This is a genomic window from Devosia sp. Root635, assembly GCF_001427605.1.
Lineage (GTDB): Bacteria > Pseudomonadota > Alphaproteobacteria > Rhizobiales > Devosiaceae > Devosia.
The window spans coordinates 1-56633 of the sequence record NZ_LMGZ01000021.1 but is presented as its reverse complement, the minus strand read 5'-3'; the positions used below and the strand labels follow the sequence as shown (position 1 = coordinate 56633).

53 protein-coding genes and 2 tRNA genes (1 of these 55 running past the window's edge) are annotated in these 56633 nt (G+C 63.2%); 39 read left to right on the top strand and 16 right to left on the bottom strand.

Features of this window, described 5'->3' with window-relative positions; all coding sequences use genetic code 11:
* A protein-coding gene (locus ASD80_RS14385) for a TetR/AcrR family transcriptional regulator C-terminal domain-containing protein (RefSeq protein ID WP_056234098.1) crosses the window boundary here: on the bottom strand, positions 1-398 show its 5' portion. Its footprint begins 238 nt before the window's first position; the window shows 398 of its 636 coding nt (coding positions 1-398); it begins with the start codon at positions 396-398; the stop codon falls past the left edge of the window.
* A gap of 84 nt (positions 399-482) precedes the next feature.
* Here ASD80_RS14385 and tet(30) point away from each other — a divergent pair, with 84 nt between their 5' ends.
* A complete protein-coding gene (gene tet(30) / locus ASD80_RS14380) occupies positions 483-1667 on the top strand; it encodes a tetracycline efflux MFS transporter Tet(30) (RefSeq protein WP_082555310.1) in 1185 nt (394 codons plus the stop codon).
* A 438-nt stretch (positions 1668-2105) separates the two neighbouring features.
* Here tet(30) and ASD80_RS14375 read toward each other — a convergent pair whose 3' ends face one another.
* The gene (locus ASD80_RS14375) at positions 2106-2588 is read right to left on the bottom strand and encodes a hypothetical protein (RefSeq protein WP_056234095.1); all 483 of its coding nucleotides are present in this window, start codon (positions 2586-2588) and stop codon (positions 2106-2108) included.
* Between the two features lie 210 nt (positions 2589-2798).
* Here ASD80_RS14375 and ASD80_RS14370 point away from each other — a divergent pair, with 210 nt between their 5' ends.
* The 31 genes from ASD80_RS14370 (at position 2799) to ASD80_RS14220 (ending at position 33616) form a co-directional block, all read left to right on the top strand.
* On the top strand, positions 2799-3998 hold the full coding sequence (locus tag ASD80_RS14370; protein WP_056234454.1) for a TCR/Tet family MFS transporter: 1200 nt from the start codon (positions 2799-2801) through the stop codon (positions 3996-3998).
* 206 nt (positions 3999-4204) lie between these two features.
* Complete coding sequence (locus ASD80_RS14365; RefSeq protein WP_056234092.1) at positions 4205-4477, top strand: HU family DNA-binding protein; 273 nt, start codon at positions 4205-4207, stop codon at positions 4475-4477.
* A 128-nt stretch (positions 4478-4605) separates the two neighbouring features.
* Positions 4606-4681, top strand: a tRNA-Val gene (locus ASD80_RS14360).
* Positions 4682-4910: 229 nt separating this feature from the next.
* Positions 4911-4987 (top strand) — tRNA-Asp (locus ASD80_RS14355).
* A 284-nt stretch (positions 4988-5271) separates the two neighbouring features.
* Complete coding sequence (locus ASD80_RS14350) at positions 5272-6309, top strand: LacI family DNA-binding transcriptional regulator (protein ID WP_056234089.1); 1038 nt, start codon at positions 5272-5274, stop codon at positions 6307-6309.
* Positions 6306-7919, top strand: a complete 1614-nt coding sequence (locus ASD80_RS14345) for an FAD-dependent oxidoreductase (RefSeq protein ID WP_200950335.1) — start codon at positions 6306-6308, stop codon at positions 7917-7919. The genes ASD80_RS14350 and ASD80_RS14345 overlap by 4 nt, the downstream gene beginning before the upstream one ends.
* A 25-nt stretch (positions 7920-7944) precedes the next feature.
* Positions 7945-9213 carry an ABC transporter substrate-binding protein gene (locus ASD80_RS14340; RefSeq protein WP_056234086.1) on the top strand — a complete coding sequence of 423 codons (1269 nt, stop codon included), beginning with the start codon at positions 7945-7947 and terminating at the stop codon, positions 9211-9213.
* A 132-nt stretch (positions 9214-9345) separates the two neighbouring features.
* Entirely contained in the window at positions 9346-10266 is a 921-nt protein-coding gene (locus tag ASD80_RS14335; protein WP_056234084.1) for a carbohydrate ABC transporter permease, read from the top strand.
* Positions 10256-11098 carry a carbohydrate ABC transporter permease gene (locus ASD80_RS14330; RefSeq protein WP_056234081.1) on the top strand — a complete coding sequence of 281 codons (843 nt, stop codon included), beginning with the start codon at positions 10256-10258 and terminating at the stop codon, positions 11096-11098. The genes ASD80_RS14335 and ASD80_RS14330 overlap by 11 nt, the downstream gene beginning before the upstream one ends.
* 3 nt (positions 11099-11101) lie before the next feature.
* Positions 11102-12148, top strand: a complete 1047-nt coding sequence (locus ASD80_RS14325; RefSeq protein ID WP_056234079.1) for an ABC transporter ATP-binding protein — start codon at positions 11102-11104, stop codon at positions 12146-12148.
* Between the two features lie 102 nt (positions 12149-12250).
* Positions 12251-12964 (top strand): peptide-methionine (S)-S-oxide reductase MsrA, encoded by a 714-nt coding sequence (gene msrA / locus ASD80_RS14320; protein ID WP_056234076.1) that lies wholly within the window; start codon positions 12251-12253, stop codon positions 12962-12964.
* A 246-nt stretch (positions 12965-13210) separates the two neighbouring features.
* Complete coding sequence (locus ASD80_RS14315; RefSeq protein WP_056234073.1) at positions 13211-13762, top strand: outer membrane protein; 552 nt, start codon at positions 13211-13213, stop codon at positions 13760-13762.
* Between the two features lie 307 nt (positions 13763-14069).
* Entirely contained in the window at positions 14070-14651 is a 582-nt protein-coding gene (locus ASD80_RS14310; RefSeq protein ID WP_156460466.1) for an outer membrane protein, read from the top strand.
* Between the two features lie 382 nt (positions 14652-15033).
* On the top strand, positions 15034-15399 hold the full coding sequence (locus tag ASD80_RS14305; RefSeq protein WP_056234068.1) for an NADH-quinone oxidoreductase subunit A: 366 nt from the start codon (positions 15034-15036) through the stop codon (positions 15397-15399).
* Positions 15390-15971: a NuoB/complex I 20 kDa subunit family protein gene (locus ASD80_RS14300; protein WP_056234064.1), complete on the top strand. Its 582-nt coding sequence runs from the start codon at positions 15390-15392 to the stop codon at positions 15969-15971. The genes ASD80_RS14305 and ASD80_RS14300 overlap by 10 nt, the downstream gene beginning before the upstream one ends.
* Before the next feature lie 11 nt (positions 15972-15982).
* Entirely contained in the window at positions 15983-16600 is a 618-nt protein-coding gene (locus ASD80_RS14295; RefSeq protein ID WP_056234062.1) for an NADH-quinone oxidoreductase subunit C, read from the top strand.
* Positions 16597-17790 carry an NADH-quinone oxidoreductase subunit D gene (locus tag ASD80_RS14290; RefSeq protein WP_056234058.1) on the top strand — a complete coding sequence of 398 codons (1194 nt, stop codon included), beginning with the start codon at positions 16597-16599 and terminating at the stop codon, positions 17788-17790. The genes ASD80_RS14295 and ASD80_RS14290 overlap by 4 nt, the downstream gene beginning before the upstream one ends.
* Complete coding sequence (nuoE, locus tag ASD80_RS14285) at positions 17790-19091, top strand: NADH-quinone oxidoreductase subunit NuoE (protein WP_056234055.1); 1302 nt, start codon at positions 17790-17792, stop codon at positions 19089-19091. Before ASD80_RS14290 ends, nuoE begins: the two co-directional genes overlap by 1 nt.
* 11 nt (positions 19092-19102) lie before the next feature.
* Positions 19103-20410 (top strand): NADH-quinone oxidoreductase subunit NuoF, encoded by a 1308-nt coding sequence (gene nuoF / locus ASD80_RS14280; protein ID WP_056234053.1) that lies wholly within the window; start codon positions 19103-19105, stop codon positions 20408-20410.
* Between the two features lie 4 nt (positions 20411-20414).
* Positions 20415-22517, top strand: coding sequence for an NADH-quinone oxidoreductase subunit NuoG (gene nuoG / locus ASD80_RS14275; protein WP_056234049.1), 2103 nt, complete (start codon positions 20415-20417; stop codon positions 22515-22517).
* A 9-nt stretch (positions 22518-22526) separates the two neighbouring features.
* Complete coding sequence (gene nuoH, locus ASD80_RS14270) at positions 22527-23624, top strand: NADH-quinone oxidoreductase subunit NuoH (protein WP_056234045.1); 1098 nt, start codon at positions 22527-22529, stop codon at positions 23622-23624.
* Positions 23624-24112 (top strand): NADH-quinone oxidoreductase subunit NuoI, encoded by a 489-nt coding sequence (gene nuoI, locus ASD80_RS14265; RefSeq protein WP_046170135.1) that lies wholly within the window; start codon positions 23624-23626, stop codon positions 24110-24112. The genes nuoH and nuoI overlap by 1 nt, the downstream gene beginning before the upstream one ends.
* An 11-nt stretch (positions 24113-24123) precedes the next feature.
* Positions 24124-24732 (top strand): NADH-quinone oxidoreductase subunit J, encoded by a 609-nt coding sequence (locus ASD80_RS14260; RefSeq protein ID WP_056234043.1) that lies wholly within the window; start codon positions 24124-24126, stop codon positions 24730-24732.
* 15 nt (positions 24733-24747) lie between these two features.
* Positions 24748-25056 carry an NADH-quinone oxidoreductase subunit NuoK gene (gene nuoK, locus ASD80_RS14255; protein ID WP_056234449.1) on the top strand — a complete coding sequence of 103 codons (309 nt, stop codon included), beginning with the start codon at positions 24748-24750 and terminating at the stop codon, positions 25054-25056.
* An 11-nt stretch (positions 25057-25067) separates the two neighbouring features.
* Entirely contained in the window at positions 25068-27131 is a 2064-nt protein-coding gene (gene nuoL, locus ASD80_RS14250) for an NADH-quinone oxidoreductase subunit L (protein WP_056234040.1), read from the top strand.
* The gene (locus tag ASD80_RS14245; RefSeq protein ID WP_056234037.1) at positions 27131-28705 is read left to right on the top strand and encodes an NADH-quinone oxidoreductase subunit M; all 1575 of its coding nucleotides are present in this window, start codon (positions 27131-27133) and stop codon (positions 28703-28705) included. Before nuoL ends, ASD80_RS14245 begins: the two co-directional genes overlap by 1 nt.
* Positions 28706-28714: 9 nt before the next feature.
* A complete protein-coding gene (gene nuoN / locus ASD80_RS14240) occupies positions 28715-30160 on the top strand; it encodes an NADH-quinone oxidoreductase subunit NuoN (protein WP_056234034.1) in 1446 nt (481 codons plus the stop codon).
* A complete protein-coding gene (locus tag ASD80_RS14235) occupies positions 30161-30991 on the top strand; it encodes a biotin--[acetyl-CoA-carboxylase] ligase (RefSeq protein ID WP_056234032.1) in 831 nt (276 codons plus the stop codon).
* Between the two features lie 70 nt (positions 30992-31061).
* A complete protein-coding gene (locus ASD80_RS14230; protein WP_056234030.1) occupies positions 31062-32735 on the top strand; it encodes a ribonuclease J in 1674 nt (557 codons plus the stop codon).
* 93 nt (positions 32736-32828) lie between these two features.
* The gene (locus ASD80_RS14225; RefSeq protein WP_056234027.1) at positions 32829-33077 is read left to right on the top strand and encodes a DUF1467 family protein; all 249 of its coding nucleotides are present in this window, start codon (positions 32829-32831) and stop codon (positions 33075-33077) included.
* Between the two features lie 62 nt (positions 33078-33139).
* Positions 33140-33616, top strand: a complete 477-nt coding sequence (locus ASD80_RS14220; protein WP_056234025.1) for a hypothetical protein — start codon at positions 33140-33142, stop codon at positions 33614-33616.
* 5 nt (positions 33617-33621) lie between these two features.
* Here the strand turns inward: ASD80_RS14220 and ASD80_RS14215 are convergent, their stop codons facing one another.
* Positions 33622-33948, bottom strand: a complete 327-nt coding sequence (locus ASD80_RS14215; protein WP_056234022.1) for an MmcQ/YjbR family DNA-binding protein — start codon at positions 33946-33948, stop codon at positions 33622-33624.
* A gap of 326 nt (positions 33949-34274) precedes the next feature.
* Here ASD80_RS14215 and proS point away from each other — a divergent pair, with 326 nt between their 5' ends.
* Genes proS through ASD80_RS14200 form a run of 3 tightly spaced genes read left to right on the top strand, consistent with a single transcriptional unit; the run spans position 34275 to position 37685 of the window.
* Positions 34275-35624 carry a proline--tRNA ligase gene (proS, locus tag ASD80_RS14210; protein WP_056234020.1) on the top strand — a complete coding sequence of 450 codons (1350 nt, stop codon included), beginning with the start codon at positions 34275-34277 and terminating at the stop codon, positions 35622-35624.
* Positions 35621-37006 carry an ABC transporter permease gene (locus ASD80_RS14205; RefSeq protein WP_413813381.1) on the top strand — a complete coding sequence of 462 codons (1386 nt, stop codon included), beginning with the start codon at positions 35621-35623 and terminating at the stop codon, positions 37004-37006. The genes proS and ASD80_RS14205 overlap by 4 nt, the downstream gene beginning before the upstream one ends.
* Positions 36999-37685: an ABC transporter ATP-binding protein gene (locus tag ASD80_RS14200; RefSeq protein ID WP_056234017.1), complete on the top strand. Its 687-nt coding sequence runs from the start codon at positions 36999-37001 to the stop codon at positions 37683-37685. Before ASD80_RS14205 ends, ASD80_RS14200 begins: the two co-directional genes overlap by 8 nt.
* A gap of 10 nt (positions 37686-37695) precedes the next feature.
* Here the strand turns inward: ASD80_RS14200 and ASD80_RS14195 are convergent, their stop codons facing one another.
* From ASD80_RS14195 to ASD80_RS14165, 7 genes are all read right to left on the bottom strand, one after another.
* Entirely contained in the window at positions 37696-38112 is a 417-nt protein-coding gene (locus ASD80_RS14195; protein ID WP_056234014.1) for an HIT family protein, read from the bottom strand.
* Positions 38113-38115: 3 nt separating this feature from the next.
* Positions 38116-39240, bottom strand: a complete 1125-nt coding sequence (locus ASD80_RS14190) for a hypothetical protein (RefSeq protein WP_056234011.1) — start codon at positions 39238-39240, stop codon at positions 38116-38118.
* A 108-nt stretch (positions 39241-39348) separates the two neighbouring features.
* Positions 39349-40527 carry a GNAT family N-acetyltransferase gene (locus tag ASD80_RS14185; protein WP_156460465.1) on the bottom strand — a complete coding sequence of 393 codons (1179 nt, stop codon included), beginning with the start codon at positions 40525-40527 and terminating at the stop codon, positions 39349-39351.
* A gap of 79 nt (positions 40528-40606) precedes the next feature.
* Complete coding sequence (locus ASD80_RS14180) at positions 40607-41365, bottom strand: glycerophosphodiester phosphodiesterase family protein (RefSeq protein ID WP_056234009.1); 759 nt, start codon at positions 41363-41365, stop codon at positions 40607-40609.
* Between the two features lie 61 nt (positions 41366-41426).
* Entirely contained in the window at positions 41427-41885 is a 459-nt protein-coding gene (locus ASD80_RS14175) for a RidA family protein (protein ID WP_056234006.1), read from the bottom strand.
* Entirely contained in the window at positions 41882-43207 is a 1326-nt protein-coding gene (locus ASD80_RS14170; RefSeq protein ID WP_056234003.1) for a DNA polymerase IV, read from the bottom strand. Before ASD80_RS14170 ends, ASD80_RS14175 begins: the two co-directional genes overlap by 4 nt.
* 3 nt (positions 43208-43210) lie before the next feature.
* Entirely contained in the window at positions 43211-43459 is a 249-nt protein-coding gene (locus tag ASD80_RS14165; RefSeq protein ID WP_162247368.1) for a DUF3572 family protein, read from the bottom strand.
* A 129-nt stretch (positions 43460-43588) separates the two neighbouring features.
* Between ASD80_RS14165 and ASD80_RS14160 the strand changes: the two genes are divergently transcribed.
* Entirely contained in the window at positions 43589-43960 is a 372-nt protein-coding gene (locus tag ASD80_RS14160; protein ID WP_056233995.1) for a response regulator, read from the top strand.
* Positions 43961-44052: 92 nt separating this feature from the next.
* Positions 44053-45423 (top strand): PleD family two-component system response regulator, encoded by a 1371-nt coding sequence (locus tag ASD80_RS14155; RefSeq protein WP_056233992.1) that lies wholly within the window; start codon positions 44053-44055, stop codon positions 45421-45423.
* A gap of 423 nt (positions 45424-45846) precedes the next feature.
* Here the strand turns inward: ASD80_RS14155 and rpmG are convergent, their stop codons facing one another.
* From rpmG to rnr, 3 genes are all read right to left on the bottom strand, one after another.
* The gene (gene rpmG / locus ASD80_RS14150) at positions 45847-46014 is read right to left on the bottom strand and encodes a 50S ribosomal protein L33 (RefSeq protein ID WP_056233989.1); all 168 of its coding nucleotides are present in this window, start codon (positions 46012-46014) and stop codon (positions 45847-45849) included.
* A 244-nt stretch (positions 46015-46258) separates the two neighbouring features.
* Positions 46259-46648 (bottom strand): DUF983 domain-containing protein, encoded by a 390-nt coding sequence (locus ASD80_RS14145; protein WP_244489015.1) that lies wholly within the window; start codon positions 46646-46648, stop codon positions 46259-46261.
* A 5-nt stretch (positions 46649-46653) separates the two neighbouring features.
* Complete coding sequence (gene rnr, locus ASD80_RS14140; protein ID WP_056233978.1) at positions 46654-48939, bottom strand: ribonuclease R; 2286 nt, start codon at positions 48937-48939, stop codon at positions 46654-46656.
* A 441-nt stretch (positions 48940-49380) separates the two neighbouring features.
* Between rnr and ASD80_RS14135 the strand changes: the two genes are divergently transcribed.
* Positions 49381-50418 carry a dipeptidase gene (locus ASD80_RS14135; RefSeq protein WP_056233975.1) on the top strand — a complete coding sequence of 346 codons (1038 nt, stop codon included), beginning with the start codon at positions 49381-49383 and terminating at the stop codon, positions 50416-50418.
* 100 nt (positions 50419-50518) lie between these two features.
* Here ASD80_RS14135 and topA read toward each other — a convergent pair whose 3' ends face one another.
* Positions 50519-53146, bottom strand: a complete 2628-nt coding sequence (gene topA / locus ASD80_RS14130) for a type I DNA topoisomerase (protein WP_056233971.1) — start codon at positions 53144-53146, stop codon at positions 50519-50521.
* A gap of 142 nt (positions 53147-53288) precedes the next feature.
* Here topA and murB point away from each other — a divergent pair, with 142 nt between their 5' ends.
* Positions 53289-54302 (top strand): UDP-N-acetylmuramate dehydrogenase, encoded by a 1014-nt coding sequence (murB, locus tag ASD80_RS14125; protein WP_056233969.1) that lies wholly within the window; start codon positions 53289-53291, stop codon positions 54300-54302.
* A gap of 165 nt (positions 54303-54467) precedes the next feature.
* Here the strand turns inward: murB and dprA are convergent, their stop codons facing one another.
* Positions 54468-55589: a DNA-processing protein DprA gene (gene dprA, locus ASD80_RS14120; RefSeq protein WP_056233966.1), complete on the bottom strand. Its 1122-nt coding sequence runs from the start codon at positions 55587-55589 to the stop codon at positions 54468-54470.
* 3 nt (positions 55590-55592) lie between these two features.
* Complete coding sequence (gene plsY, locus ASD80_RS14115) at positions 55593-56201, bottom strand: glycerol-3-phosphate 1-O-acyltransferase PlsY (protein WP_056233963.1); 609 nt, start codon at positions 56199-56201, stop codon at positions 55593-55595.
* Positions 56202-56633 lie beyond the last annotated feature (432 nt).

The following is a 56633-nucleotide window of genomic DNA, read 5'->3' as shown; positions in this document are numbered from 1 at the left end:
GCGATGCCGAAGGCCTCCGCCGGTGAAAAGCCCGCATCGACATAGAGCCGCAACACCTTTTCGGTGTCGGCGAACTCGCTCTCCGATGGCCGTGTGCCGGCCGTGAGGCGCGCGCCATCCCGCACCGAGAGGAGCGTCGACCTGATGCTGCGGGCATTGGCGAAGGTGAAGTCCACCCAGTCCTGTCCGGGCGATGGCAGGCGATGGGTGTGGTACCGCGCCAGCATCGCGCTGTTCACCGCGTCGAGCAAAGCCGACTTGTCCTTGAAATGCCAATACAGCGCCGGCTGCTGCACGCCCAGGCGTTCGGCCAGCTTCCGCGTCGTCAGCTTGTCGATGCCCACCGCGTTGAGCAGAGCCAGCGCCTCGTCGACGATACGATCACGATCAATAGCCATGCACGCCCCTTGACTTATCGATGATAAGGGTGCTTATCGCCGATAAATTGATTTATCACCGATAAAGTACCTCTGGAGGTCCTCGTGAACAAGGCCCTGATTGTCATTCTTGCCACTGTAGCCATCGACGCCATTGGCGGTGGCCTCATTTTCCCCATCCTGCCCGACCTGCTGGCCGAGGTCACCGCCAATGGTGACATCGCTCTGCTCTACGGCCTCATGCTGGTGGTCTATGCGCTGATGCAGTTCATCTTCTCCCCGGTTCTGGGCGCGCTCAGCGATCGCTTCGGCCGGCGCCCGGTACTGCTGCTCTCGCTGGCCGGCACCTTGATCGATTACCTGGTCATGGCGCTTTCGCCGCTTGGCTGGATTCTCGTGGTCGGCCGGGCCATGGCCGGCATCACCAGCGCCAACATGGCGGTGGCCAGCGCCTATATCACCGACATCACCCCGCTGGATCAGCGCGCGCAACGCTTCGGCCTTGTGGGCGCCGTGATGAGCACCGGCTTTATCATCGGCCCGGTGATCGGCGGCGTCATGGGCGCCTGGTGGTTGCGGTCGCCCTTCCTGGCGGCGGCGGCATTCAACGGCATCAACCTGCTCGTCGCCCTCTTCGTGCTGCCGGAAAGCCGCAAGGCCAGCCAAGGCAAGTTCGACGTCAAGGAGCTAAACCCGCTGCGCCCGCTGGTCTGGCTGTGGAATTTCAGGCCCCTGCTGCCCATGGTCACCGTATCGGTCGTCTTCGGCCTCGTTGCGGCAATCCCCGGAACCATCTGGGTGCTGTACGGCGCCGCGCGTTTTGGCTGGGATTTGGTGCATATGGGCCTGTCCTTCGCCGTGTTCGGCATCTGCGGCACGCTGACCCAGGCATTTCTCGTCGGGCCGCTGTCGCGCCGCTTCGGCGATCTGGGAACACTGATGATCGGCGTCGCCTTCGATATGCTGGCCTATATCCTGATGGCCTTCGCCGACCAGAGCTGGATGGGCTATGCGGTAGCGCCGCTCTTTGCCCTGGGCGGCGTCGCCATGCCGGCGCTGCAGTCGCTGCTGACCAGTCGCGTCGGCGATGACCAGCAGGGTCAGTTGCAGGGCGTGATGGCCAGCCTGATGAGCCTCGCCGGCATCGTCGGGCCGGTGCTGACCACAGCGATATTTTTCTCGACCAAGGACATCTGGATCGGCACGATCTGGATCGTCGGGGCAGGGCTCTATCTGCTGGCAACACCGCTGTTCGCCACGGTCAGGACGCCAAAGACCGTGGCCGCGTGAGCAGCCGCGCATAGAGCATACCCCGGTCCCCCATATGACCTCATGACATCAACTGACGCGATGTCATCCCGGCGCAGGCAGGGATCCATGTCCGCATTGGTCCGAAAGCCCGGAGCAGGGCGAGGCGCGCGGGGCAGGTGCCTGGATAATCCAGAACTCGACCTCGCCAAATCCGCCGCTCCTCCCCTGGACGCAGGGGGAATCGCATATGAAAACGGGCAGGCCGCAATGTTTCAGTCGACTCCCTCCCCTTGCGGGGAGGGTTCAAGGGTGGGGGATGTTTAGCCCCGATATCGGGGCCAACCCACCATTGGGGGATGGAGTCGACCGCAATATTTGCCGCCCGCAGGTTCATGGACGAATACCCCCCGAGGGGAGTGTTCCGGCAAGGCGTACGGGCCCGGCTGGTTACGACAAGAGTGCCTGGACATGTCCGCATTACGAGCAGGCGTCGTACAGCTCCCAGCTCGCGTCGTTGTAGTTGCCGGCCTCGAACTCGATCGCCTGGTCGCCATACTGGATGACGATCATGTCCTTTGCCACGGGCAGTGCTGTAGCAATCCGGTCCCAGCCCGCGGCGCCCTCGTAGAGCGTGAGTTCCACCACATCTGCACCCAGCCTATCGCTGCGTCCCCGCGCAGGGACAAATCCATGGCTGCCGCGCGGGTCGCCGTTTATTTCGAAGGCGACCTGCACGTCACCGGAGCCGGCATCGGCATCCGACCAGATTTGGTTGGTCGTGAGCCGCATGGCATAGCTGCCCATCAGCGCGTCACAGATCATCCTGAGTTCAAACTGGCCGGTCTGGTCCACCTGGCTGATCGCGGGGATGAAGTCGTCATCCTCAAGGATCCAGGCCTGGGCCGGACCGATCATGGCCAGCATCGCCGCGCTGATCGCCACCACGAAGTTTTTTGTCATCGGGAAATTCCATTTTGCTGAGTACCCCATCGTGCCAGCACCTGCCGAGGCGATCAGCCCTCGAATAGGGGGCACGTCAAAGGCGGCGCAATGCCCGCCGGCCCTGCTGCCACCCTCTGTCAGCACCGGCCTTCATAACCAGCCGGGCTTGTAACGCGCCCGTGAACACCCTACTTCCCTTTGCCGGCTGGCGGCTACCAGGAGCATCCCTTGAACAAGGCCCTCATCGTCATTCTCGCCGCCGTCACGCTCGATTCCATCGGCATCGGCCTGATCTTTCCCATCCTGCCGGCTTTGTTGCGCGATGTCGGGCATATGTCCGAGGTCGCTACGCTGCTCGGCATTATGCTGGCGCTCTATTCAGCCTGCCAGTTCCTGTTCTCGCCCATTCTGGGCGTGCTCAGCGACCGCTTCGGCCGCCGTCCGGTCCTGCTGGTCTCGCTGGCCGGCGCCGCCATCGACTATCTCGTCATGGCCTTCGCGCCCGAGCTCTGGATGTTGGTGCTGGGCCGCGCCATTTCGGGCATTACCAGCGCCAATATGGCGGTGGCGACGGCCTACATCACCGACATTTCGACCGAGGAAGAACGCGCCAGGCGCTTCGGCCTGTTCCATGCCATGTTCGGCATCGGCTTCATCATCGGGCCGGTGCTGGGCGGCGTGCTGGGCGATATCTGGGTTCGCGCACCCTTTATCGCGGCGGCCCTGCTCAATGGCGTCAACTTCGCCCTGGCCCTGTTCGTGCTGCCCGAATCGCGCAAGGGCACGCCAGGGGCGAAATTCGATTGGGATACGCTCAACCCGTTCAAACCGCTCAAATGGGCCTTCGATTTCAAGGCCCTGATTCCCCTGATGGCCATCTTCGTCATCATGAATTTCGTCGGCACCATCTATGGCACCATGTGGGCGCTGTTCGGTGAGGATGCCTTCCACTTCGATGGATTGATGATCGGCCTGTCGCTCGGTGCCTATGGCGTCTTCCATGCCGGCGCCCAGGCCTTTCTCACCGGTCCCGCCGTGGCGCGGCTCGGCGAGCGCTGGGCGCTGGTCGTCGGCATGGCCTGCGAACTCACCGCCCTTGGCATTATGGGGATCGCGACCCAGGGCTGGATCGTCTTTGCCCTGGCGCCGCTCTTCGCGCTCGGCGGCATCGGCATGCCGGCGTTGCAATCGCTCACCACGACTCAGGTGGGGCCCGACAAGCAGGGGCAGTTGCAGGGCGTGCTGGCGAGCCTGGTCAGCCTGGCTGCGGTCTTCGGCCCCCTGTTTTTCAGCTTCACCTATTTCGCCATCCGGGGCACCTGGCCGGGGCTGATCTGGATCATCGGGGCCGGAATTTACCTGTTGGCACTACCCCTTATGCTGGGAATCAGGCGCCGGGCCACGCCGGCTCCCGCGGTTGGCGAATAGGCTCGGAACAGGCAGGAAAGCCCGGAAAACCGGCGAAAACCAACAATCCGGACTTGCGAGGCTGAAGTTTCCGGTCCATTAACAGCTTTGCACCGTCCGGCCTCGTGAAAAGCCCGGAAATCCTTGCCTTTCGTACAGAATCGACCAAGGGTTGCCGCGTTTTAGGTTCGCCAGCGAGGGCGGGCAATTCACTGTGAGGAAACGCTATGAACAAGAACGATCTGGTTGGCGTCGTCGCCGACAAAGCGACGATCACCAAGGCACAGGCCGCTGAAGCTGTGGACGCAGTGTTCGAGGCAATCACCGGCTCGCTGAAGTCCGGTGAAGAAGTCCGTCTGGTCGGTTTCGGCACCTTTGCCGTATCGCAGCGCAAGGCTTCGACCGGTCGCAACCCGGCCACCGGCGCCGAGATCAAGATCCCGGCCTCCAACCAGGCCAAGTTCAAGCCCGGCAAGGGCCTGAAGGACGCGATCAACTAAGACCGCTCCTGGATCGGCATACCGATCGGCCCCGAGCGCTTTGCGCCGGGGCCATTTCATTTTTGCCGGTTGACGCTGGCGGGCAGGGGCCCTAATCAGGGCCACCTTCGCGGACCATTCGGTCCTGCGGGCGATTAGCTCAGTTGGTAGAGCGCTTCGTTTACACCGAAGATGTCGGCGGTTCGAGCCCGTCATCGCCCACCATCGTTTCCCCCTCTCGATGTTAGCAGTCTGCTAACGAATTCGCCCGTCGCGCGAATCTCACCTTACGCTTCAGGCAATTGCCGCTAGCGCCTGTGGCGCAGGCACTTTTCCACATCTGGCTTCGACATTCATGAAAATGTCGCGTCGATCCCAACTTGCTCGCTTGACTTGGACCAAGGTGCTCGGTAAACGGACGCCACGTTGCGCGAACGACCAGTTCGCCCGCGCTGCGGGAGTAGCTCAGTTGGTTAGAGCGCCGGCCTGTCACGCCGGAGGTCGCGGGTTCGAGCCCCGTCTCTCGCGCCACCCTTTCTCTTTGAAATTGCCAGAGACTTGCAAGGGTGGTGCCTGATGGCATTGTCCGCTTTTCGCTTGAGCAGGCGCCGACATTTGTCCGGCGCGCTAAAGTCGAACTGATAGCGCCGGCGTGCTTCAACCCCAGCCATTCCCAGCCTCAGCGGGGCGCCGCTCCGCCGCATTCCTCCGCCGAAGCCGATGTCCCCAGCGACTTATCTCCCCATCCTTGACAGCATTTCAATTTGCTAATACGCATAACTGCTAATACGCATTAGCGGCTTGAGGAGAACGCAATGGCGGCTGCAAAGCGCCTGACGCAACGCGACATCGCTCGGTTGGCCGGGGTGAGCCAGGCGACCGTATCGCTGGTGCTGAACGGCGCCGATGGCAATGACGGCCGCATTCCCGCCGAAACCCGCAATCGGGTGAACAAGGTCATCCGCGACACCGGCTACGTCGCCGATCCGGTCGCCCGCCGCATGGTCAAGGGCCTCAACCGCATCCTCGGCGTTTTCACCTACGAGCCGGCCTTTCCCTCGGCGCAAGCAGACTTTTTCACGCCCTTCCTGCTCGGCATCGAGGAGGCGGCGCAGGAGCTGGGCTACGACCTGCTGTTGCTCACCGGCGCCGGCACCAGGCGCAAGATCTTCGGCGACAATGTCCGCCTGCGCCTTGCCGACGGCTGCATCATCCTGGGTCGCCAGTTCGATCCAGCCGAGCTGGAGCGCCTGGTAACCGGCGACTTTCCTTTCGTCGCCGTCGGCCGCCGCGACGATGCCGGCGGTCCCGTGCCCTATGTCGGCGGCGACTATGCCCCCGCCACCTCGGCCTTGGTCCACCGCGCCCGCGACCTCGGCCACCACCGCATCGCCTATGTCGGCCTCAATCAGGGTGCCGAATCCTCTGAGGATCGCTGGCAGGGCTTTCAGGAGGCCATCGGCGGGGCCGATCTCGTCACCAATATCAATGCCGTCGGCCGCCCCGCCGCCGAAGTGCTCGACATCCTGCTCGCCGCCGACGCCACCTGCGTTTTCTTCACCGAGCTGGCCGACGCGATCGCCGTCGAGGCGCTGGCCCGCAATCGTGGTCTCTCCATTCCCGGCGATTTGTCGATCGTGGTGATCGGCAACCACATCCGGGCCGAGCAGGCCACCGGCACCCGGTTCACCTCCTTTGCCATCCCGCGCGAGGCCATGGCCCGCGCCGCCACGCAGATGCTGGTGCGTCGCGTCGAGGACGATGCGCCCGTCGAGCAATTGCTGCTGCCTTGCGAACCGGTCGAGGGCGAAACCCTCGGCCCCGTTTCCACCCAGACCATCCGGATCAAATGACCAAAGAATTGCGCGCGGACATCCTCATCACCGGCGGCGGGCTGGGCGGCGTAGCCGCTGCGCTCGGCGCCTTGCGCTCGGGCCGCACCGTCATCATGAGCGAGGAATATGATTGGCTTGGCGGCCAGCTCACCAGCCAGGCCGTGCCGCCCGACGAGCATAGCTGGGTCGAGCAGTTCGGCGTCACCCGCAGCTATCGCCAGCTCCGCAACGGCATCCGCCAGTATTATCGCGATCACTATCCGCTGACGGCGGAAAGCCGCGCCTGGGGCGATCTCAACCCCGGTGCCGGCTGGGTCAGCCGGCTCTGCGCCGAACCTCGCGTCGGCGTCGCCGTAATCGAAGCTATGCTGGCGCCATGGCGCGGCGGCGGGCAGCTCATTGTGTTGCAGCCCTATCGGCCCGTGACCGCCGATGTCGACGGCGATACTGTCCGCTCGATCACGCTGCAACATCGCGATGGCGGCGCGCGTATCGAGGTTTCCGCCGACTATGTGGTGGACGCCACCGAGCTTGGCGACCTGCTGCCGCTCACCGGCACCGAATATGCCAAGGGCTTCGAAGCGCAGTCCGATACCGGCGAGCCCAGCGCGCCGGCGGTGGCCCAGCCCGACAATGTGCAGGCTGTGTCGGTATGCTTCGCCATCGATCACGTCGACGGTGACCAGACCATCGACAAGCCGGAAAACTATGATTTCTGGCGGCAATACCAGCCCGAATTCTGGGGCGGCCCGCTGCTGGGCTTCAAGGCGCCGCATCCGCGCACGCTCGAAATCACCGAACGCAGCTTCACGCCCAATCCGGACGACGACCCGCTGCTGGTCGATGCCGATCAGCGCCGCAATCCCGGCGACGGCAATCTCTGGACCTTCCGCCGTATCGCCGCCCGGCGCAATTTCGTGCCCGGCGCCTATGGCTCGGACATCTGCCTCGTGAACTGGCCGATGATCGACTATATGGAACACACGATCATCGATGTGTCCGAGAACGAGAAGGCGCACCACCTCAAGGCCGCCGCCGATCTCTCCTATGCGGTGTTCTACTGGCTGCAGACCGAAGCCCCGCGCGTCGATGGCGGGGTCGGCTTTCCCGGCCTGCGCCTGCGCGGCGACGTCACCGGCACCGATCATGGCCTGGCCATGGCGCCCTATATCCGGGAAAGCCGCCGCATTCTGCCAGTTACCCGCATCGTGGAGCAGGACGTGTCGATGGCCGTCCATGGCAATGCCCTGTCGCGGTCCTACAGGGACAGCATCGGTATCGGCATGTACCGCATCGATCTCCATCCCTCCACGGGTGGCGACAACTATGTCGACGTGGAATCCGCGCCCTTCGAAATCCCGTTGGGGGCGCTGCTGCCGCGCCGGGTGAAGAACCTGCTGCCGGCCGGCAAGAATATCGGCACCACCCACATCACCAACGGTTGCTACCGGCTGCATCCGGTCGAGTGGAATGTCGGCGAAGTCGCCGGCCTGCTCGCCGCGCACTGTCTCAATCACGGGCTCACACCGCACCAGGTGCAGGAAAACCAGGCCCAGCTCACCGACTTCCAGGCACGTCTCCATGGCGAGGGGATCGAGATCCACTGGCCCGACGTACGCGGATATTGAACGACTCAACAGGAGGAACAAACCAATGAAGATTTCCCAACTGAAGACCACGGCGGCCGTCGCCGGAATCCTGCTGCCCCTGGCCTGGTCCGGCACCGCCTGGGCCCAGGACGCTGTCAACCTGCGCATGACCATCTGGAGCGCCAACGAGGCGCATCTGGCCATGTTCAACGAGATCGCCGAGGGCTTCAAGGCGACCCATCCCAATGTCACGGTCAGCTTCGAGCCGCTGCCTTTCGACAGCTACACCACCACGCTCACCACCCAGATCGCCGGTGGCAACCCGCCCGACCTGGCCTGGATTCTGGAAACCACCGCCGCCGACTTCGTCAATTCCGGCGCGCTGGCACCCCTGACCGACGCCTTCACCGCCACCGAAGGGTACGACATCGCCGATGTCAGCGAGCAGGCCACCGCTTTGTGGACCAAGGACGGCCAGCTTTACGCCTATCCCTTCTCCACCTCGCCCTTCGCCATTTTCGTCAACAACGACGTTATCAAGGCCGCTGGCGCCAAGACCCCGGCCGAGCTGATCGCCGAGGATGCCTGGACCTGGGACAATGCCTTTGCCAGCGCGGCCGCAGTCGGCCAATCCGGCAAGACGGGCCTCGTCCTGCGCGATTTCAAGTACCAGGTCTGGCAGAACATGGCCTCCATCTGGAACGGCTGGGGCGCGTCGCCCTGGAGCGCCGATGGCAAGACCTGCACCTTCACGGACAAGGCAATGGTCGACGCCATGACCGCCATTCACAAGGCGATCTTCACCGACAAGGCCATGCCCGGACCGGGCGAGGACATCGATTTCTTCGCCGGAGAAACCGGCATGACCATCACCCAGATCAGCCGCGCCTCGCTGCTGCCCAAGGAAAATCCCTTCGATTGGGATCTGGTCCCGCTGCCGGCCGGCCCGGTCGGCCACTATGCCGTGGTCGGCCAAGCCGGCGTCGGCGCCTTTGCCGCCAGCCCCAATGCCGCGACGGCCGTGGAGTTCCTCGCCTATATGACCAACCCTGAAAACAGCCAGAAGCTGGCCCAGTTCTTCCCGCCGGCCCGGGCCAGCCTGCTCAACGCCGAGACGCTGGCCTCGACCAACCCGCTGCTTTCGGCCGAGCAGATCGACAACGTGGTGATCGATGGTATCTCCACCGGCTCGGTGCTGCCGGGGCACACCAACTTCGCCCAGATCCAGCAGACCGTCCGTTCCTCGCTCGACAGCCTCTGGGTTGCCGATGCCGATATCCCCGCCGTGCTGCAATCGGTCTGCGACAGCGTCGGCCCGTTGCTGGCGCGCTGAGGCGCAGATCAAGCAGTCGCCTCCCTCCCCGTACGGGGAGGGATCAAGGGTGGGGGGTAGGCTGGCCCGGATATCGGGGCTCTCGCCCCCCACCCCGACCCTCCCCGCAAAGGGGAGGGAGAAGGAAAGAGCATGACCATCGCGGCCGACACTCCACGAAGAAAGCGTCCCTTCTGGACCATTGAGCGCCGCGACGCCGCTGCCGGCTATGCCTTCATCGCGCCGCAGCTTATCGGCATCGTCACCTTCGTATTGTTTCCGCTGGGCCTGGTCTTTTACTATTCGCTGCACGAGTGGAACGTGCTGGCCAATACGTTCAACTATGTCGGCGCCGCCAACTACCAGATGCTGCTGGCCGACAAGGCGCTGCCGCAGGTCCTGTTGTCATCGGCCGTGTTTTCCGCAGGGCTCGTCGTCCTCAACATGAGCCTGGCCTTGCTGCTGGCCGTACTGCTCGACCAGAAGCTCAAGGGCATCACCCTTTTCCGCACGCTGTTCTTCTCGCCGGTCGTCGTTTCGCTGGTCGCCTGGACCATCGTCTGGAGCTTCCTGCTGCAGAACAACGGCGGCATCAACGGATTGCTGCAACTGATCGGCGTCGAGGGCCCCAACTGGCTGCGCACGCCGACAACCGCGATGATTTCAGTCATCGTCGTACAGGTGTTCAAGAATGTCGGGCTCAACATGATCCTGTTCCTAGCCGCCCTCCAGGGCGTGCCCAGGGAACTGTACGAGGCCGCGCGGGTCGATGGGGCAGGGCGCTTCAAGCAGTTCCGCCGCATCACGCTGCCGCTGATCTCGCCCACCATCCTGCTGACCTCGATCATCACCATCGTCGGCTCGTTGCAGGTCTTCGCCCAGATCGCGGTGCTGACCCAGGGCGGGCCCGGCATGACGACGACCGTGCTGGTCTATTATCTCTACCAGCAGGCCTTCCAGTTCCACTTCTTCGGCTACGGCTCGACGCTGTCGATCCTGCTGTTCGTGATCGTCGCGCTGCTCACCTTTGTCCAGTGGCAGATGCGCAAGCGGATCGTCTTCTATGAAAACTGATCTCTCCCCCCGCATGAAAGTCGCGCTCTACGGGCTGATGTGCGTGCTGCTGATCCCCTTCGTCTTCCCGACCTGGTGGATGCTCACCTCATCGGTGAAACCGATCAGCGATATCTTCGCCTTCCCGCCCGACCTGTGGCCGCGCCGCTTCGACTTTTCCACCTATGCCAGGGTGTTCGAGCTGCAACCCTTCGCGCGGCAGTATTGGAACTCGGCCTATATCGCCGCCTTGGTCACTGGCGGGACCATGATCATCTCGTCCATGGCCGGCTACGCTTTCGCGCGCATCAAGTTCCCCTTCAGCAATGCCATCTTCATGGTCGTGCTCCTGGGGCTGCTGATCCCGTCGGAAGTTACCATCGTGCCGCTGTTCCAGATGTTCCTCAAATGGGGGATGATCAATACGCACTGGCCGCTGATCCTCGTGCCCATTTTCGGCGCGCCTTCGGTCTTTGCCACCTTCGTCATGCGCCAGTTCTTCATCGCCCTACCGGTCGAGCTGGAAGAGGCCGCCCGCGTCGATGGCCTGGGACGCTTCAAGATTTTCTGGCTCATCGCCCTGCCGCTGGCCAAGCCGGCGCTCGGTGCCGTGGCCATCTTCACCTTCCTCCACTCGTGGAACCTCTATCTCGAACCCATCGTATTCCTCTCCTCGACGCAGATGTTCACCCTGCCGCAGGCACTGACCCAGTTCACCGACGCCTATGGCGGCGCCATGTGGAACATCCAGCTCGCCGCGGCGACCATGACGGCCATTCCGGTTCTTTTGGTCTTCATCGTGGCGCAGAAGCAATTCGTCGAAGGGCTGGCCCATACCGGGCTGAAAGGCTGACTCATGGCTCCCGTTACCCTCAAATCCATCACCAAGAGCTATGGCACGACGCCTGTGCTGCACGGCATCGACATCGACATCGCCGATGGGGAATTCGTCGTACTGGTCGGCCCGTCGGGCTGCGGCAAGTCCACCCTGCTGCGCATGATCGCCGGTCTTGAAACCGTCACAGGCGGCGACATCTCCATCGGCGCCAGGGTGGTCAACGATCTCGAACCCAAGGACCGGGACATCGCCATGGTGTTCCAGAATTATGCGCTCTATCCGCATATGACGGTCGCCACCAATATGGGTTTCTCCCTGGAGCATCGCGGCGCCGGCAAGGCGGAAATCGCCGAGCGCGTGAACTGGGCCGCCGACATCCTCGGCCTCAGGCCGCTGCTCGATCGCTATCCGCGCCAGCTTTCCGGCGGCCAGCGCCAGCGCGTCGCCATGGGCCGGGCCATCGTACGCAACCCGCAGGTGTTCCTGTTCGACGAGCCGCTTTCCAACCTCGATGCGAAGCTGCGCGTGGTCATGCGCGGCGAGATCAAGGGACTGCACCAGCGGCTCGGTGTCACCACTGTCTACGTCACCCATGATCAGGTGGAAGCCATGACCATGGCCGACAAGATCGTGGTGATGAATGGCGGTCGTGTGGAGCAGGTCGGCGCGCCGCTCGACCTCTATGATCGGCCGGCCAATCTTTTCGTCGCTGGCTTCATCGGCTCCCCGGCCATGAACGCCATCGCCGGCCGGATCACTGCGGACGGCTTCATGGCCGGCGATGTCACCCTGCCGCTGCCGCCCGGCGTCAGCCGGGCCGACAACGCCGTCTATGGCATCCGCCCCGAGCACCTGTCCCTGGCCGCGGCCGGCGTCCCCGCCATCGTCAAGCTGGTCGAGCCGATGGGCTCGGAAACCCAGGTCACTCTGACCTTGGGCGAGCATACCGTCATCGGCGTATTCCGCGAGCGGCTTAAGTCGCAGCCCGGCGAGACGGTTCATCTGCAGCCAGATCTCACCGCCATCCATCTCTTCGATGCCACAACGGGCGGCAGGCTCAACTGACCGATCAGGGCTTCATTTCGCCGTGAGGCAGGTGATCCTCTGTAACCGGAGGCGCATACAGGACGAACTGACGAGCAAGTTGTTCCAACCAAGGTTTGCAAAATGCCCAGTTCCTCTTCGACCGGCCGCCGTGCCGTCCTGGCCGCGCTGCTCGTCCTGCCTGCGCTGACATTCATCCAATGGAGTCAAACGACCGCCGCCCAGGAAGCGCCCGTCGAGATTCCACCCCCCGCCACGGACCTCGCCGATACCGGCACAACGGCCAAAGCCGTTTTCGCCGGCGGCTGTTTCTGGGGTGTGCAGGGCGTGTTCCAGCATGTGACCGGCGTGACCCGTGCCGTTTCCGGCTATTCCGGGGGCGCCGCCGAAACCGCAACCTACGAGCAGACCGGCAGCGGCAGCACCGGCCATGCCGAAACCGTGGAGGTCACCTATGACCCCTCGGTGGTGAGCTATGGCAAGCTGCTGCAGATCTATTTCTCTGTCGCCCACAATCCGACCCAGCTCAACTACCAGGGCCCCGACCACGGTACGCAGTATCGCTCGACCATCTTCCCGTTGAGTGACGAGCAGGCCGATATCGCCAGGGCCTATATCGCCCAGCTCGATGAAACCGGCCTTTTCGAAGGGCCGATCGTCACCACGATAGAGCCGTTCAAGGCTTTTTACCCGGCCGAGCAATATCATCAGGATTTCCTGACGCTGAATCCCACCTGGCCCTATATCGCTTTCCACGACCTGCCCAAGATCGCGGCGCTCAAGGCCCTGTTTCCCGATGCCTATCGCGACGATCCGGTGCTGGTAGGCACGCTCTAGAACCGGACAAAAGCGTTGCCGGTCCCGACTGTGACCGATCGGCAACGCAAAGCCGCTGCCCTATTCTGGCCGCCTGAGCGACGGGTTTTCGCCCGCAAACCCAAGCAAACCAATGCTGTCGGCTGTTCCCGAAACCCGGAATCATCGGGTCGCATTCCGGGAAAGGCCCCCATGACCCAGGGCGGAACCGGCGCGAAGGCACCGCGTTCATCAAGTCCGGACGGTCCAGTAGTAAGGAGAACAGCGATGAGCTTGTTCAACAAAATGGCGCTTGCGGCGCTCGCCACCACCATCCCGATGGGCAGCACCTTTGCCGCGGACCTGATCACGGTCCCCACCAGCACTCCCGCCGAGATGCCGGTCTACGAGGAACCCGGTTTTGACTGGAGCGGCTTTTATGCCGGTGTCTATGGCGGCGCTCAGAATGGCAATACCAGCGGCACGCAATATGGGCTTGGGGTCCAGGCCGGCGTCAATGCCCAGTTCGACTTCTACCTGCTGGGTGCCGAAGTCGCCGTGCATGGGTTGAGCGGCGGCAGCGTCGGCGAGACTACTTATGGCCAGATTCTCGGCCGGGCCGGCCTTGTCGTCAGCGACGATGTGCTGGTCTACGCGGCGGGCGGCTATGGCATAGACCTTGGCCCGCCCGATGAGCAGGACGTGCTGCTGGGTGGCGGCGTGGAACTCGCGGTCACCGACAGCATCACCGTCGAAGCGCAATACCTCCACGGCTTCCCGCTCGATGGCGGAACCAATGCCAAGGACCAGTTCACCGTTGGCGCGAACTTTCACTTCTAGTTCGAATCGATCGCCGGAATTACGGCCCCGCCCCGGCGGGGCCGTTTCGTTTTGGGCCATAACAGACGCTTGATGGAGAGACTCAGTCGGGTCCAGATTGCGACACCTCGTCGCCGTATCGGTCTGCTCGATAGATCAAATTTGTCTCAAATTGGGCCAATTGCGCGGCATTGGCGCAACACCCGCCCTCAAATGGTCATCTGGCGTTATCCGCATTGCCTAATTTGAGCGACCAAAGGGTTGTCACGCGCGTTACCCTGATGCATCTAGTCGTTCGACTACGGTTAACTCTATGGGAGTGCAAGATATGTTTGTACGTTCGCTTACCCTCGGTGTGGCTGCTGCCGCGCTGCTCGTTGGTGGTGCTCAGGCCGCCGACCTCATCATCCCGACCACCCCGCAGCCGATCTATGAAGCTGCTGGTTTCGATTGGGAAGGTCTCTATGCAGGCGTTCGCGCCGGCGGCCAGTTCACCGGCTCCGATGCCAGCACCTATGCTACCGTTCCCGTCAACACGACCTCGGGTGTGCTCGGCGCTGCCCTCGGCGTGAACTTCATCCCCGTCGATCCTTTCCTGATCGGCGCTGAAGTCACCGGCGACTACCTCTGGAACAGCAGCGCCACCAACAGCAGCGAATTCTTCGCTAACCTGCGCGCTGGTGCTGTCGTGACCGACTCGGTTCTCGTCTATGCCATCGGTGGTCTCGGCACGCATAACCGCGGCGCCGTGAATACCGGCGTGTACCAGCTCGGTGGCGGTGTTGAACTGGCCGTGACCGATGCAATCACCGTTCGCGGTGAAATCGTCGGCCAGGGCGACTTCGACGGTGCTGCCGACTCCTTCTTCGAAGGTGCCAAGGCAACCGTTGGCGTGTTCTACCACTTCTAAGTTTTGCAATCGGGCAGGGCGGTTCACCGCCCTCCTGACCTAGCGTCTTGCAAACCCAATTCGGCGAACCGCTAACACGGTTCGCCGTTTTGGTTTGGCCGTGTCGCATGCCTGTTTTGCGGCCGCTCCCAGTTCCTGCCCGTTTCCAAAATGACCGCGAATCCGAGCATGCTGTTGCCGGCAGGAGCGTGCCCGGAATGCGGATATTGCGGGCCTTTGCTCCCTGCATATATGATTGTACCGATCATATTTTCTTTCCCTTGAAACCGGATAGCCAAAGGTCTAAGCCCAAGCCATCAACGTTTGCGTTGGTTCGCTCGCCCCAATTGCCTGCGCAACTCTCGCACCCGGTCGCCCGGCCGGACTAGAAACAGGCTGCCGCATGACCGACTTGCTCAGCGACTATCTGCCGATTGTCATTTTCCTTGGCGTGGCCGGCCTTATCGGCCTTGCCCTGCTGGTTGCTCCGTTCATCGTTGCCGTGAAGAACCCTGACCCCGAGAAGGTTTCGGCGTTCGAGGCGGGCTTCGATGCCTTTGACGATGCGCGCATGAAGTTCGACGTGCGATTCTATCTCGTCGCGATTCTCTTCATCATCTTCGACCTCGAAGTGGCGTTTCTGTTTCCCTGGGCCGTGGCTTTCCGTGAGGTCGGCTGGTTCGGCTTCTGGTCGATGATGATCTTCCTCGCCGTCCTGACTATCGGCTTTATCTATGAATGGCGGAAAGGGGCCCTGGAATGGGATTGAGTGAAGCAACCGGTACGCTGGTCGCGCCGCGCCCCTCGGGCATGGTCGATCCGCGTACGGGCAAAACGGCCGGCGCGGCGGACCCCTTTTTCACCGACGTCACCGACGAACTCGCCGATAAGGGCTTCCTCGTCTCGACCGTATCGCAGCTCGTCAACTGGGCCCGTACCGGCTCGCTGATGTGGATGCAGACCGGCCTGGCCTGCTGCGCCGTCGAGATGATGCAGATGTCGATGCCGCGCTACGATATCGAGCGCTTCGGCACCGCACCGCGCGCCTCGCCGCGGCAGTCCGACGTGCTGATCGTTGCCGGCACGCTGACCAACAAGATGGCTCCGGCCCTGCGCAAGGTCTACGACCAGATGCCGGAGCCGCGCTACGTCATTTCCATGGGTAGCTGCGCCAATGGTGGCGGCTACTATCACTATTCCTATTCGGTCGTGCGGGGGTGCGATCGCGTTTTGCCGGTGGACGTTTACGTCCCGGGCTGCCCGCCCACGGCTGAAGCGCTTCTTTACGGCATTCTGTTGCTGCAAAAGAAAATCCGCCGCACCGGCACCATCGAACGCTAGGGTCACCCAGAATGGATGAAGTAATCCAGGTCGATCCGCTTGTGGACCTTGGCGAGCACATTGCACGCTCCCTCGGCCCGGCGATTCTGCTCCAGGAAGTTGCCTTTGGCGAACTCACCCTGACGGCCGAAAGAGACGCGATTGTGGCGGTAGCCACCTTCCTGCGCGACGACCCGCGCTGCCGGTTCATCAGCTTTGTCGATGTCTGCGGCGCCGACTATCCGGCGCGCGACGAGCGGTTCGATGTCGTCTACCACTTCATGAGCCCGCATCTGAATCAGCGTATCCGCGTAAAGGTTTCGGCTGACGACGTGACGCCGGTTCCGAGCATTACCGGCGTCTTCAAGGGTGCTGAGTGGTTCGAACGTGAGGCCTATGACCTCTACGGCATGCTGTTCTCGGGCCATGGCGATCTGCGCCGCATCCTGACCGACTATGGCTTTGACGGCCATCCGCTGCGCAAGGACTTCCCGACCACCGGGTTCGTGGAGGTCCGCTACGACGAAGAGCGCAAGCGCGTCGTCTACGAGCCGGTCAAGCTGATGCAGGAATATCGTTCGTTCGACTATCTGTCGCCTTGGGAAGGTACCGACTACGTGCTGCCCGGTGACGAGAAGGCCAAGCAATGACTGTTGAAGCCGAAGTTCGCAATTTCACGATCAATTTTGGCCCCGTGCATCCTTCCGCGCACGGCGTGCTGCGCCTGATCCTGGAACTGGACGGCGAAGTCGTCGAGCGCGTCGATCCGCATATTGGCCTGTTGCATCGCGGCACCGAGAAGCTGATCGAATCCAAGACCTATCTGCAGGCCGTACCTTATTTTGATCGCCTCGACTATGTGGCGCCGATGAACCAGGAGCATGCCTTTGCCCTGGCCGTCGAGAAATTGCTCGGGCTCGAAGTGCCGCGCCGCGGTCAACTCATCCGCGTGCTCTATTCGGAAATCGGGCGCCTGCTGGCGCATCTGATGAACGTGACCACGCAGGCCATGGACGTGGGCGCGCTCACTCCGCCGCTCTGGGGTTTCGAGCAGCGCGAAAAGCTCATGGTGTTCTACGAGCGCGCTTCAGGCGCGCGCATGCACGCCGCTTATTTCCGTCCTGGCGGCGTCCACCAGGATCTGCCGCAGGCGTTGATCGACGATATCGACACCTTCTGCTCGACCTTCCCCAAGGCGCTGGATGATATCGACACGCTCCTCACCGAAAACCGCATCTTCAAGCAGCGCAATGTTGATATCGGCGTGGTGAAGCTGGAAGACGCCTGGAATATGGGCTTTTCCGGCGTGATGGTGCGCGGCTCGGGTGCTGCCTGGGACCTGCGCAAGAGCCAGCCTTACGAATGCTATGCCGAGATGGATTTCGACGTTCCGATCGGTAAGAACGGCGACTGCTACGACCGTTATCTCATCCGCATGGAAGAGATGCGTCAGTCGACCCGCATCATGAAGCAGTGCGTGGACAAGCTGAACGCGCCGGATGGCAAGGGTCCGGTGTCCTCGCTCGACGGCAAGGTGGTTCCGCCGAGCCGGGGCGAAATGAAGCGCTCCATGGAAGCGCTGATCCATCACTTCAAGCTCTATACCGAGGGCTACAAGGTTCCGGCCGGCGAGGTCTATGCCGCCGTGGAAGCGCCCAAGGGCGAATTCGGCGTCTATCTGGTCAGCGACGGCACCAACAAGCCCTACCGCTGCAAGATCCGCGCGCCGGGTTTCGCACATTTGTCGGCCATGGATTTCCTGTGTCGCGGCCACATGCTGGCTGACGTCTCGGCTATCCTTGGCTCGCTCGATATCGTGTTCGGAGAGGTTGATCGCTAATGGTTGCGCGTCGCCTTGCGGACGAGTCGGTTCAACCGGCCGCGTTCGCCTTTACTGCTGAAAACGCCAAATGGGCGGAGTGGAAGATCGGGCTCTACCCGACCGGCCGTCAGCAATCTGCCGTTATTCCGCTGCTCATGCGGGCGCAGGACCAGGATGGCTGGGTCAGCCGCGCGACGATCGAGACGATCGCCGACATGCTCGGCATGGCCTATATCCGCGTGCTGGAAGTGGCGACGTTCTACACCCAGTTCCAGTTGCAGCCGGTGGGCAGCCGCGCCCATATCCAGGTTTGCGGCACCACGCCCTGCATGCTGCGCGGCGCCGGGGATCTGATCGACATCTGCAAATCCAAGATCCACCCCGATTCGCACCATCTCAATGCCGATGGCACGATGAGCTGGGAAGAGGTGGAATGTGCTGGCGCCTGCGTCAACGCGCCGATGGTGACGATCTATCACGACACCTATGAAGACCTGACGGCCGAGCGTTTCGAAGAGATTGTCGATGCCTTCGCCGCCGGCAAGGGTGACACGATCAAGCCGGGTCCGCAGATCGACCGGCTGACTTCCGCGGCCGAAGGTGGCCGGACGACGCTGCTCGAAAAGCCGAGTGCCAAGCGCACCAAATTCGTGCCGCCCCCGCCGCCGGCCGATGCCGCGGCGCCTGCGGCCGCCGCACCCGCCCCGACCACGGCGTCCAAGCCGAAGGATGTGAGCGAGGAGGCTGCGCCGGCCCTCAAGGGCACGCCGAAAGGTGCCAAGGTTTCCCAGGCCAAGGCCGAAGGCGAGCGCAAGGCCGCCAATGCTTCGGCCAAGGCCAATGGCAAGCCCAACAAGGCGATGCGTGAAGACGCCACCGGCGCCGAGTCCAAGGCCGCCAAGGTCGATGGCGGCAAGGCACCGGGCAAGGCCACCAAGGCTGCTCCCGCTGTTGGCGCAACGACCACCAGCGCGGCCAAGAGCAAGGCTGCAAAGCCGGGCAAGGCCGCTCCTACCGAAGTGAACCCGGTTGCCGAAAAGGGCGGCTCTGCGCCGCTGTTCAAGGCGCCTAAGGGTGTGCCGGACGATCTCAAGCTGATCTCGGGTGTTGGTCCGGTGCTTGAGAGCAAGTTGCATGCTTTGGGCATCACCAAATGGAGCCAGGTGGCCAAGTTTACCGCCAGTGACATTGCCAAGGTCGAGGACTCGCTGAGTTTCAAGGGCCGCGTGGCCCGCGACAACTGGCTTGCCCAGGCCGCCGCGCTCGCCAAGGGTGGCGAGGCCGAATATATCCGCGTCTTCGGCAAGAAGCCGCGTTAGGAGTATGAAGAGTGCTCGCTGACAAGGACCGCATTTTCACCAATCTCTACGGCCAGGGCGACTGGACGCTCGAAGGTGCGCGTGCGCGCGGCGCCTGGGTAGGGACCAAGGAATTCATCGATGCCGGTCGTGACTGGATCACCAACGAGGTGAAGGCCTCGGGCCTGCGTGGCCGCGGCGGCGCCGGTTTCCCGACCGCGCTCAAATGGACCTTCATGCCCAAGGTCAATGACGGTCGTCCGCATTATCTGCTGGTCAACGCGGACGAGAGCGAGCCAGGCACGTGCAAGGACCGAGATATCTTGCGGCATGATCCGCATCATCTCGTGGAAGGCTGCCTGCTTGCCGCCCGCGCCATGGATGCCCATCTTGCTTTCATCTACGTGCGCGGCGAGTTCATCCGCGAACGCCAGCGCCTCGAGGCCGCCGTCGAGCAGGCCTATGAGGCCAAGCTGATCGGCAAGGACAATATCCACGGCTGGGATCTGGATATCATCGTCCACCACGGCGCCGGCGCCTATATCTGCGGCGAAGAAACCGCGCTGATGGAATCGCTCGAAGGCAAGAAGGGCCAGCCCCGCCTCAAGCCGCCGTTCCCGGCCGGCATGGGCGTTTATGGCAACCCGACCACGGTCAACAACGTCGAATCCATCGCCGTCGTGCCGGAAATCCTGCGCCGTTCGGGCGCCTGGTTCGCCTCGATCGGCCGCGCCAACAATACCGGCACCAAGCTGATGTGCGTTTCCGGCCATGTGAACAAGCCGGCGACCTTCGAAGAAGCCATGGGCGTTACCTTCGAGGAGATCATCGAGAAGCATTGTGGCGGCATTCGCGGGGGCTGGGACAACCTGCTGGCCGTGATTCCCGGTGGCGCTTCGGTGCCCTGCGTACCCGGCGAGAAGATGCGCAATGCCGTGATGGACTTCGACGGACTGCGCGAAGTGGGTTCGTCACTGGGCACCGCTGCCGTCATCGTCATGGACAAGCAGACCGACATCATCAAGGCCATCTGGCGCCTCTCGGCTTTCTACAAGCATGAGAGCTGCGGCCAGTGCACGCCATGTCGCGAAGGCACCGGCTGGATGATGCGCGTCATGGAGCGCATGGTCGAGGGCCGCGCCCAGAAGCGCGAAATCGACATGCTGTTCGAAGTGACCAAGCAGATCGAAGGCCACACCATCTGTGCGCTTGGCGATGCCGCTGCGTGGCCGATCCAGGGCCTGATCCGCAACTTCCGCCACGTCATCGAAGAGCGGATCGACCAGTATACATATTCGTCCACCAGCGACGGCGCCGTGCCGTCGATCGCTGCGGAGTAGGGCCATGGCAACCATCAAGGTCGACGGCCAGCTCGTCGAAGTTCCTGATTACTACACGCTGATGCAGGCGGCCGAGGCCGCCGGCGCGGAAATCCCGCGCTTCTGCTATCACGAGCGCCTGTCGGTGGCCGGAAACTGCCGCATGTGCCTGGTCGAGGTGAAGGGCGGTCCGCCCAAGCCGCAAGCCAGCTGCGCCATGTCGGTCAAGGATCTGCGGCCCGGCCCCAATGGCGAGCCGCCCGAAATGTTCACCAACACGCCGATGGTCAAGAAGGCCCGCGAAGGCGTGATGGAATTCCTGCTGATCAACCATCCGCTCGATTGCCCTATCTGCGATCAGGGCGGGGAATGCGACCTGCAGGACCAGGCCATGGCCTATGGCGTGGACAAGAACCGCTTCGCCGAAAACAAGCGCGCCGTAGAGGACAAGTATATTGGCCCGCTGGTCAAGACCTCGATGAACCGCTGCATCCACTGCACGCGCTGCGTCCGCTTCACCACCGAAGTCGCCGGCATTGCCGAAATGGGCCTGCTGGGCCGTGGCGAAGACGCCGAAATCACGACTTACCTGGAGCAGGCGCTGACCAGCGAGTTGCAGGGCAATGTCATCGACCTCTGCCCGGTTGGCGCGCTGACCTCGAAGCCCTATGCCTTCAACGCCCGTCCGTGGGAACTGGTGAAGACCGAAAGCGTGGACGTGATGGATGCCGTGGGCTCCGCTATTCGCGTCGACAGCCGTGGCCGCGAAGTGATGCGCATTCTGCCGCGCATCAACGAGGCCATCAACGAAGAGTGGATTTCCGACAAGACCCGTTTCATCTGGGACGGCCTCAAGAGCCAGCGGCTCGACCGCCCCTATGTGCGCAAGGGCGGCAAGCTGCAGCCCGCGAGCTGGGACGAAGCGCTGTCCGCTGTCGCCACCCGTGTTAAAAAGGCCGGCAACAAGGTCGGCGCCATTGCCGGCGACCTGTCGGCCGTCGAGGAAATGTATGCGCTCAAGGCCCTGCTGGCGTCAGTTGGCTCGGGCATGACCGATGTGCGTCCGGCGATGTCGGGGATCGACCCGTCCATGCCGCGTTCGGCCTATATCTTCAATCCGACGATTGCAGGCATCGAGCAGGCCGACGCCATCCTCATCATCGGCGCCAATCCGCGCAAGGAAGCGTCGCTGATCAATGCGCGCATCCGCAAGACCTGGCGCGCCAAGGGCCTGCCGATCGCCGTCATCGGCGAGCGTGCCGACCTGACCTATGACTATGCCTATCTCGGCGAAGGCTTCGAGACCCTGGCCGAACTGGCTGCCGGCAAGGGCGAATTCGCCCGGACTCTCGCCAATGCCAAGAACCCGCTAATCATCGTCGGCGAAGCCGCGGTTTCCCATGCGAAGCTCGGCAAACAGGTGGGCCGTGACACGATCGCGCTGGCCGCCAAGCTGGCCAGCGGCGCCAACGTTGCCGAAGGCTGGAACGGCTTTGCGCTGCTGCACAATGCGGCCAGCCGCGTCGGCGGCATCGACATCGGTTTCGTGCCGCATGACGGTGGTGTCTGTTCGGCCGACCAGATCGGTCTGGCCGGCAAGGGCGAGCTGGACGTGCTGTTCCTGCTCGGCGCCGACGAATATGACATGTCGGCCATGGGCAAGGCATTTGTCGTCTATATCGGCAGCCACGGCGATGCCGGTGCGCACCGCGCCGACGTCATCCTGCCGGGCGCGACCTATACCGAAAAGTCGGGCACCTATGTCAATACCGAGGGTCGCGTGCAGGTGACCAGCCGCGCCGTGTTCCCGCCGGGCGACGCCAAGGAAGACTGGGCGATCATCCGCGCTCTCTCGGGCGCCATGGGCAAGCCGTTGCCGTTCAACTCGCTGACCCAGCTCCGTGCCGCCATTTATGGCGACTTCCCACATCTGGCCCGTATCGACCAGATTGCCTCCGGTTCGGCTGCCGATGTCGCCAAGCTGGCTAAGGCTGCCACCAAGACCAAGTCGGCGCCGTTCGGTTCGGCTGTCAGTGATTTCTATCTTAGCAATCCGATTGCCCGCGCTTCCGCCGTCATGGGCGAATGCGCCGCCATGGCTGCCGGGTTGCGGCAGGCAGCGGAGTAGGGGAGACCAATGGACTTTATTCTCTCCGCACTCGACTACCTGCTCGGCATCCCGGTCCTCGGCTGGGGTGTGCAGGTCGGCCTGGTCTACAAGACCCTGCTGCTGCTGGTTGGCCTCCTGATCTTCACGGCCTTCATCCTCTTGGCCGACCGCAAGGTCTGGGCTGCGGTACAGATGCGGCGCGGTCCCAACGTGGTCGGGCCGTTCGGCCTGCTGCAGAGCTTTGCCGACCTGCTGAAATTCGCCCTCAAGGAAGCCGTCATTCCGGGCGGCGCCGACAAGGTGCTGTTTCTGCTGGCGCCCTTGATCACCGCGACGCTGGCCCTGGCCGGCTGGGCGGTGATCCCGGTCGATGCGGGCCTGGCCATTGCCAATGTGAATCTGGGCATTCTCTACCTGCTCGCCATTTCATCGCTCGGCGTCTATGGCGTCATCATCGGTGGCTGGGCGTCCAACTCGAAATATCCGTTCCTCGGCTCGCTCCGTTCCGCCGCGCAGATGGTGTCCTACGAAGTCTCCATCGGCCTCGTCATCATCACCGTGCTGCTCTGCGTGGGGTCGCTGAACCTTTCCGACATCGTCGTCGCGCAGCAGGAAATGGGCCTCGCCTATATGCTCGGCGTACCGTGGCTCAGTTTCCTCAACTGGTTCTGGCTGCCGCTGTTCCCGATGTTCATCGTGTTCTACATCTCGGCCCTGGCCGAGACGAACCGCCCGCCATTCGACCTGGTGGAAGGCGAGTCCGAGCTGGTTGCCGGCTTCATGACCGAATATTCGGCGACGCCCTACCTGCTGTTCATGCTGGGCGAATACATCTCGATCCTGCTGATGTGCGCCATGACCACCGTGCTGTTCCTGGGTGGCTGGGCCTCGCCGATAGACCTGCCGCCCTTCACCTGGATTCCGGGCCTGGTCTGGTTCTTCATCAAGGTGAGCCTGGTGTTCTTCATGTTTGCCATGGCCAAGGCTATCGTGCCGCGCTATCGCTATGACCAGTTGATGCGCATCGGCTGGAAGCTGTTCCTGCCGCTGTCGCTGGCCATGGTCATCATTGTCGCTTTCGTTCTTCAGCTCACCGGCTGGGGCTGGCATGGAGGGATGGCCTGATGCGCGCCGCCCAGTTCGTCAACACGCTGCTGCTCACGGAGCTGGTGAAAGCCTTCTTCCTGACCATGCGCTATTTCTTTTCGCCCAAGCCGACCATCAACTATCCCTTCGAGAAGGGCCATGTATCGCCGCGCTTCCGGGGCGAACACGCCTTGCGTCGCTATCCCAACGGCGAAGAGCGCTGCATCGCCTGCAAGCTTTGCGAAGCCATCTGCCCGGCCCAGGCCATCACCATCGAGGCCGGTCCGCGCCAGAATGACGGCACCCGCCGCACCGTGCGCTACGACATCGACATGGTGAAGTGCATCTATTGCGGCTTCTGCCAGGAAGCCTGCCCGGTCGACGCCATCGTCGAGGGTCCGAACTTCGAATTTGCAACCGAAACGCGTGAAGAGCTCTATTTCAGTAAAGAAAAGCTCCTCGCCAACGGCGACCGTTGGGAGCGTGAGATCGCCGCCAACCTCAGCGCCGACGCGCCGTATCGCTGAGAGGGAAGAGCATGACCCTTCCACTATTCTTCTTCTACCTGTTCTCGGCGATTGCCATCGTTTCGGCCGTGATGGTCATTTCGGGGCGCAATCCGGTCCACGCCGTTTTGTTCCTCATCCTGGCGTTCTTCAACGCCTCGGGTCTGTTCATGCTGGCGGGCGCCGAGTTCCTGGCGCTGCTGCTGATCGTCGTCTATGTGGGCGCCGTCGCGGTGCTGTTCCTGTTTGTCGTGATGATGCTCGACGTGGACTTTGCCTCGATGCGGCAGGGCTTCCTGCAATATGCGCCGGTCGGCGTCATTGTCGGCATCGTGCTGCTGCTCGAACTGCTGCTGCTGGCCGGCAGCTTCGTGATTTCGCCCGAAGCGGCGGGTGGCGCGGCGCTGCCGATCGACGGCACGGTCGACAATATGCGGGCCATCGGGCAGGTGCTCTATACGCGCTACGTTTTCCTGTTCCAGGGGGCGGCCGCCGTGCTGCTGGTCGCCATGATCGGCGCCATCGTGCTGACCCTCAAGCACAAGGCCAATGTGAAGCGTCAGAACCCGGTCGACCAGGTCGCGCGCCGGGCTTCGGAAACGCTCGAAGTCGTCAAAGTCAAAAGCGGTCAAGGGTTGTAGGAGGCATAAATGGGCTTGGGTATCGGGCTCGGTCACTACCTGACCGTAGCAGCAATCCTGTTCACGCTCGGCGTGTTCGGCATCTTCATCAACCGCAAGAACATCATCGTCATCCTGATGTCGGTGGAACTGATCCTGCTCGCGGTGAACCTCAACATGGTGGCGTTCAGCGCCGAACTCGGCGACCTGCAGGGGCAGATTTTTGCGCTGCTGATCCTCACCGTGGCTGCTGCCGAGGCCGCCATCGGCCTCGCCATCCTCGTAATCTTCTACCGCAACCGCGGCTCGATCGCGGTTGAAGACGTCAACATGATGAAGGGCTAAGAACCACCGCTATGATTCAGGCGATTGTTTTCCTGCCCCTTATCGGCGCGCTGATCGCGGGGCTGCTGGGCCGTACCATCGGACACCGTCCGAGTGAGTATATCACCACCGGGCTGCTGCTGATTTCGGCCGTGCTGAGCTGGGTCGTCTTCCTGCCTGTCGCCTTTGGCGGCGGGCTGGTCGGCGCCGAGGTCGATGGCCATACCGCCGTGCTCAAGGTGGAAGTCATGCGCTGGATCCAGGTCGGCGACATGGACCTGCGCTGGATTCTCCGCGTCGATACCTTGACCGCCATCATGCTGGTCGTGGTCAATACGGTGTCGAGCCTGGTTCACGTCTATTCGATCGGCTACATGGCCGATGACCCGCATCGCAACCGCTTCTTCGCCTATCTCTCGCTCTTCACCTTCGCCATGCTGATGCTGGTGACGGCCGATAACTTCCTGCAGATGTTCTTCGGCTGGGAAGGGGTGGGCCTGGCCTCCTACCTGCTGATCGGCTTCTGGTACACGCGTCCGTCGGCCACCGCTGCTGCGATGAAGGCCTTCATCGTCAACCGCGTGGGTGACTTCGGCTTTGCGCTCGGCATTTTCGGCGCCTTCATGGTGCTGGGCCATATCGACTTCGATGGCGCCTTCCATGCGGCCGGTGAATTCGCCACCACGGGCCTGCCGATCATGCAGTTCCTCGGCTGGCAGCTCGATGCCATGACCGTGGTCTGCCTGCTGCTGTTCATGGGCGCCATGGGCAAGTCGGCGCAGTTCCTGCTGCACACCTGGCTGCCCGACGCCATGGAGGGCCCGACCCCGGTGTCGGCGCTGATCCATGCCGCGACCATGGTGACGGCGGGCGTGTTCATGGTGGCGCGCCTGTCGCCGCTGTTCGAGACCTCGCCTTTTGCCATGACCGTCGTGCTGGTCATCGGCGCCATCACCGCCTTCTTCGCGGCCACGGTGGGCCTGGTGCAGAACGACATCAAGCGCGTCATCGCCTATTCGACCTGTTCGCAGCTCGGCTACATGTTCGTGGCTTTGGGGGCAGGGGCCTATTCGGCGGGCATCTTCCACCTCTTCACCCACGCCTTCTTCAAGGCATTGCTGTTCTTGGGCGCCGGCGCGGTCATCCACGCCATGCACCACGAGCAGGACATGCGCAACATGGGCGGGCTGCGCAAGAAGATCCCGATCACCTATGCGATGATGATGATCGGCACGCTGGCGCTGACCGGCGTCGGCATTCCGGGTTCGGACTTCCTGGGCTTTGCCGGCTTCTTCTCCAAGGATTCGATCATCGAGGCGGCCTACGCCGTGGGCGGCAATACCGGCATGTTCGCCTTCTGGCTGCTGGTCATCGCCGCTTTGTTCACCAGCTTCTACTCGTGGCGCCTGGTGCACCTGACCTTCCACGGCACCCCACGTCCAGCCGGTCACGGCCATGGCGATCATACTCATGACGATCACGCGGCCCACGATGACCACGGTCATGACCATGGCTCGGCTTATGACCATGCCCATGAGGCACCTAACGTGATGCTGGTGCCATTCTATGTGCTGGGCGCCGGTGCGGTGCTGGCGGGCGCGGTGTTCTACGGCATGTTCTTCCACGATGTGGAGCACATCCAGCACTTCTTCGCCGGTTCGATCGTCGTCGATCACGAGCTTATCGAGGCAGCCCACCATGTCCCGCTCTGGGCCAAGTGGAGCGCCACGATTGCCATGATCATCGGCTTCGTCGCCGCTTACTTCATGTATATAAGCCGTCCGGAACTGCCGGGCCGGCTGGCCGCCACCAATCCGGGGCTCTACCAGTTCCTGCTCAACAAGTGGTATTTCGACGAGCTCTACGACACGATCTTCGTCAAGCCGGCTTTGTGGATCGGACGCGCCTTCTGGAAGGGCTTCGATGACTGGCTGATCGACGACAAGATCACCGAAGGCCTTGGCCGCCGCGTGCAGAACGTGACCTCCTGGATGGTCAGGCTCCAGTCCGGCTATGTCTACCACTATGCCTTCGCCATGCTGATCGGCGTGGCGGCGCTGTTGACCTGGGCCATCGCGGCCGGGGGACTGATCTGATGACCTTCGAAAACACTATCCTCACGGTCCTCACCTGGCTGCCCTTCGCTGGCGCGGCGGTGCTGCTGTTCACGCCCAAGACCGCCCTTAACGCCATCCGCTGGATGACGCTGATCGTCACGGTCATCGTGTTCGCACTGTCGCTGGCCATGTGGCAGAGCTTCGACCCATCCAACCCGGGCTTCCAGTTCGTGGTCAACTACGCCTGGATTGGCGACACCATCGGCTACCGCGTCGGCGTCGATGGCATTTCGGTGCTGTTCGTGGTGCTGACCGCGCTGCTGATGCCCTTCGCCATCCTGGCGAGTTGGGAGAGCATCCAGATCAAGGTCAAGGAATACATGATCGTATTCCTGGTGCTGGAAACCCTCATGATCGGCGTATTCACTACGCTCGATCTGGCCATGTTCTATGTGTTCTTCGAAGGCACGCTGCTGCCGATGTTCCTGATCATCGGCATCTGGGGTGGCGCGGCCCGCATCCAGGCCAGCTACAAGTTCTTTTTCTATACGTTCATCGGCTCGGTGCTGATGCTGCTGGCCATCATGGCGATGTACTGGAATGGCGGCACGACCGATATTGCCAAGCTGCTGACCCATGAATTCCCCAAATCCTGGCAGCCCTGGCTGTGGTGGGCGTTCTTCGCCTCGCTTGCGGTCAAGATGCCGATGTGGCCGTTCCATCGCTGGCTGCCGGAAGCCCACGTGCAGGCGCCCACGGCGGGCTCCGTCATTCTGGCGGCGATCCTGCTGAAGCTTGGCGGCTACGGCTTCCTGCGTTTCAGCCTGCCGATGTTCCCCGATGCTTCCGCGCAGTTCGCCAACATCATCTTCTTCCTCTCCGTCGCCGCCATCATCGTGACCTCGCTGGTCGCCCTGGTGCAGACCGACATGAAGAAGCTGATCGCCTATTCGTCGGTCGCCCATATGGGCTTCGTGACCATGGGCATCTTTGCCGGCAACGCTTTGGGGATCCAGGGCGCCATGTTCCAGATGATCAGCCACGGCATCGTCTCGGGCGCGCTCTTCCTCTGCGTCGGCGTCATCTATGATCGCATACATACCCGCGATATTGCCGCCTATGGTGGCCTGGTGGAACGCATGCCGCGCTATGCCTTTGCCTTCATGGTCTTCACCATGGCCAATGTCGGCCTGCCGGGCACGTCGGGCTTTGTCGGCGAATTCCTGACCATGATCGGTGTGTTCCAGGTCAACACCTGGGTCGCCTTCGGCGCCGCTTTCGGCGTGATCTTCTCGGCCGGCTATGCGCTGTGGCTCTATCGCCGGATCATCTTCGGCGCCCTGACCAAGGACAGTCTCAAGGCCATCCTCGATCTCGACCTGCGCGAGAAGATCATCCTCTATCCGCTGATAGTGCTGACCATCGTCTTCGGTTTCTATCCGGCGCCGATTCTCGACACGACCGCCGCGGCCGTTGACAACCTGGTGTCGCATTATGCGACCGCTGTTGGCCTCGATCCGGCCGTGTCGCTCGCCGATGCACAGGCGCCGCTTGTCCATGCTGAACCGGTTGCTGCCGCAGAGCCGGCCGCGGCCGAGCCTGCTGCCCACTAGGAGAGTCCCGTGAACTCAGACGTTATCGATTTCGCGAGCCTGGCTCCCGCCTATCCTGAAATGCTCCTGGCTCTGGGCGCTGTGGTGCTGCTGATGGTCGGCGTGGCGATCAACAAGGAACGCTCGATCCTTGTGTCCTACGCCTCCGTGCTGCTGCTCCTCGTGGTGGCCGCGCTGATCCTCTTCGCACCGGCAGAAGGCGTGCTGTTCAATGGCGTCTTCATCGGCGACAGCTTTGCCCGTTTCATGAAGGTGCTGGTGCTGGGCGGATCGGCCTTCTCGCTGTTGCTGGCCTTGCCGCGCGCCGAGGAACACGGCACCCACAAGTTCGAATACGCGATCCTGGTCCTGCTGGCGACTTTGGGCATGATGGCCATGGTCTCGGCGAACGACCTGATGAGCCTCTATGTCGGCCTCGAATTGCAGTCGCTGTCACTCTATGTGCTCGCCGCCATCAAGCGTGACGACGGCAAGGCGACCGAAGCCGGCCTTAAATATTTTGTGCTCGGCGCCCTCAGCTCCGGCATGCTGCTCTATGGCGCCTCGCTGATCTATGGCTTCACCGGCCATACCAACCTGCAGGAAATCGTGCTGGCCATCGCCAGCGAAGGCCGCTCCATCGGGCTGATCTTCGGCGTGGTGTTCCTGCTCGCCGGTGTTGCCTTCAAGATTTCGGCCGTGCCGTTCCACATGTGGACGCCCGACGTCTATGAAGGCGCGCCGACCCCGGTCACCGCTTTCTTTGCCACGGCGCCCAAGGTTGCTGCGATGGCGCTGATGGTCCGGCTGGTCATGGATACGTTCCAGGGCATCAGCCATGACTGGCAGCAGATCGTCATCTTCCTCTCCATCGCCTCCATGGTGCTGGCGGCCTTCGCGGCCATCGGCCAGAAGTCCATCAAGCGGCTCATCGCCTATTCTTCGATCGGCCATGTCGGCTTCGCGCTGGTTGGCCTCTCCTCGGGGACGCAGGTTGGTGTCGAGGGCGTCGCCATCTACATGGCCATCTATGTGACCATGACGGTGGGGCTTTTCGCCTGCATCCTGTCGCTGCGGACCGAAGCCGGTTATGTAGAAAATATCAGCGATCTCGCCGGCGCCGCGCAGGCCCGGCCCTTCGTCGCCGCCATAATGGCGATCATCATGTTCTCGCTGATCGGCATGCCGCCGCTGGCCGGGTTCTTTGCCAAGTGGCACGCCTTCCTTGCCGCCATCGACGCCCAGCTCTATGTGCTGGCGGTCATCGGCGTGCTGGCTTCGGCCGTCAGCGCCTTCTACTACCTGCGCGTCATCAAGATCATGTATTTCGACGAGCCGGTCGCCAAGTTCGAGGCCGTGCCTGCCGAGCTCAACATCATCATGGGCCTGAGCGGTTTCCTTCTCGTCACCTACTATTTTACCGTCGGCAGTCCCCTGGCCAGCTTTGCCCATACTGCCGCCGGAAGCCTGTTCTAGGTGCCGGACTTCGTCCTCGGACCCACAGCGCGCGCGGCCGGATATCGGCTGCGCGGCCATGACGCGGTCGGTTCGACCAATTCCGAGGCGATCGAAGCGGCAAATGCCGGCGATCCCGGCGGCATCTGGTTCGCGGCCCGCCAGCAGACCGCGGGCAGGGGCCGTCGAGGCCGGCAATGGGAAAGCCCGCATGGCAACCTGGCCGCCACGCTCTTGATTGTCCCCGAAGCCGATCCCACCTTGGCGGCAACGCTGGGTTTCGTGGCCGGCGTATCCCTCAACCGCGCCCTCTCGGCCATCCTGCCGGGCGGACTGGTCAAGATCGGCATCGATGGCGCCGATGCACTTGGGGGCAATTCCCGCATCGCGCTCAAATGGCCCAACGACGTGCTGGCCGACGGCGCCAAGCTCGCCGGCATATTGCTTGAGGCCAGCAAGCTGCCCGACGGCCGTCATGCCGTCGCAATCGGCTTCGGCGTCAACGTAATCGCCGCGCCCCAAGGTTTGCCTTATCCAGCTACGAGCCTCAGCGATCTGGGCGTGGTCCGCAGGGCCGAGGATGTGTTCGAGGCCCTGAGCGATGCCTGGGTCGATACGTTCGGCCTGTGGAACGACGGGCGTGGCATCGGCGACGTGCTGACGCATTGGCGCGCCTCCGCGGCTGGCATTGGCGCGCCGGTGGCGGTCAGCCAGAACGGCGATGTGCTACGTGGAATTTTCGAGACCATCGACGACGCGGGGCGCCTGATCGTCCGCGCCGACGACAACCGTCGCATCGCCATCACGGCGGGTGACGTCCATTTTGGGGCAACGGCCAGCGCCCGAAGCTGACCACAACAACGCGCGCGACCGGCGACCAATGATCGATCCGGCGCTGCGCTCGAAAGGACTGAACTGACCCATGGCCAAAAACCAAAGGGATGAACTCGTCTTCGTACCGCTCGGCGGCGTTGGCGAGATCGGCATGAATATGGGCGCCTACGGATTCGGGCCGGAACGCTCGCGCAAGTGGATCGTGGTCGATTGCGGCGTCACCTTCGGCGGGCCCGACCTGCCGGGTATCGAACTCATCATGGCCAACCCCGAATTTCTCGAGGAACGCGCCGACGACGTGCTCGGACTGATCCTCACCCATTCGCACGAAGACCACTACGGCGCCGTGTTGGATCTGTGGCCCGGCTTCGAGAAGCCGGTCTTCTGCACGCCCTTCACCGCCGCCATGCTGGCCGCCAAGCGGGCAGGGGATGGCATTGTCGAGAATGTCGACGTCACCATCATGCGGCCGGGCAAGCCGTTCACGGTGGGGCCCTTCACCATCGAGGCGATCAACGTCGCCCACTCGATTCCCGAATCCAATGCCCTGCTGATCACCACCCCGATCGGCCGCGTGCTGCATACCGGCGACTGGAAACTCGATCCGACGCCCGTTGGCAATGCCCCGACCGATGTGGCGCGGTTGCAGAAGATCGGCGAGGACACGTCCACCCCGCTGGCGCTGATCTGCGACTCGACCAATGCGCTCAAGGACGGCGAAAGCCCGAGCGAAGCCGAAGTCGCGGCCAACCTCGCCGCCATGATCGCCGAATCCCCCAATCGTGTCGCCGTCACCACTTTCGCGTCCAATGTCGGTCGCGTCATCTCCATCGTCCGTGCCGCCGAAAAAGCCGGCCGCCAGGTGGTGATGTCCGGTCGGTCGCTGCATCGCATCATGGGCATTGCCCGCGAACTTGGCATGCTCGAGGGCCTGCCGCCGCTGCTCGACCAGGATGCCTACAAGTCCATCGCCCGCAACAAGATCGTGCTGATCTGCACCGGCAGCCAGGGCGAAGCCCGCGCCGCCATTGCCCGCATTGCGCGCGGCGAACATCCGGTGATCGATCTCAATGCCGGCGACCGCATGATCTTCTCGTCCTGGGCCATTCCAGGCAATGAGCGCGAAGTCATCGACATCCAGAACCGGCTGATCGACAAGGGCGTCGAGGTCATCACCCAGAATGACGGCCTGGTCCACGTCACCGGCCACCCGCGCCGCGAAGAATTGCGCCGGCTCTATTCGTGGGTGAAGCCGGCCGTGCTGGTGCCCGTGCATGGCGAAGCGGTCCATCTGGAAGCCCACGCCAAGCTAGGCCGCGATTCAGGCATCCCCGCTGTCTGCGAGACCCGCAACGGCGATCTCGTGCGCCTGTTCCCCGAGCCGATGGCCTTCCCGGCCGAGGTGCGGACGGGCGAGCTTTATCTCGATGGGCTCGTGCTCTGCACGCCCGAAGAGTCCGGCGTCAAGGGCCGCCGCCGCCTGTCTTTTGGTGGCCATGTCGTGGTCAGCCTCGCCGTCAATGGCGGGGGCCAGGTCGTGTCCGGTCCCGATCTCGTCATCGAGGGCCTGCCTGAGACCGAGGACGAGTCGCTGACCGAGCTGGTGGAAGACACCGTTGCCGGCGTGCTCAAATCCATGCCACCCAAGCGGCGCAGCGATACCGAAGTGCTGAACTCGGCCCTGTTCAAGGCCATTCGCAACGAGGTCAACGCCTATTGGGGCCGCAAGCCGAACGTTTCGGTCTTCGTGCATCGGGTCTGACCACCTGGATGCGGCAATAGGAAACGGCGGTTCCCGCTTTCGCGGGAACCGCTCCGGGCGTATTGAGGGCGCATTGCAGCGGAAGGAAAAGCCATGCAGATCGGCTCCATCATCGCGGTTTTCTTCGTCATCTGGTGGCTGAGCTTTGTCGCTGTTCTGCCGATCGGCAATCGCAGCCAGATCGAGGTGGGCAAGATCACGGCGGGCACCGAGCCTGCCGCTCCCGCCACGCCGCACCTGCTGCGCCGCGCGCTGATCGCTACTGGCATCGCCATCGTGATGACTGGCCTGCTGTTGTGGGGCCTCACTAATGAAACGCTGCATCACTATTGGAACCGCTAACCCCCTGACTGCGGGGTGATCCTGCGGCCCGGCTATGCGACTTTCGGTCGGGGGAGGGATCAATGCGACACCTGTTTCTGAATGGAGCGTTTGCCGGGGCGCTGCTTGCGGGTCTTGTCTTGCCCGCGGCGGCCTGGGAACACGGCATGGACGCCGGTGACAGCGATGTGCTGCATTGGGTGGCGGCCGACAATTTCACCAACGACGTCCAGTTGGTCTTCTATTGCTTCTCGTCGGCGCCTGGGGCGATCAACGCACAATTTCGCACGCAACAGCCGGCAGCAGGGATCGGCCAGCGCGAAGTGGTCAAGGTGACGTTGAACGGCACGCCGTTCTCGGAGCTGGTTGGAGAAGTCGCCGAAATCGACGGCGGATTGGCCGTGGCAACGAGCGGAGGTGAGGCGAGCGTCGCGGATATCGCGCGGGCGATCTATGCCGAGAGCGACTTGGTGACCCTGACATTTCGGGACCGTGCCTGGCACTTTGCCGGTGCGGACCATGGCGACGGCTTTGCGGCCATGCTCGACGGATGCGGCTGACGGGGTCAGCGCTTCCGCTTCGGCTTACCCACGGCGTTGGCATGAGCCATTTCCAGCGCCGCCCGCAGGTCATCTGGAGTCGCCGCGGCCAGTATGGCCGTCGTCCAGCCCTGACGACCCCAACCATTGTCGATGGGCCTGAACACCTCGGGCGCGAGCTGGCATTTGAATTCCTGCTCGTCGGGGGTGAACTTGAAATTCGCCGTCCGCCCACTGGAATCGAGCGTCACGTAGATGCGATCCGCCTTGAACGCCGCCCGATCGAAATGCGGCGCTTCGGTGGTTCCGGGCAGGGCGAGAGCCATGCGCCGGAGATCGGCTCCATCAGCCATGCGAAACCTCCACGAATGCCTCTGGCTGGCTTACCTTCGCCACCGGAAACAAAAAAGCGGGGCACAAGGCCCCGCTGAAAAGAGTTTGTTCGACAATACGTTGGTCTTAGGCACGCTATTGAAGCGGCAGCCAACGCTCCTCCCTTGACGTTGTCGACGTCCGGCGGTTTGGGCCGCCTTTGTTTTATTGCGACGGACCCTAACAACAAGATTTCGCCCTGTCACGCAGATTCTGCATGCCTTCCATGCTTGCATCGGATGGACGAGTAGGATTTGAGTGGGCATCAACAAAAGCCTTGAGTCGACGGACGTTTTCGGGAGTTCACATGCGCCTGTCTCGCTACTTTTTGCCAGTGCTGCGCGACGTTCCCAAGGAAGCCGAAATCGTTTCGCATCGCCTGATGCTGCGTGCCGGCATGATCCGCCAGCAGGCCTCCGGCCTCTATTCCTGGTTGCCGCTCGGCTACAAGGTGCTGATGAAGGTGCAGAAGATCATCGAGGAGGAGCAGAACCGCTCCGGCGCGATCCAACTGCTGATGCCCACCATCCAGTCGGCCGACCTGTGGCGCGAAAGCGGGCGCTATGACGCCTATGGCAAGGAAATGCTGCGCATCGAGGATCGGCACGAGCGCGAATTCCTCTATGGCCCCACCAATGAGGAGATGATTACCGACATCTTCCGGGCCTATGTGAAGTCCTACAAGGACCTGCCGCTGAACCTCTATCACATCCAATGGAAGTTCCGCGACGAGGTGCGTCCGCGCTTCGGCACCATGCGCAGCCGCGAATTCCTGATGAAGGACGCTTATTCCTTCGACTTGAGCAAGGAAGATGCCGTCGCCGCCTACGAGCGCATGTTCGTGGCCTATATGCGCACCTATGCCCGCATGGGCCTGACCGCCATTCCCATGCGCGCCGATACCGGCCCCATCGGCGGCGATCTCAGCCACGAATGGATCGTGCTGGCTGATACCGGCGAAAGCCAGGTCTTCTGCGACCGGCGCCTGCTCGACAAACCCATCCCCGGCCCCGATACCGATTTCCGCGGCGACCTCAAGCCGATCTTCGAGGACTGGACCTCGCTCTATGCGGCGACCGAGGAAATGGTCGACATGGGCGAATATGAAGCGGCCGTGCCGGAGGAATTCCGGGTTTCGGCGCGCGGCATCGAAGTCGGCCATATTTTCTACTTCGGCACCAAGTATTCCGAACCCATGAAGGCGACCGTGACCGGTCCCGACGGCAAGGAAATCACCGTGCATATGGGCTCCTACGGCATCGGCCCGACCCGCCTGGTCCCGGCGCTCATCGAGGCCTTCCACGACGATGCCGGCATCATCTGGCCGGTGAGCGTGGCGCCGTTCGAGGCCGTGCTCATCAACCTCAAGGCGGGCGACGCGGCCTGCGATGCGGCCTGCACAAAGCTCTATGACGAGTTGAACGCCGCCGGCATCGACATGCTCTACGATGACCGCGACCAGGGCGCCGGTGCCAAGTTCACCACGGCAGACCTGATCGGCATTCCCTACCAGATCATCCTGGGGCCGCGCGGCCTTGCCGCGGGCGAAGCCGAGATCAAGCATCGCAAGACCGGCGAGCGCGAAACACTGCCGATCGCCGACGCCGTGGCGCGGCTCAAGGGTCTTATCGAACCGCAGCGAAAGACCGACATTTGACCGAACCGGCGCCGCCTCTGCTGAACAAGGGCACGCGCGCCTTTTCGCGCTTCGAATGGATGATTGCCGGGCGCTACCTGCGCGCCCGCCGCAAGGAGGCGTTCATTTCGGTGATCGCCAGCCTGACCATGGTCGGCGTCGCCATCGGCGTGGCCACGCTGATCGTGGTCATGTCGGTGATGAACGGCTTCCGCGCGGAGCTGCTGACCAAGATACTGGGCCTCAACGGCCATTTCACCGCCTATCCCATCGAGCGCGAATTCACCGACTACAAGGAGACGGTGGCGGCGCTCGAACAGATCGATGGCGTGAGCTTTGCCGTCTATTTCGTCGAGGGCCAGGTGCTGGCTTCGGGGCAGGGCAGTTCCACGGGCGTCACCGTGCGCGGCATGGACGAGGAAAACCTCAAAAAGCTCAAGCTGCTTTACAATGCCGCCGAACAGGGCGGCTGGGACGCATGGGACGAGAGCAAGGGCGTGGCCATCGGCTACCGGCTGGCGCAGACGCTCGGCGTGTCGCTGGGCGACCAGGTGCAGATCATCAATCCGAACGGGGCGATGACGCCGTTCGGTTCGACGCCGCAAATCCGGTCCTATCCGGTCAATGTCATCTTCGACCTGGGCATGGTCGAGTTCGACAGCTTCTTCATGTATATGCCGCTCGAGCCGGCGCAGGATTATTTCAAGATGGTCGACGAAGTGCTCAAGCCCGGCATGTCGCCGCCCGGCACCGGCCCGCTCGACCCGCCGCCGACCAATGCGGAAATCGACGCCGCCTATGACCATATCGGCCAGGCGACGGCTGCCGAAATCTTCATCGACGACCCCGACAACATCGCCGTCATGCGCCAACGGCTGCAGGCCGATCCGTCGACCCGCCCGCTGATCCTCACCGACTGGCAGCAGCGCAACGAGACATTCTTCTCGGCGCTGCAGGTGGAGCGGGTGGTGATGTTCACCATCCTGTCGATGATCATCCTCGTGGCCGCCTTCAACATCATTTCCAGCCTGATCATGCTGGTGAAGGACAAGAGTTCCGACATTGCCGTGCTGCGCACGATGGGCGCCACGCGCGGCTCGATCATGCGCATCTTCTCGATCACCGGCACGACGATCGGGGTTATCGGCACGCTGAGCGGCGTGGTGCTGGGGTTGATCGTCGCCGCCAATGCCGAGCCCTTGCGGGCCTTCGTCTCCAACACGCTCGGCGTGGCTATCTTCCCGCCCGAAGTGTTCTTCCTGTCTTCGCTGCCCTCCAAGACCGATCCGGTTGAGGTGACGGTGGTGGTGTGCCTGGCGCTGGGCCTGAGCTTCCTGGCGACGCTCTATCCCGCCTGGCGGGCGGCGCAATACGACCCCGTCGAGGCCCTGCGCTATGAGTAAACCGCATCTGGTTCTGACCGATGTCCATCGCCACTATGGACAGGGCGACAGCATGGTCCGCGTGCTCGAAGCGGCCAACCTCACGGTCAACAGCGGCGAGCTGGTGGCGCTGGTGGCGCCGTCGGGCGCCGGCAAATCGACCCTGCTGCACCTGTCGGGCCTGTTGGAGAGCCCCCAGAGTGGCGAAGTCGCCATCATGGGCATTCCGACCAGCAAGCTCGGCGATCGTGGCCGGACGCAATTGCGCCGCTCGACCGTGGGCTATGTCTACCAGTTCCACCACCTGCTGCCGGAATTCACAGCGCTCGAAAACGTCACCATGCCGCAGCTCATCGCCGGCAAGTCACCAGCCGAAGCCCACAGTCGCGCCATGGAACTGCTCGACCTGCTGGGCGTGGCGCCCCGCGCCAGCCACCGGCCGGCGGAACTGTCCGGCGGCGAGCAACAGCGCATCGCCATCGCCCGCGCCGCCGCCAACCATCCCAAGGTGATCCTTGCCGACGAGCCGACCGGCAATCTCGACCCGGAAACCAGCGACGTGGTGTTCGCGGCCTTGGCCAGCCTGATCAAGAATGAAGGGGCTGCCGCCCTCATCGCCACGCATAACCACGACCTGGCGCGCCGCGCCGACCGCATCGTGACGCTCAAGGGCGGATTGGTGGTCGATCACACATTGTGATCGACAGCATCTAGAGTGCCGCGGCGATATCCCTGGCCAGGGCGGCCAGGTCCGCGTCGTCTGCCTTGCCGCCGCCATGGGTGCCAAGGGCGACGCCCTCATAGACCGGGATGACGTGGAAATGCAGGTGGAACACCGTCTGCCCGGCCGGCGCTTCGTTGAACTGCACCACCCGGATGCCGTCGGCACCGGTGGCCTGCTTGACCGCATTGGCCACCTTCTGCACCAGCGGAATCACCGCCGCCAGCGCGACAGGATCGGCATCGAGCAGGTTGCGGGAGGCCGCCTTGGGAATGATCAGCGCATGCCCGCGTGACTGCGGGAAAATGTCCATCATCACCAGGGCGGTGTCATCCTCATAAACCCGGTGGGCCGGGATTTCGCCGCGCAGGATCTTGCCGAAGATATTGGACGGATCGTAGCTCATGGTTCACTCCGCCGGCTGGGAAACGTCCGGCTGGTCCTTCTGGAAAAAGCGGAAACGGAAATAGTTGAGCACGGCCAGCCCGGTCAGCGTAACCGGGACGTAGCGGAAGCCGCGGCGGATGAAGAAGAGCGCAATATTGACCGCCGTTGCCGCGCTCATGGCGCCCTTGCCCATGGCCGAGGTGAAGGAGGACGGCACGATGTGCCGGTAGATCAGGGCATCGGAGCGGTAATAGTCGCGGGCTCGTAGAGCATAGGCGCGCTTGGAGGCCGAATAGGCCTTGAGCTCGTCCATGCCCATATCGCCGTGGAACTCGACCTCCGAGCCCAACGCCCAGACTTCGGGCGGGGCGAGGCGCGCCTTGCCGATCTCGGTGAAGAGTTCGGTCAGTTCGCGGAAGGTGACGTTGTTGGCGTTCCAGCAATCGTCGGTCTTGGCGCCATGCGCTAGCACCAGGACGTCGGCCCGCTCCAGCTTTTCGCGCATGGCGGCGTAGTTGCCTTGGGTGAAATCCACGCCGGACCTGGCGGTTTCGACTATGCCGCCCAGCCGGATCAGCTTGTCCACCATGGCCGAGCCAAAGGCGCCGCTGGCCCCGGTCACCAGGAAGCGGCGGCCCTTGATCTGGCAGGTAGTGCCGAAGATCAGGTCGAACACATTGGCGAAGGACGAGAAGAAGTTGTGCGGATAGACGTGGTGCATGGCGTGGTAGTTGTTATCCACCCAGAGCAGGCCTTGCTGCCCCCCGACGCGATCCATCGACATGTGGTTATAGTCGAGCCCTTCCTCGCGCAGCGTCATCACCAGCATGACGGTACGGATGGCGGCCACGGCCGCAATCACCGGCCAGGGAAAGACCAGCAGGAACACCAGCGTTCCCGCCAGCGAGGTCAGGTATTCGGGCAGGATATGGAACCAGATATTGGCCCGCGCATAGGCCGGGTTGATCTGCATGTCGAGGCCGAGAAACTTGTGATGCACCCAATGCCAGGACGAAAAGGTCCGCAAGAGCGGGATGCTGGACCCTTCCCATTTGTGCAACGTCCAGTGGAGCGCGTCGAACAGCGCCGTCGACACGATGAAGACGAGGGCGGCCTGCAGCAGGAATACAAAAATGTCCCAGATCATGACGTCCTACATACGGCGGTTGGCGAGTGGGGGAAAGTGCGTTCGTGGCACGTCCCTCGTAGTTCGAGGCTCGCGAAGGGCTCGCACCTCACCATGAGGGCGTGGCATCTATCTGCCCGTCCGCTCACCCTTGCGGAAGGGGGTGAATTGCTCGAGCAGCTCCTGGTTTCGCTCGACCGAGGCGCGCTCGTGCCCGAGATAGTCGGCCACGGCCTCGCGCAGACCGGGATGGGCGATCCAGTGGGTCGACCAGGTGGTTGCCGGCGCATAGCCCCGTGCCAGCTTGTGTTCGCCCTGCGCGCCGGCTTCCACCACGTCCAGCTTGTGAGCGATGGCATAGTCGATGGCCTGGTAGTAGCAGAGCTCGAAATGCAGGAACGGCACCTCGCGGGTGCAGCCCCAGTTGCGACCGAAAATGCGGTCCTTGCCGACGAAGTTGATGGCGCCGGCAATGGCTTCGGGCCCGTCATAAGCCAGCATCAGCACGATGCGGTCGGCCATTGTTGCGTTCAGCCGCGAGAAGAATTCGCGGTTGAGATAGGGCCGGCCCCATTTGCGGGCACCGGTATCCTCGTAGAAGGCGTAGAACGCGTCCCAGTGCTCTTCGCGCAGGTCGCTGCCGGAGAGCCACTTGACGGTCAGGCCACCGGCCAGCGCGTCGCGCCGCTCGCGGCGGATGGTCTTGCGCTTGCGCGAGGAGAGCGTGTCGAGGAAGTCGTCGAAGCTGGCAAAGCCCTGGTTGTGCCAGTGGAACTGCGTATCGGCGCGCTTGAGCCAGCCATCGGCTTCGATTTCCCCGGCCTCGGCTTCCGGGACAAAGGTGGCGTGGACCGAAGAGGCGTTGCGCTGGATGGCCAATTGCTGGGCCGTCGAGAGCAGCGCGGCGCGGATCGTGGGGTCGCCGGAGGGCACCAGCAGCTTGGGTGCGGTGGCCGGGGTGAAGGGCACCGAGCATTGCAGCTTGGGATAGTAGTGGCCGCCGGCCCGCTCCAACGCGTCGGCCCAGCCATGGTCGAAGACATATTCACCCATGGAATGGGACTTGAGGAAGAGCGGCATCAGGCCGCGCGGCTGGCCGCTGTCGTCGCTCAGCAGGATGTGTTGCGGCTGCCAGCCGGTGCGCCCGGTGGCACAGCCTGACTCTTCCAGCGCCAGGAAAAAGGCGTGGTCGAGAAACGGGTTGTCGCTGCGCCCGTCGGTCGAGGGCACAAGGCTGTTCCACACGGCGGCGGGAATGCTCGCGGTGCTGGGATGGATGGTGGCGCGAAAAGTGGGCTGGTCTGCCAAGGGAAATCCCGGCGGGAGTCAATGGTCGGCCAAAGATAGGACCTTTCGCCGGCCAATGTAAGGTTGTGCCGGCGAACGATCACGCGGATTTGGGCGAGAAGCCTTCGAAGACGATCTGGTCGGCATAGGGGCGTGCCGCGTCCGCCTCGGCCTGCGAGCGAATGGTCCAACCCGTCACCGGCTTGCCGAGAGCCCGCCAGAAGTTGATGGCCGGGAGTTGCAGGGCATTCCTGTCGCAGGAGATGAAATCGAACTGCGTCTCGTGCCAGTGCAGCAGGTGCCGCAGGGTGAAGCGTTGCTCCTCGGTCAGGTGGCCGTCCCACTCGTTGGGCTCATAGTCATAGGTGATGATGCCCCGCGGACCGGCAAAGCCGAACTGCCGAATGGCCGTCAGCAGGTGGGGATCGAACGATTCCACCGTCACGGGCCCGTCATAGGACTTGAGCGCTTCGGCCACGGCCCGCGCCAGCAATTGGGTGCCGGCCGGGTCGCGCTGATGCTTAAGCTCGATCTGCAGCAGCGTCCGCCCGGCGATCTGAGCCAGGAAGGTGCTGAATTTCTGCGGACAATCGCCGGCCGCACTGTCGAGCAGCCTGGTGGTGGTGATCTCGGCCGCGGCGCAGTCGGCGATGGCGCCGTCCTTGCCCAGCAGGCGCTTCATGTCATCGTCGTGGAAGATGACCGGCACGCCGTCGCTGCTGAGCTGTACGTCGCATTCGATGGTGAAGCCCGCGACGATGGCGGCCTCGAAGGCGCTGGCGCTGTTCTCGATAATGCCGCTGGCCCGGTCATGCAGGCCGCGATGGGCAATCGGATTGGGAAACAGAGGTTCGGTCATGATGGCCCTCCTCGTGGTTGAGATGCTGCAATGACACCGGAATGTGACGATGATGTAGCGATCAGACTTCCACGACCGCTTCGATCTCGACCGCCGCGCCAAAGGGCAGGGAGGCGACGCCGAAGGCCGCGCGGGCATGCTTGCCCTTGTCGCCCAGCACGCCCACCAGCAGGTTCGAGCAGCCATTGGCCACCAGGTGCTGCTCGGTGAATTCGGGGGTCGAAGCGACCAGCACCGTCACCTTGAGGATGCGCTTGATGTCTTCCAGCTGCACGCCGCCCATATGGACGATCTGGCTGAGCACGTTGATCGCTGCCAGTTCGGCGGCATTGCCGCCCTGCACCACGTTCATGGTGTCACCCAGCAGCCCGGTGACCACGCCGTTCGCATCGGCCGAAATCTGGCCGGAGACGTAGAGGATATTGCCGGTCCGGGTCACTGGGACATAGCTGGCGACCGGGGCCTTGGGCGCGGGCAGTTCGTAGCCGTATTCGCGGAGCTTCTCGATCGGACTGGTCATTTTGTGTTGCCTTCGTTCTGGTCGTCATCTGGTTCTGCCGGCAGGAGCGCCGGCTTGCCTCGGTAGAGCTTGCCCCGCACCACGGCCTCCCGGCCGAAGCGATTGCGCACACGGTCCATGGCCCGCTCGGCGGCGGCCTTGCGGGCAATGGCTGGCTCCAGCAAATCGGCCGGATCGCTGCCGTCGGCGGTATCGATACCCGAAACACCGATTCCAATCAGCCGGAAAGCTGTGCCATCGACCTCGCGCTCCAGCAGCGACCGGCCGGTTTCGTAGATCACATTGGCCAATTGCGTGGGGATCATCAAATGCCGGGCGCGTGTGCGCAAGCGGAAACCGGCCGATTTGAGTTTCAGCGTCACCGTGTCACCCACAACACCCTTGGCCTTGAGCCGTTCGGACAGGCGCTCGGTGACATTGAGCAGTTCGGTAGAAAGCTGATCCAGATCACTGATATCGCTGTTGAATGTCGTTTCAGACGAGACGGTTTTCATCTCGCCGTCAGGCGAAATGCGGCGGCTATCCTCGCCGCGGGACAGGCGGGCGAGACGCGCGCCGGTTTCGCCATAGCGGCGCATCAGGTTTTCCGGGGGCTCGCTCTGCAACTGGCCGATCGTGGTAAGGCCGTCCTTACGCAGGGTTTCGGCGAACACCTTGCCGACGCCGTAAATCAGGCTGATGGGCCTGGGCGCCAGGAAAGACAGGGTTTCCACCTTGCCGATAACGGCGAAGCCGCGCGGCTTGTCGAGGTCCGAGGCAACCTTGGCGAGGAACTTGTTGTGGCTGAGGCCGACCGAGATGGTGACACCGAGGTCGGTTTCGATGGCGCGGGCGAATCGGGCCAGGACGAGGGCAGGCGGGGCTTTGTGGAGGGCCTGGGTGCCCGACAGATCGAGGAAGGCTTCGTCGATGGAGAGCGGTTCGACCAGCGGCGTCAGGGCGTCCATATATTGGCGAATCTGGCGGCTGACGCCGACATATTTGGCCATGTTCGGCTTGATGATGACCGCGTCGGGGCAGAGTTTCTTGGCCTGGAACATGGGCATGGCCGAGCGGACGCCGGACTGGCGGGCGATGTAGCAGCAGGTGGAGACGACGCCGCGCGTGCCGCCGCCGATGATCAGCGGCTTGTCGCGCAGGCTGGGATCGTCCCGCTTCTCCACCGAGGCATAGAAGGCGTCGCAATCGACATGAGCGGTCGAGAGCTGGAACAGTTCTGCATGGCTGCGCAGACGCGGTGAGCCGCAGCCCGGACAGCGGGCGGGCACGGCAGCGCTGGAGCCGTGGTTCAGGCAATCGCGGCAGAGCCAGTCGAGGGCCACGGATCACCCCGAGGGGTTGAGCCGATGCCACACCCGCATGAACTGTTCGGGCGAGGTGCCGGAATTTGCGCAGAGGGCGAGCAGAATCGGTTCGTTTGAGGCAAAATAGTCGATGAGGCCGTTTTGCAGGGCGGCTGAGCCGACAGAACGGCGAAGGTTATCCGGGTCGAGCCCGGCGAATTGCATGAAAGCCAGCAGTTCATCGGGGTTTTCCGCGAGATAGCCGAGGCAGGAATCGGCCAGTGAAGCCACGGAAGTTTCGACTGTCTCAGAACGCGGCACTGCCGGCCTCATTTGGTGTTTTGTAAGAGATTGCATGGTAGCTCAACAGGGCGGCAAAGCGAAGCGCCGCCAGCGCCTTAGCGGCGCGAGGAAGGACCGATGCCAAAGACTGTGATGATCGTTGAGGACAATGAGCTCAACATGAAGCTCTTCAACGATCTGCTGGAATCGCGCGGCTATGCCGTCATCCAGACCCGCAACGGTATGGAGGCGCTCGATCTTGCACGCGCCCACCATCCCGACCTGATTCTCATGGATATCCAATTGCCGGAGGTTTCGGGCCTGGTGGTGACCAAGTGGCTCAAGGACGATGACGACCTGGCCCATATCCCGGTCATCGCCGTCACGGCCTTCGCCATGAAGGGCGACGAGGAACGGATTCTGCAAGGCGGTTGCGAGGGTTACATCAGCAAACCGATCTCCGTGCCTCACTTTCTGGAAACTATTGCCCGCTACATTGGGCCGGCCTGACCAGCAGAGCCAGCCCGCCTGCCTGCCCGGTCAGCCCGCTCGACGCCGCTGGGGGACGCCTGCGGCCGGCGACAGGTTTCGGGGCTATTCCAGTGACTGCACGCGTACTGATCGTTGACGATATCCCCACCAATGTCCGCCTGCTCGAAGCACGGCTGACCGCCGAATACTACGAGGTCGCTACGGCCTCGTCTGGCCTGCAAGCCATTGATATTGCTAATAATTCTGACATAGACATCGTTTTGCTCGATGTCATGATGCCCGAGATGGACGGCTTCGAGGTCTGCCGGCGGCTCAAGGCCAATCCCAGGACGCAGCATGTTCCCGTGCTGATGATCACGGCGCTGGACCAGCCCTCCGACCGGGTGAAGGGGCTCGAAGTCGGCGCTGACGACTTCCTGACCAAGCCGGTCGACGACATGCAACTCATGGCGCGCGTCAAGAGTCTCGTGCGCCTCAAAACGCTGACCGATGAACTGCGCGCCCGCGCCATGACCGGACAGCAGATCGCCATCGAAGACGCGATGCGGGCGATGGACAAGATCAATACGACTGGCGGCTCCATTCTCATCGTCGACACCGATCAGCGCCATGCCGAACGTATCAAGGGTTATCTCACACCTGAGCACGACGTGGATATCTTGATCCAGCCGGCCGATGCGGTATTCCAAGTCACTGGCGCCAATTACGAATTGGCGCTGGTGGCCATGGCCCTAACCGATTTCGATCCGCTGCGGGTATGCTCGCAAATCCGCACGCTGGAGCATACGCGCAACCTGCCGATCATTCTGATGTCGGAGGAGGCCGACAAGCCCAAGGTGGTGCGGGCGCTGGACCTGGGGGTCAATGACTTCATCTCGCGGCCGGTGGAGCGCAACGAGCTGGCGGCGCGGGTGCGTACACAAATCCGCCGGCACCGCTATGCGCTGGAGCTGCGGCAAAGCGTCAACAATACCATGGCCTTGGCCGTGACCGACGACATGACCGGGCTCTACAACCGGCGCTATTTCGACCGCCATCTCGGCGTGATGCTGGGCAAGGCGCAGAGCCAGGCGCGTGACATGGCGCTGATGATCCTGGATATCGACCACTTCAAGGCGGTCAATGACGGCTATGGCCACGATATCGGCGATGCGGTGCTCAAGGAGTTCGCAGCACGCTTGAAGCGAAACATCAGAGGCGTTGATCTTGCTTGTAGATTCGGCGGCGAGGAATTTGTCGTGCTGATGCCGGACACCGATTATGCCCAAGCCGAACTCGTGGCCGAGCGGGTGCGCCAGTCGATCGCGGAGCGCAGTTTCGAGGTCAATGCCGGAAGGCCGCTATCGGTCACGGTGTCGGCCGGTGTGACGCTGAACGAGAGTGACGCCGACACGCCGGAATCGCTGATCAAGCGGGCCGACGTAGCGCTCTACCGCGCCAAGCGCGAGGGGCGGAACCGGGTCGTCTTCGACGCGGCTTGAAAACTCTGCGCAATTGGACGCGTTAGGGTTATCCGTTATAATTAACAAGAGCTTACCGGCTGCAAGCGGCTGGTTCTGCTTGAGTTTTCGCCGGCAAGCGGTAGGTTGCCCTCAACACAGTGAGTGACCCATTTTGGGACAGTCGCTGAGGGTTCCCTACGGCTTCTCTCAGGTCCGCCGCAACTCCTGAGTCCCGTAGGGCGGTTGGTCCGGATGCGGACAGAGTGGCCTCTTCGACATGCCGCTCCGGACCAGCCACTCATCCATTTCAGCAGCGAACTTCCGGTCCGACGCCGTTCACACTTGGGGTGAATGCGTTAACGTACTGTTAGCATCGAGATCGGGCTCTCGTTAAACGGACAGCAAAAAGCCCCGCATTTTCAATGCGGGGCTTTCGCGCTTTTCAGCAGGTAGAAAACCAGACTACTTGATCTTGGCTTCCTTGAATTCGACGTGCTTGCGCACAACCGGATCGTACTTGTTGTACGAGAGCTTCTCGGTCTGGGTGCGAGCGTTCTTCTTGGTGACGTAGTAGTAGCCAGTATCAGCCGTCGACACGAGCTTGATCTTGACGGAAGCGGCTTTGGCCATTGGGGTGTCCTCGACAAACAATAAGGCGCCGCGAAATGGCGGCGCTTTGAATTTGGGCGCAACCTACGGATTTTGATCCGGAAGTCAAGACGCAGTGTATCCTTACCATGGTACCACGCCCTCGTGGTCCGAGGCGCGTGAAGAACGCGCACCTCACCATGAGGGCTGCTGGGCTACCGCATCAAGAGTAGCCCTCATGGTGAGGCGGGAGCGTAGCGACCCTCGAACCACGAGGGCGTGGCACTCAGTCCACCTGGCCGGTGCCGAAGCCGTACATGTGGTTGGCCCATTGCAGGCCCACTATGGACCCCTTGACCGAGGGGAGGATAAGCAACGGCAGCACGATGCCGAGCGGGACCATGGTATAGAGATAGGTCAGCGGATTGACGTGATAGGCCATGTCCATATGCAGCATGAGACCGACCAGCAGGTGGCCGACGATCATGATGGCGATATAGGGCGGGAAGTCATCGGCGCGATGCAGGTTGAGCTGTTCGCCACAGGCTTCGCACTGATCGGTCACCTTGAGATAGGCGCGGAACATGCGGCCCTTGCCGCAATGGGGACACTTGCACAGCGTGCCCCGCCACATGGCCTGACCGACACTGCGCTCCTCAAGACTCTTCGAACCCATTCCCATTACCTCTTCTTCCGGCCCCGCGGGCCGTAAGACCTAGATGGGCGCTTCTGGCCGCGCCGGCCAGATGACGGATTGCCGCGCGTGCCCTCGGATAGCAGCTCGAAGCGCAGGGCGCCGGCCACTGGAGCGGCTTCGAGCAGGCGGACGGTGACGCGGTCGCCCAGGGCGAATTTCTCGCCGGTGCGATCGCCGATCATGGCCTGCTGGTCTTCGGTATAGCGGTAATAGTCCTCGCCCAGGGTAGAGGCGGGGATGAAGCCGTCGGCGCCGGTTTCGAGCAGGCGGACGAAAAGGCCCGAGCGGGTGACGCCCGATATGCGGCCCTCGAAGCGGGCGCCGATCTGGGCAGCGAGGAATTGCGCCAGCAGGCGATCGGCGGTCTCACGCTCGGCCAGCATGGCGCGGCGCTCGGTGGCCGAGATGTGCTGGGCGATGCCGGGCAGACGCAAGGCTTCGTTTTCGCTGAGGCCATCGGCGCCCAGGCCGAGGGCCGCGATCAGGGCGCGGTGGACGATGAGATCGGCATAGCGGCGGATGGGCGAGGTGAAGTGGGCATAGCGGTCGAGGTTGAGGCCGAAATGGCCCAGATTCTCGTTGTCGTAGACGGCCTGGGCCTGGCTGCGGAGCACCATTTCCGACACCTGTTCGACATTGCCGGCCTTGCGGGCCTGAGTGAGGATGCCGTTGAAATCGCTGGCGCGGACCGCATCTGACTTCTTCACCGAAATATCGAGCGAACCGAGGAAGTCGCGCAGGGCTTCCAGCTTTTCGCTACTGGGCACATCGTGCACGCGGTAGAGCAGAGGCGTGTGTTTTTCTTCCAGCGTTTCGGCGGCCGCGACATTGGCGGCGATCATCATTTCCTCGATGAGGCGGTGGGCGTCGAGGCGTTCGGGAATGCGGATGTCCTTCACCAATCCCTTGTCATCGAGCACGATCTTGCGTTCGGGCAAGTCGAGATCGAGCGGGCCGCGCTTGTCCCGCGCCGAGGCCATTGCGTCATAGGCGGCCCAGAGGGGGCGCAGGATGGTGTCCAGCAAGGGGCCGGTCTGGTCGTCGGCATTGCCGTCGATGGCGGCTTGGGCTTGGCCGTAGCTGAGCTTGGCGGCCGAGCGCATGAGAATGCGATGGAAGCTGTGGCGGAGCTTTTTGCCATCGGCGCCCATGACCATGCGAACCGCCAGGGCGGCGCGCGGCTCGCCTTGCTTGAGCGAGCAGAGTTCGTTGGAGATGCGCTCGGGCAGCATGGGCACGACCCGGTCGGGGAAATAGACCGAATTGCCGCGCAGATAGGCTTCGCGGTCGAGCGCCGTGCCGGGGCGGATATAGGCGGCGACATCGGCAATGGCCACGGTGACGACATGGCCGCCGGGATTGGCCGGGTCCTCGTCGGGCGCAGCGTGGACGGCGTCGTCGTGGTCCTTGGCGTCGGGTGGGTCGATGGTGACCAGGGGAAGGTCGCGCCAGTCTTCGCGGCCCTTGAGCGTGGCTTCCTTCGCCTCCTCGGCCTCGCGGATGACGGAGGCGGGGAAATGATAGGGGATTTCCAGATTGTGGATGGCGATGAGGCTGACGGCGCCTTCGGATGCCGGGTTGCCGATGACGGATGTCACCTTGGCGCGCGGGATCATCAGGCGGCCGGAGAGTTTGACTTCCACTTCGACGAGGTCGCCGTCCCTGGCATCGAGCAGGTCGCCGAGCGGAATGCGCATTTCCTTCTGCTTGCGATCCACCGGGATGAGGCGGGCACCATCATCATCCATGCGGACAATGCCGATCTGGCCGCGGCGCGGCTTGTCGAGGATTTTCATCGCCTTGGCGGTGTAGACGGGGACGTCGCCCTCGCCGGCATCGATGCGGGCCAGGATGCGGTCGCCGGGAGCGGGGACGACACGGGCGTCGCGGCCGCCAAGTACGGTGACGCGGGGCTTGTCGCCTTCCTCCTCGTTCCACTGGGCCGGATAGGCGTGGAGATCGTCGGGATCGGCATCGACGGGAATATCGAGCACGGTGACGTGGGGCAAGGCGGCGGTGCGGCGCAGGGCTTTGCGCGTGCGCGTGATGATGCCTTCGCCCTCCAACTCGGCCAGCATGGCCTTGAAGGGACGGCGCATGTCGCCGCGAATGCCGAAGACCTTGGCGAGATCGCGCTTGCCCTTGATATCGGATTGCTGGGCGAGGGCTTCGAGGAGTTGCTCGCGGGTGGGCAGCTCGGTCGCGCGCGGGGAGGTGGCGCGGCGCGGGCCGGACGTGTTGCGGGGTTTTTTGATAGGTGGCTTGGCCATTGGGTCGTTTCTGAGAAAGGTGGCCGATAGATAGGGCATCCGCAGCGGGATTGCCAATTTGTCCTATCTCGCTCTCCCTCCCCCTTGCGGGGACGGCTATCGCATATGGGCTGGCACGACCTCGCCACGTCCGCCGCGCGGTTCCTCCCCCTTGACGGGGGGAGGTTGGGAGGGGGTGTCGTTTAGCCCGGATATCGGGGCCAAACATCCCCACCCTTGATCCAGCCATTCGGGCACAGCCCTCATGGCCTTGTTCACTCAAATCGCTCCATGGAGCGATTTGACCCTTCGGGTCGCTCCAAGCCCCGCAAGGGGGAGGGAGACGACTGAAACATTGCAGCCTGCCAATTTCATATCCCCGCAAGGAGGAGGGTGGTCGACTGAGAGTCCGACAAGAGGTGGTAGAGTGCCTGTCCAATCGCCGATTCCCCGGACCATCCCATGACCATTCCCTTCTTCGACGGCCATAACGACACCCTGCTGCGCTTGCTGGAGGCAGAGGGGGCCGACAAGGAGCGGGCGTTCATCGAGGGGGGCAGGGAGGGGCATATCGATCTGCCGCGGGCCAGGGCGGCCGGCATGGCGGGTGGGTTTTTCGCCATGTTTCCGCCACCGCTCAAGACCGGGCTTGCCACGGTGAGTGCCGCGCTCAGCCCCGACCTGCCGCCGGAGCTGGCCTGGAGCGATGCGATGGCGTCGACCAGCGGGATGGCGTCGATACTATTCAGGTTGGAGCGGGCGGGGGCGCTGGCGGTGTGCCGCAATGCAGCGGAACTGCGCGCGGCGCTGGCGGCGGACACGCTGGCGGCGATTTTCCATATCGAGGGGGCTGAGGCCATCGATACCGAGTTCCGGTCGCTGGAGCTGCTCTATGCGGCCGGGCTGCGGTCGATCGGCATTACCTGGAGCCGGGCCAATGAATTCGGGACCGGGGTGCCGTTCCGGCACAGTGTCGACCCCGATATCGGGCCGGGGCTGAGCGATGCGGGCAAGGAACTGGTGCGGGTGTGCAATGGCATGGGCGTGATGCTCGATCTCAGCCATCTCAATGCCGCGGGGTTCCGCGACGTGGCCGCGATCAGCAGCCATCCGCTGGTGGCGACGCATTCCAATGTGCATGCGATCAGCCCCCATGCGCGCAACCTGGTGGACTGGCAACTGGCCGCCATTGCCGAGAGCAAGGGGATTGTGGGGCTGAATTTCGCCACGGGTTTTTTGCGACCGGATGGGAAATTCGTGGCCGACACGGAAATCGAGGTGATGGTCCGTCATGTCGATGCGCTGGTGGACGCGCTGGGCGAGGACGGCGTTGCACTGGGATCGGATTTCGACGGAGCCATGGTGCCAGCGGTCATCGGGGATGTGACGGGCGTGCGGCGGCTGCTGCAGGCGTTGCTGGACAAGGGCTATGGAACCGAGCTGGTCGGCAAGATCGCGCTGGGGAACTGGGTAGGAATGGTGGAGCGGGTGATGAAGTAGGGCGTCGCTCGGCAAGCGGAGAGACCCCTTAGCCGAAAAATCCGCTGAACGCGGATTGTTCGGCCCTCTCCCACAGGGGCGAGGGGAACGCCACTCCTTGCTAGAACGGAACGTCTTCCGCCTTTACCGTCTTCTTCGGCGCGGCCTTTTTTGCTGGTGCTTTCTTGGCGGCCGGCTTTTTCGCGCTCGTGGATTTCGCTGCCGGCTTCTTGGCGGCAGCCTTCTTGGCCGGTGCCTTCTTCCTGCCGCCCCCAGCTTCGATCTTGGCGGCAATCAGCGCAATCGCCTGCTCCAGCGTCACATCCTCAGGCTTGGTATCCTTGGGAATGTTGGCGTAGACCTTGCCCTGATTGGCGTAGGGGCCGAAGCGACCGATGGCGATCTTGATGGGCCCACCGTCATGCTCGAAGGTCTTGATTGCCGAGACACTGCCCCGTTGGAAGCCGCCGGCGGCTTTTTGCGCGATGAGGTCGACGGCGCGGTTGAGGCCGACGGTGAAGACTTCCTCGACGTCGGGCAGGTTGGCATATTTGCCGTCATGCAGCACGAAGGGGCCGTAGCGGCCGAGGCCAGCCGAGATGGGCAGGCCGGTTTCCGGGTGAAGGCCGACTTCGCGCGGCAGGGAGAGGAGCTTGAGCGCGCCTTCCAGCGTCAGGGCGGCCGAATCCCAGCCCTTGGGGAGCGAGGAGCGCTTGGGCTCCTTGCCGTCGCCGAGCTGGACATAGGGACCGAAACGGCCGGATTTGAGGAAGACTTCCTCGCCCGATTCCGGATCGGTGCCGAGAATGCCGTCTCCGACGGCGGCCTCGCTGGATTGGCCGGAGGCCGCGTCCGAAAGCTGCATCGTGTGCTTGCATTCGGGATAGTTGGAGCAGCCGATGAAGGCGCCGAACTTGCCGAGTTTCAGCGAGAGCTGGCCGGTGCCGCAAGTGGGGCAGCGGCGGGGATCGGAACCGTCTTCCCTGGGCGGGAAGATGCGGCTGGCCAGGGCCTCGTTGAGCGCATCGAGCACTTCGGAGACGCGGAGATCCTTGATCTCCTCGGTGGCCGCGGTGAAATCGCGCCAGAAGTCGCGCAGCACCTGCTTGTAGTCGAGGTCGCCGGCCGAAATCTCGTCGAGCTGTTCTTCGAGCCCGGCGGTGAAACCGTATTCCACATAGCGGTTGAAGAAATTTTCGAGGAAGGCGGTAACGATGCGGCCGCGGTCTTCGGGATGCAGGGCCTTGCCCTCGAGGCGGACATAGTCGCGGTCCTTGAGGGTGGTGAGGGTTGCCGCGTAGGTCGAGGGGCGGCCGATGCCGAGCTCTTCCATCTTCTTGATGAGGCTGGCTTCGGTATAGCGGCTGGGCGGCTGGGTGAAATGCTGCTCGATATCGACCTGCTGCAGGCTGGGCTTGTCGCCGACAGCCAGCGGGGGCAGTTCGCGGCTTTCCTCATCCTCGTCATCAGGCTCGTCGGACTTGACCTCGACGCCATAGAGCTTGAGGAAGCCGGGGAAGGTGACGACGGAGCCGACGGCCCGCAGTTCCACCGCGCGGCCGGGGATATTGACCGCGATGTCGACACTGGTGCGGTCGATCTCGGCGGATTTCATCTGAGAGGCGAGGGTGCGGCGCCAGATCAGGCCATAGAGCTTGGCCTGGTCGGCATCGATATGGAGTTGTTCGGGGCGCTTGAACATATCCGTCGGGCGGATGGCCTCGTGCGCTTCCTGGGCGTTCTTGGCCTTGGTCTGGTAGATGCGGGGCTTTTCGGGGAGGTATTCCTCGCCGAAATATTTCCCGATCACCGACCGGGCCATGGCGATGCCCTCGGGGGCCATCTGCACGGCGTCGGTTCGCATATAGGTGATGAGGCCGTCTTCGTAGAGGCGCTGGGCGATCTGCATCGTGCGTGATGGCGACAGGCCAAGGCGCGAGGAGGCGTCCTGCTGCAGCGAGGAGGTGGTGAAGGGCGCATAGGGATTGCGCCTGGTCGGCTTTTTTTCGACGTTTGAGACGTTGAACTGGCCGGCTTCGATGAGCTGTTTCAGCTCGGCGGCATTTTCGCCGGTCTTGATATCGAGCTTGTCGGTCTTCTTGCCATCGACCGAGAACAGACGGGCCAGGAAGCTCTTGCCGGACTGGGCCAGCTTGGCCTCGACGGACCAATATTCATCCGCCTTGAACTTTTCGATTTCGGCTTCGCGGTCGGAGACCAGGCGCAAAGCGACCGATTGCACGCGGCCGGCCGAACGGGAGCCGGGCAGCTTGCGCCAGAGGATGGGCGAGAGGGTGAAGCCGACGAGGTAGTCGAGGGCGCGGCGGGCCAGGTAGGCATCGACCAGCGGCATGTCGATTTCGCGCGGGCTGGCCATTGCCGTGGTGACGGCGTCCTTGGTGATGGCGTTGAACACCACGCGCTGGACCGGGGTGTCCTTCTTGAGGGCCTTCTTCTGGCGCAGAACATCGAGCACGTGCCAGGAAATGGCCTCGCCTTCGCGATCCGGGTCGGTGGCGAGGATCAGGCCATCGGCGCCCTTGAGGGCATTGGCGATATCGGAAAGGCGCTTGCGGGAGGCGGTATCGACCTCCCAGGACATGGCGAAGTCTTCGTCGGGACGGACCGACCCATCCTTGGCCGGCAGGTCGCGGACATGGCCAAAAGAGGCCAGGACTTCATAGCCTGAACCCAGATATTTGTTGATTGTCTTGGCTTTAGCCGGACTTTCAACGACGACGACCTTCATGGAATACCCGTTCCGCAACGCTTTATAAGAAGTGGCGCAACATGGTGAAGCCGCGATGCGGTGTCAATGCAGGCAAACGAGGTGGCGATGCGCTCTCTCTTAGAGAGAGGATTTTTGCGGCCGATTCTGATAGGGCACCGCAATGACCCATTCGAGCCTTGCCTTGATTCCGGATTTCGACCTTTCGGCGCATAATACGCTGGCGCTGGGCGCGCATTCGCGCCTGGGCGTGTCTATTACCGAGCCAGCCATGGTGGCCGAGGTGCTGGCGGCTTCTGCGGCGCAGGGCCTGCCTTTGCGCATATTGGGCGGGGGCAGCAATGTGGTACTGGCGCCCCAGTTTGACGGCATTACCGCTGTGATGGCGATCCGGGGCCGGCGCATCGTGGAGACCAACAAGCACGGGGTGCTCGTTGAAGCCGCGGCGGGCGAGACCTGGCATGACCTGGTGGCCTGGACCGTCGGGCAGGGCCTGGGCGGGATCGAAAATCTCGCTCTCATCCCGGGCACGGTTGGCGCAGCACCGGTGCAGAATATCGGGGCCTATGGGGTCGAAGTGGCCGATGTGCTCGAATCCCTGGTCGCCTATGACCGCGTGACCGGAACGGCGCGAACATTCCTCAGGGAGGAATGTGCGTTTGCCTATCGCGACAGCCTGTTCAAGCACGAACCCGATCGCTACGTGGTCCTGTCGCTGCGCCTGCTGCTGCCGACACCATGGGTGCCCAACCAGAATTTTGCGGGCCTGGCAGATATTGCCGGAGATGTGACGCCGCACGCGTTGATGGACCGGGTCGTGGCGCTGCGAAATTCCAAGCTGCCGGACTGGCGGGTGACGCCCAATGCCGGCTCGTTTTTCCAGAATCCGATCGTTTCGGTGGCGGACGCTGAACCGGTGCTGGCGGAGTTTCCAGCCGCCCCGGTTTTTCCGCAGGCGGATGGACGGTTGAAGCTGTCGGCCGGGTGGCTGATCGAGAAAAGCGAGCTCAAGGGGTTTCGGCTGGGACCGGTGGGCATGTCGGAGCGGCATGCGCTGGTGCTGGTGAATTATGGTGGGGCCGTGGCCGGGGATGTGCGGGCGCTGGCCGAGCATGTGAAGTTGACGGTACGGGAGCGGTTTGGCGTGCAACTGCATGAGGAGCCGGTGTTCTGCTAGCTGGCATCGAGTTTGCGGCGGCAACCCCTCACCCGATTTTTCCGGCTGAACGCCGCAAAAATCCCCCTCTCCCACAAGGGGCGAGGGGTGGCTCCACTCCTGGCTAACCACCGAGTCCCCTTCTCCCCTCGTAGGAGAAGGTGCCCGAAGGGCGGATGAGGGGGTCTAGCTGTATTTCAGCGCTACCAGCTGACCGCTGGACCATTCGATCTGGCCGGCGAGGTCGAGTTCGAGCAGCAACATCTGCATGGCGGAGGCGGGGAGGCCGGACTGGCGGACTAGTTCGTCGACGTCGATCGGCGTGGCGCTGAGCGAGGAGAGCAGGCGGGAGCGGTCATCTTCGCTGGGTGGCGGCGTATCTGGGAGGAGGTCGGGTTCCCAATCGCGGTCGAAGAGGGCGTTGCGGGACGGGTCGGCACTGCCCAGGGTTTCCACGATGTCTGCTGCGCCGGTGATGAGTTTGGCGCCCTGCTGGATGAGGGTATTGCCGCCTTCGGCGCGCGGATCGAGTGGGGAGCCGGGGACGGCGAAGACGTCGCGGTTCTGCTCCAGCGCCAGGCGGGCGGTGATGAGCGAACCGCTGCGCTTGGCGGCTTCGACCACGACGACGCCGAGGGAGAGACCGGAAACCAGCCGGTTACGTCTGGGGAAGTCGCGGGCGCGGGGTTCCCAGCCCAGCGGCATTTCGGTGAGCAGGCACCCGCCATTGTCGAGAATGTCGTGGGCGAGGGGGATGTTTTCGTCGGGATAAATCTTGTCGAAACCACCGGCCAGGACGGCGATGGTGCCCGTGGTGAGCGTGGCGCGGTGGGCCGCCGTGTCGATGCCGCGGGCGAGGCCGGAGACCACGGTGTAACCGCGCTCGCCGAGATCGCCGGCCAAGAGGCGGGTCATCTTGATGCCGGCGGCCGAGGCGTTGCGGGCGCCGACAATGGCGACGGTGCGGAGCCAATCGAGGTTCTGGCCGCCGGCCATGGTGACGAGCGGCGGGGCGGCGGGGATATAGGCGAGGAGCGGCGGATAATCGGGTTCGCCGCCGGCGACGAGGCGGGCGCCATAGCGGGAAAGGCCGGCGATTTCATCTTCGGCCTCGGATTGCGTGGGGATGCGAAGGGGCTTGGCGGTGCGCCTGAGCAGGCCGGGCAGGGCGTCGAGTGCGGCATCGGCCGAGCCAAAACGGGTCAGCAACTGGCGGAAGGTGGCGGGGCCGACATTGTCGGTGCGCAGCAGGCGCAGCCAATCGCGGCGCTGGGTATCGGTGAGAGTGGCAGCCGGGCGCGGCGCCAACGGCTAGGAGGCCTTTTTCTCCGAGCCGATTTTTGGCTCGGTGCCGGCCATCAGCCGGGCGATGTTTTCGCGGTGCTGGAAGAAAAGGACGATGGCCATGACGGCAATGGCGCCGGCCAGCCATTCATTGACCACGACAAAGGCGAAGATCGGCGCGGTGGCGGCGGCGGTGAGCGCGGCGAGCGAACTCATTTTCTGGGCGAAGGCGATGACCAGCCAGACGGCGCAGAAGATGAGGCCGACCGGCCAGGAAAGGGCGAGGAGCGAGCCGATCATCACCGAGACGCCCTTGCCGCCCTTGAAATTGAGCCAGACCGGGAAGCAGTGTCCGAGCAAGGCGCCGATGGCGGCGAGCATGGCGGCGTTTTCGCCCCAGCAGTAGCGGGCGACGAGAATGGGCAGGGCGGCCTTGGCGGCGTCGAGGACGAGCGTGGCACCGGCGACCCAGCGATTGCCGGTGCGCAGCACATTGGTCGCCCCGATATTGCCCGAGCCGATATCGCGGATGTCGCCAAGCCCGGCGGCGCGGGTGAGCAGCAGGCCGAAGGGGACGGAGCCGCAGAGATAGCCGAGGACGATGGCGTAGAGCAGCGGCATCAGGTCGGTTGGCATTGGTTTCCTCTCAAATTGTGCAGAAAAGTAGCCCCAGCGCGGTGGTTCCCACAAGGGGGCTTCCCCAACTCGATGTCATCCCGGCCTTGAGCCGGGATCCATCCCGAGATGGTGAGGCAAGTCCGGTGGTTCAAACCAACCACCTTGCGGCTGGGGCGCGACCTCAGGATGGGCCCCTGTGTTGTTTGATTGTGTCATGATTGACGCGGGCGGGAGACCGTTGGGTCCCAGGTTGTGAGACCGCGAGCCGGCACGGGTCCCCGCCCGCTCTTGACCACCTGAACAGTTGCACGAGGCCAGTTGCAATGGACCTCGCATCACAGGGACAGGCCTCATGACGCTATCACCGACCTGGATAGGAATCGACGTTTCTAAACGCTGGCTGGACATTGACGCACCCGCCGGCGGTATCTGCAAGCGCATCGCCAACAC

Excerpts from the sequence above, each read along its gene's own strand:
- ASD80_RS14300 (WP_056234064.1), top strand. The coding sequence starts at position 15,390 with ATGGGATTGAGTGAAGCAACCGGTACGCTGGTCGCGCCGCGCCCCTCG.
- msrA (WP_056234076.1), top strand. The coding sequence starts at position 12,251 with ATGCCCAGTTCCTCTTCGACCGGCCGCCGTGCCGTCCTGGCCGCGCTG.
- nuoI (WP_046170135.1), top strand. The coding sequence starts at position 23,624 with ATGCGCGCCGCCCAGTTCGTCAACACGCTGCTGCTCACGGAGCTGGTG.
- rnr (WP_056233978.1), bottom strand. The coding sequence starts at position 48,939 with ATGGCCAAGCCACCTATCAAAAAACCCCGCAACACGTCCGGCCCGCGC.
- ASD80_RS14340 (WP_056234086.1), top strand. The coding sequence starts at position 7,945 with ATGAAGATTTCCCAACTGAAGACCACGGCGGCCGTCGCCGGAATCCTG.
- ASD80_RS14375 (WP_056234095.1), bottom strand. The coding sequence starts at position 2,588 with ATGACAAAAAACTTCGTGGTGGCGATCAGCGCGGCGATGCTGGCCATG.
- ASD80_RS14330 (WP_056234081.1), top strand. The coding sequence starts at position 10,256 with ATGAAAACTGATCTCTCCCCCCGCATGAAAGTCGCGCTCTACGGGCTG.
- nuoH (WP_056234045.1), top strand. The coding sequence starts at position 22,527 with ATGGACTTTATTCTCTCCGCACTCGACTACCTGCTCGGCATCCCGGTC.
- ASD80_RS14295 (WP_056234062.1), top strand. The coding sequence starts at position 15,983 with ATGGATGAAGTAATCCAGGTCGATCCGCTTGTGGACCTTGGCGAGCAC.
- topA (WP_056233971.1), bottom strand. The coding sequence starts at position 53,146 with ATGAAGGTCGTCGTCGTTGAAAGTCCGGCTAAAGCCAAGACAATCAAC.
- ASD80_RS14290 (WP_056234058.1), top strand. The coding sequence starts at position 16,597 with ATGACTGTTGAAGCCGAAGTTCGCAATTTCACGATCAATTTTGGCCCC.
- ASD80_RS14245 (WP_056234037.1), top strand. The coding sequence starts at position 27,131 with ATGACCTTCGAAAACACTATCCTCACGGTCCTCACCTGGCTGCCCTTC.
- ASD80_RS14180 (WP_056234009.1), bottom strand. The coding sequence starts at position 41,365 with ATGACCGAACCTCTGTTTCCCAATCCGATTGCCCATCGCGGCCTGCAT.
- ASD80_RS14220 (WP_056234025.1), top strand. The coding sequence starts at position 33,140 with ATGCGACACCTGTTTCTGAATGGAGCGTTTGCCGGGGCGCTGCTTGCG.
- ASD80_RS14350 (WP_056234089.1), top strand. The coding sequence starts at position 5,272 with ATGGCGGCTGCAAAGCGCCTGACGCAACGCGACATCGCTCGGTTGGCC.
- plsY (WP_056233963.1), bottom strand. The coding sequence starts at position 56,201 with ATGCCAACCGACCTGATGCCGCTGCTCTACGCCATCGTCCTCGGCTAT.
- nuoE (WP_056234055.1), top strand. The coding sequence starts at position 17,790 with ATGGTTGCGCGTCGCCTTGCGGACGAGTCGGTTCAACCGGCCGCGTTC.
- nuoG (WP_056234049.1), top strand. The coding sequence starts at position 20,415 with ATGGCAACCATCAAGGTCGACGGCCAGCTCGTCGAAGTTCCTGATTAC.
- ASD80_RS14190 (WP_056234011.1), bottom strand. The coding sequence starts at position 39,240 with ATGATCTGGGACATTTTTGTATTCCTGCTGCAGGCCGCCCTCGTCTTC.
- ASD80_RS14230 (WP_056234030.1), top strand. The coding sequence starts at position 31,062 with ATGGCCAAAAACCAAAGGGATGAACTCGTCTTCGTACCGCTCGGCGGC.
- ASD80_RS14225 (WP_056234027.1), top strand. The coding sequence starts at position 32,829 with ATGCAGATCGGCTCCATCATCGCGGTTTTCTTCGTCATCTGGTGGCTG.
- ASD80_RS14365 (WP_056234092.1), top strand. The coding sequence starts at position 4,205 with ATGAACAAGAACGATCTGGTTGGCGTCGTCGCCGACAAAGCGACGATC.
- murB (WP_056233969.1), top strand. The coding sequence starts at position 53,289 with ATGACCCATTCGAGCCTTGCCTTGATTCCGGATTTCGACCTTTCGGCG.
- ASD80_RS14345 (WP_200950335.1), top strand. The coding sequence starts at position 6,306 with ATGACCAAAGAATTGCGCGCGGACATCCTCATCACCGGCGGCGGGCTG.
- ASD80_RS14260 (WP_056234043.1), top strand. The coding sequence starts at position 24,124 with ATGACCCTTCCACTATTCTTCTTCTACCTGTTCTCGGCGATTGCCATC.
- ASD80_RS14305 (WP_056234068.1), top strand. The coding sequence starts at position 15,034 with ATGACCGACTTGCTCAGCGACTATCTGCCGATTGTCATTTTCCTTGGC.
- ASD80_RS14215 (WP_056234022.1), bottom strand. The coding sequence starts at position 33,948 with ATGGCTGATGGAGCCGATCTCCGGCGCATGGCTCTCGCCCTGCCCGGA.
- proS (WP_056234020.1), top strand. The coding sequence starts at position 34,275 with ATGCGCCTGTCTCGCTACTTTTTGCCAGTGCTGCGCGACGTTCCCAAG.
- ASD80_RS14310 (WP_156460466.1), top strand. The coding sequence starts at position 14,070 with ATGTTTGTACGTTCGCTTACCCTCGGTGTGGCTGCTGCCGCGCTGCTC.
- ASD80_RS14195 (WP_056234014.1), bottom strand. The coding sequence starts at position 38,112 with ATGAGCTACGATCCGTCCAATATCTTCGGCAAGATCCTGCGCGGCGAA.
- ASD80_RS14145 (WP_244489015.1), bottom strand. The coding sequence starts at position 46,648 with ATGGGTTCGAAGAGTCTTGAGGAGCGCAGTGTCGGTCAGGCCATGTGG.
- ASD80_RS14200 (WP_056234017.1), top strand. The coding sequence starts at position 36,999 with ATGAGTAAACCGCATCTGGTTCTGACCGATGTCCATCGCCACTATGGA.
- rpmG (WP_056233989.1), bottom strand. The coding sequence starts at position 46,014 with ATGGCCAAAGCCGCTTCCGTCAAGATCAAGCTCGTGTCGACGGCTGAT.
- ASD80_RS14335 (WP_056234084.1), top strand. The coding sequence starts at position 9,346 with ATGACCATCGCGGCCGACACTCCACGAAGAAAGCGTCCCTTCTGGACC.
- ASD80_RS14325 (WP_056234079.1), top strand. The coding sequence starts at position 11,102 with ATGGCTCCCGTTACCCTCAAATCCATCACCAAGAGCTATGGCACGACG.
- ASD80_RS14160 (WP_056233995.1), top strand. The coding sequence starts at position 43,589 with ATGCCAAAGACTGTGATGATCGTTGAGGACAATGAGCTCAACATGAAG.
- ASD80_RS14315 (WP_056234073.1), top strand. The coding sequence starts at position 13,211 with ATGAGCTTGTTCAACAAAATGGCGCTTGCGGCGCTCGCCACCACCATC.
- ASD80_RS14135 (WP_056233975.1), top strand. The coding sequence starts at position 49,381 with ATGACCATTCCCTTCTTCGACGGCCATAACGACACCCTGCTGCGCTTG.
- nuoL (WP_056234040.1), top strand. The coding sequence starts at position 25,068 with ATGATTCAGGCGATTGTTTTCCTGCCCCTTATCGGCGCGCTGATCGCG.
- ASD80_RS14175 (WP_056234006.1), bottom strand. The coding sequence starts at position 41,885 with ATGACCAGTCCGATCGAGAAGCTCCGCGAATACGGCTACGAACTGCCC.